We start from the raw sequence: 55,763 nt of genomic DNA, 5'->3' as shown, positions 1-55,763 counted from the left end.
GAGCACCTGGTTGGCGGCGACATTGGCGCCGTCGGGCACGGAGAGCAGTTCCTCCATGTCGTCGGTGTCGAAGTTGGAGACGCCCCAGGCGCCGATCTTGCCTGACGATTTCAGCATTTCGAAGGCTGCGACGGTCTCGGCCAGCGGATAGTTGCCGCGCCAGTGCAGGAGATAAAGATCGATCCGGTCGGTGCCGAGCCGTTCCAGGCTGTGCTCGCAGGCTTCGATCGTGTCTCTCAGGCTGGCGTTCCAGGGATAGACCTTGCTGACGATGAAGACCTCGTCGCGCCGTCCTCTGATCGCCTGGCCGACGATCTCCTCGGCGCCGCCGTCGCCATACATTTCGGCAGTGTCGATCAGCGTCATGCCGAGATCGATGCCCGCCTTGAGGCTTTCAATCTCCATCCTGGCATCGCCGGCATCCTCGCCCATGGCCCAGGTTCCCTGGCCGAGCGCCGGCACTTCCGTGCCGTTCGGGAATTTGACGGAGGGGATGGGGTCGTCCTGCATGATTTTTTCCATTTTTAGGAGATTGCGCAGCGTTCTTATCTTTCAACTAATCCTGTCACCATGACAATGATGTATGGCGTCAAGAGTTTAGGGCAGTTAGGCTGACCTAAATAATCAGACCGCGGAAAAGAGCCGGCTTTGGGAGCTCGCATGCCGCTGGATACGTTTCTCGCCCTCGTTCTCTTCGCCTTCACGACGTCGATCACGCCGGGGCCGAACAATATGATGCTCTTTGCCTCGGGCGTGAATTTCGGCTTCCGCAGGACGATCCCGCATATGTTCGGCATCGGCACGGGTTTCTTCTCGCTGCTGATCGGCGTCGGCCTAGGGCTCGGGGCGCTGCTGCACACGATGCCCCTGGTCTATACGGTGCTGAAGTTCGCCGGCGGCGCCTATCTTGTCTGGATCGCCTGGAAGATCGCCTCCTCGCGTTCGCTGAGCGAAGGCAGGGACAGTGCTGCGCCAATGTCCTTTTTTCGGCGGCGGCCTTCCAGTGGGTCAACCCGAAAGCCTGGGGGATGGCGGTCACGGCGATGGCGACCTACACCAATCCAGAACTCTACCTTGCCAGCGTGCTGATCGTCGGCCTGGCTTTCGCAGTGGTCAACGTGCCGAGCGTCTCGACCTGGGCGGGCTTCGGCTCGGCGCTCAGTGATTGGCTTTCCGATCCCATGCGGCTGAAGTGGTTCAACATCACCATGGCCGTGCTTCTCGTGGCGAGCCTCTGGCCGATGCTAAAATAGAGCAATCGACGGTTTCGTGAGCAGCAGCCATTCCTCAAGCATCAGCGTTCATCCAGGGTGGCAAGCGCCGTCAGCGTCAGCAGGACCGACGGCAGCACCTTGACGAGTGGACCGAGCGGATCGAGCCAGAGCGCGGGTTCGAGCAGGCTGCCACCGGCGAGATAGGCCAATGAGACGGCGAGCATGCCGAGAAGGGCGCGTCTGGCGAGCGGGCGAACAAGCACGGCGGCGCCGAGTGCTACGTCGATAAGGCAGGTCTCAAGCGTCAGCGCCGTTGCCGCCGCTTCCGGCATGAAGAGCAGGAAGTGCGTCGAGGCCCCTTCCATCGAAAGCAGCGGGATCAGGCCAGAGAGCAGCCAGAAGGCCGACAGGCCCGATATGATGAGCGGCTTCAGGAGATAGAGCCAGGCAAACCAGAGATCCTGCACGCCGGAGGGATTGGCGGCGAGCGTGGCCGCCGCCGATGTCGCGCCAAGGCCGCTCTCCCTCTTTGCGCTCCGTATGCCCTCGGACATGACTGTCATCGCCGTCGAGCGCAGCGGCGAACGCCAGCCGAGAAGGCCCGCCATATCGGCAAGCCAGGTCACTGGTCGCGTAAGCCAGGGAGCAAGCGAAAAGACGCGGGCGGGCGGCAGGCCCAACCATTGCCGGTGAAGGCCGACGAGTTCGGCGAGCGTCAGCACCTCGCCGGCGGCGAGATCGATATCGCCGCGAAGGTCGCCTGCGACCGCCCGCGACACCGCTTCCGCCACATCATCCACCGAAAGCGTTTCGACCGGGCTTTCCGCATGGACGAGCGGCAGCGCCAGCGGAAAGGCTGCGAGCGCTCGCAGCAATGACGAGCCGCCATGGGCATTGCGGCCGAGAACAAGGGCAGGGCGCAGGATGAGATGAGGCAGGCCGCTTGCCGCCAGCGCCTCATCGGCCCGCCGTTTGGTGGTCAGGAAGGGCAACGCGCCTGCCGCGCCAGCGGTCCTTGCCGATATCTGCACGATCAAAGGACGGGAGCGTTTCGCCGCGGCATAGAGCGCCAGCATCGCATCCGCCTGGGTCGCCGCGAGATCGTCCGAGAGTCCGTCCTGCAGGGCGCCGGCGCAATTGACGACGGCGTGCCGGTCTTTGAGGAGGTTCTCCCAGTCCTCGGGCTTTGTCATGCGCGAGAGATCGGCGCGCCGCCAGTCGATTGCCGGCTGCTTCAGGCGGGCTCGCGCGGGATTGCGGCCGAGCCCGGTCACGGCATGGCCGTCCGCAGCGAGTCGGGCCGCGACGACCGAGCCTATGAAGCCTGTTGCGCCGAGAATCAGGATGTTCATGGCGGGAGATTAGCGGAAAAGTTTGCGTGGGATAGGAGGGCTTGGCGGGGTTGTGGTGTATGGTAGAAGGAAGGTGGATGCTTTGAGGGCAGAACGTTGCTTATTCCCCTTCTCCCCAGCGGGGAGAAGATGCCGGCAGGCAGATGAGGGGGTGAGCGGCGCAGGCCGCTAATTCACGGAGCGTAAGCGAAGGGCAACGATGACGGGTGTGCCGTGTGGCCCCCTCATCCGACCCTTCGGGCCACCGCCCGGGGTTGCGCCACGGGTCTCAACCCGTCCTTCGGACCCCCGCTGGGGAGAAGAGGAGGAGCGTGCCGTGCGCGTTGAGGAAACAGGGCGCCGATCGCCGTTTCCGGGAGGATATTGCGTTGCACGACGACCACAGTGACGACCACGACCATAACCACGATCACGACAACCACTATTCCGACATGCAGGCCCGCGTGAAGGCGCTGGAAACGCTGCTGACGGAGAAGGGGCTGATCGATCCCGATGCCATCGATGCGATCGTCGAGACTTACGAAACCAAGGTCGGGCCGAGGAATGGCGCGCATGTCGTCGCCAAGGCCTGGAGCGATCCTGATTTCGCCGACTGGCTGAGGCGCGATGCGACGGCGGCGATATCAAGCCTCGGTTATACCGGCCGGCAGGGCGAGCATATGCGCGCCGTCTTCAACACTGTTGACACCCATAACCTCGTCGTCTGCACGCTCTGCTCCTGTTATCCCTGGTCGGTGCTTGGCCTGCCGCCGGTCTGGTACAAGGCGCCGGCCTATCGTTCGCGGGCGGTGATCGATCCGCGCGGCGTGCTTGCCGAATTCGGGCTTACCCTGCCGGCGGACAAGAAGATCCGCGTCTGGGATTCGACGGCGGAGCTGCGTTATCTCGTGATCCCGGAGCGGCCGAAGGGCACGGAGTGCATGGATGAGACAGCACTTGCCGGTCTCGTCAGCCGCGACGCGATGATCGGCACGGCGGTCGCCGGCAGCCCGGAGGCACTGTCATGAACGGACCGCACGATCTCGGCGGGCAGATGGGCTTCGGGCCTGTCGCACCCGAAAAGAACGAGCCCTGTTTCCATGCCGAATGGGAAAAGCGCGCGCTCGGCATCACGCTCTCCTGCGGGGCCTTCGGCGCCTGGACGATCGATGAAAGCCGGCATGCGCGTGAGAATATCCCGCCGGCCGATTACCTCTCGGCGAGCTATTACGAGATCTGGATCCGCGGCGTCGAGACGCTGCTCACGCGACACGGCTTTGCGACGCGCGAGGAGCTCTTGTCCGGCCACAAGCTGCAGGATGGCACGGCGCCGAAACGGGTGCTGAAGGCGGAGATGGTGCCCGCCGTGCTTGCCGAGGGCGGTCCTTGCGACCGGCCGGTGGATGGCGAGCCACGCTTTGCGGTCGGCGAGCGGGTGAGGACGAGGAAATTTCAATCCGGCGACCCATACGCGATTGCCGCGCTATGCCCGGGCCAAGGCCGGTGTTATCGAAGCAGTGCAGGGCTCCTTCGTTTTTCCTGACGATAATGCCCATGGAAAGGGCGAGAACCCGCAATGGCTCTATACCGTCGTTTTCGACGGCGGCGAGATCTGGGGCGAGGGTGCGGACCCGTCGCTGACGGTCTCGATCGATGCGTGGGAGAATTATCTTGAACGAGCATGAAACACCGCCGCTGACGCAATCACCGGGCCTGCCAAAGTCGCCGGAGGGCGAGCCGGTTTTTGCCGATCCATGGATGGCCGATGCCTTCGCCATGGTGGTGGGGCTATACGAAAAAGGCATCTTCGACTGGGACGAATGGACCCATGCGCTTTCGATGCAGTTGAACAGGCGCGGTCGGGCCGAAGACGGCAGCGACTATTTCGACTGCTGGGTAGCAGCCCTCTCCAACATCATCGTCGACCACGGCATCGTCGACGTGGACGAGATCCTCGACCTGCAGCAGAGCTGGCAGCGCGCCGCGGAGGCAACGCCCCACGGGCAGCCGATCGAGCTCGCCAACGATCCGCTGCGCTGATCCTTACGACGGAAACTGCCTGTAGCATTCCTCGGCCACCGCGCGCAGCGTCTCACGCGAGATTTCGCCGGTGACGGCGTAGCCGAGTTCGCCGTCGATCCAGTAGAAGGTTTCGAGATTGCCCGATGAGGCGAAGCGGAAGCTCGTCGTGCGGTTTTCCTTGTTGCGGCCGACCATGACGGTCAGGCGCTCGCCGGCCTGGTTCTCATACATGAACATGGCGCCGGGCCTGCCGTCGACCGGCAGCAGGCGGCCGCCGACCAGCTTGAAGCCGAGCGGCTGCAGGTTGGGGATCTTGAGGTTTTCGATCGCCAGGCGCTTGCCGAGCCAGGTGGCGAGATGGGCCTCCTCGTCGGCGAAGACTTCGACGGGATGACGGACTTCGGCGGCATAGACGGTGAAGGCGGTCTCGGCCTGTTTCGGGAGGGTTTCGGAACCGGCTAGCTGCAGGTCCGGCTTTGCCAGAAGGGCCGGGCCATAATGGCCGCTGACGGCACCGAGCGCGAAGACGACGAGCGCTGCGGCGGCGGCTGCCCAGCGGTTCGGCGCCGACGGGATGGCGTGCGGGGGGGCGACGAGCAGGACATCGGTGTCCTTTGCCTTGTCGTAACCTGCAAACAGAGTGCGGATGCCCGTATTCTGCGCCTGCCATTCTGCGACCATCGCCGCCTCCTCGGGATTGTCGGCAAGGTAGGCCTCGATACGGGCCCGTGAGGTTTCGGGCAACTCGCCGTCGGCATAGGCGTGGAGATCGGCTTCGGTGACGATCGGGTTGGTCTCGTTCATTTCGGTCTCCGAAGCGTAATGATGTTGTCGGCCTTCAGATGTTCGGCGACGCGTTGGCGGGCGCGCGACAGGCGGGACATGACCGTGCCGATCGGGATATCGAGCGCGGCGGCGACCTCGCTGTAGCTATATCCTTCGATGACTACGAGCATCAGCACGGCGCGGTGTTCCTCCGAAAGGCTGTTCAGCGCATCGTTGAGCCGCGCGCGCTCCAGCGGATCGGCGGCCGGTTCGGGGGCGGCCATATCCTCTGCGGCATCGAGCTCGACCAGATCGCCGCGCGGCTTGCCGCGCCGGCCGTTGCGGTAGAGATTGGTCATGATCGTCAGGACCCAGCCGCGCAGGTTGAGACCGCGCCATTGGCTGCGGCGCTTCAATATCTTCTCGACACAGTCCTGAAGCAGATCCTCGCCATCGGCATCCGAGCGCGTCAGGCTGCGCGAATAGCGCCTGAGCGAGGGAAGGAGGGCCAGGATCTGGCCCTCGAAACTTTCGGGTGCGGGTGTCTTCACGCCAGCTCTCTTGCGGTCACATCAGGGTTTGGCAAGGTCCCAGTTGCCGCCGACGCCGTCGCCGGTGATGTCGCCGGCCTTCGTGTCCTTGACCCAGTAATAGAGCGGCATGCCGTCCTTGGCCCATTGCTTCGTGCCATCCTTGCGTTCGATGATCGAATATGCACCATCGGCCTTGGCATCGGAAGCGGCCATCAGCGGCGGCCAGTTCTTGGCGCAATCGTCGTAGCAGTTGGAAACGCCCTTGGCATCCTTCTTGAAAGTATAGAGGGTCATGCCGTTTTCGCCGGCAAGAACCTTGCCCTTGGCAGTCTCGATTTCCTTGACGGGCGCGGCGGCGAAAGCAGCGGTCGCGGCAAAGGCGGCTGCCGCTGCGACGGACAGGAATTTCACGGACTTCATGGTGTTTCTCCTCGGGTTGGGCACGCAATTTTGCGCTGCCTGAGATGAGACACGAGGCGAGGCGGTTTTATTCCCATGTGGAGAAGTTATATGGCAGGCGGAGGGTCACTCGCACACAACGCCTGCTTTTACAGGTCATTTACATCATGGATATTTGCGGATAGCATATATCCTTAATTCCGCTCGCAGAGCCAGCATGATGAGTAGTTGAATGATCCTGAAAAGCCAGGTCGAGTGGGCGCTGCACTGCTGTGCCATTCTCGCGGGCCTGCCCGAGGGCCGGTACCTCTCCACCAAGGCGCTCGCCGAGCTTCATGGCCTGCCGAAGGAATATCTCTCCAAGGCGCTGCAGAGCCTTTCGCAGGCTTCCCTCGTCGATACCACGCTCGGCCCGAGCGGCGGCTACAGGCTTGCCAGACCCTCGTCGGAGATCAATTTCCTCGACATCGTCGAGGCGGTCGAGGGCAAGGCGCGCAGCTTCACCTGCACCAATATCCGCGAGAACAATCCCTGCCGGCCGGCCGGCTATTGCGACAGCAAGCCTTGCGCGGTCGCCCGCGTCATGTGGGAAGCGGACGAAGCCTGGCGCGACACGCTGCGACGTGTGCGCCTCTCCGATCTCGTCGGCACCTTATCCGAGGAGGTTCCGCCGGATATCTGGCGGGATACGTTCGAGTGGGTGCTGAAGCGCGCCGGCTGAGGGTCGTGCGAAACCCTAAAGCGCGTCGCGATCTTTCAGATTCGCTCCTTACGCTTTAGCTCTTTGCTTTTACGCATGTCGTTGCCGCAAAACCGCTGCACACTTTTGCGCGACATGCTCTAGGCCCTGAAAATGGTCCTGATGGTCTTCAGGATGGCATGGGCGCTGCGCACCTGTTCCGCCGGCAGGGCGGCGCCGTCGCGGAAGCGCTCGGCGCGGCCCGCAAGCTGTTCGGCGATTTCTTCGGCCAGGGCCGGGCGTTCGGCGAGCAGCGGCGCGAAGGCCTCCTGATCGATTTCATAGGCCGTCACCGGCGTCAGCGCCTCCAAGGTGCAGACTTCCTGCATGCCGGCGAGCAGGCCGGTCTCGCCGAAGAAATCGCCGGGCGCCAGCCGTCCGCGCTCCTCGTCCGCATGCCGGGCGGCGATGATGCCGGCGCGCACCATCACCAACGAGGGCAGCATTTCGCCCTCCCGCACGATCACGTCGCCCTTGCGGAACTGCCGGACAGTCGTGGTTTCGGCGAGCTTTGCCTTTTCCTCTGATGTCAGCGTCGCAAAGACCGGAATGGCTTCGATCAGCGCAAGCGGCGTCACGCTCGGCGGCTTGGCGTTTTCCTCGGTCGGCAGATCGGCGGCAAGGATCCTGGCCGTGGGCGGGACGGCGAGCAGCAGGCCGGCGGATTTGCAGTGGCGATAGACGAGATCGAGCACCTCGTTTCGCGCCGGCACGCGCTGGCTGGGGCTCGTCACGCGAAACTGCAGCTCGACTTTGAGCGACGTAGCATCGAGCCCCTTCAACGCCACGACCGGCGGGGGATCGCGCACGATGGAATTGCAGCTCGTCAGCGCCGTCAGCATCACCTGGCGGATCGATGCCGGCATGCGCGTCAGGGCGATGCGGATGGTAAGGATCAGGAGATGGGCCTCGTCTGGCCGGCTGACATTGGTCAGGCCGAGCTTGGCGAGAAAGCTGTTCGGCAGCACGACGATATTGTTGCCGGGCGTCAGGATATGCGTCGCGCGCCAGTTGCTCTCGACGACGCGCCCCTCCGTGCCGTCGCTCAGAAGAATCCAGTCGCCGATGACATAGGGCCGGCCGAGGGTCAGCGCGATGCCTGAGAAGACATCGGCGAGCGTGTTCTGCAGCGCGAGACCAAGGATGATGGCGACGACGCCCGATGTGGCGACGAGGGTTCCGATCGGCACGCCGAAGACGAAGGCGAGGATCGATAGCACCATGCCGATATAGACGATGCCGATGACGAGATCCTGGAGCAGACGGGCCTCGCGCGGGCTGCCCTCGAGCACTAGATAGAGCCTGATGAAACCGATGACGGCCCATGCCAGGTGAAGCCACCAGAGCGATTTGGCGAGAATGACGAGTAGGGCTTGCGGGTCCTGCGTCTCATATCCCTGGAAGCGGTGGGGTTCGATGCCACTGCCGACAAGGATCAGCGTCATGACGGCAAAGAAGAGGATCTGCACCACCAGCCGCGTCGTCGGCCGCTGGCTGGAGAGGAAGTACCAGACGACGATGCCGGCGAAGCCGACCGTTATGAGCGATATCAGAGGCTTGCCGAAGAGCGCGTCGTAGATCATCTCACTCTTTCTCCGGGAGGGGCGGGCGGCACATGATTGAGCATGTCGGCCAGCCGCGCAAGCATGGGGCCTTGCGCGGATGGCCTTTAGCGGATCGTCAGTTCTGCAGCGGGAACGTCAGTTCTTTCTGGTCGGTGTCGACGACGAAGACGGCGAGCAGGCGGGCGGGCTGCGTTTCGCTGCCATTGGCGCTGACGCCATGGCGGTCGCCCGGCATTTCCGAGAAGCTCTCGCCGGCCTGATAGGTCTTGACCGGACCGTCATTGACCTGGCTGCGGATTGATCCTTCCAGCACGGTGGCGTAGATGAAAGCCGAGTCCGGATGGGTGTGGCCTTCGGAGAAGCCGCCGGGCCCGTATTCGACCAGCACGCCCTTGATGCTCTTGCCCGGCACGTTCGGCAGTTCGTGCTCATAAACGAGCGTCACCTTGGCGGACTTGCTGCTGTCGTGGGCGGAAGCGCCGGTGGCTGCCAGAAAGGCGAGGGCGGCGGCGAGGAATGAGGACTTGATCATGGGAATCTCCTTGTTGGCAGGGGGAGGAGGCCGATCACTTCGGCCGGGCGGATGTGGCGAACCACTGCTCGAAGGTGATCGAGCCGAGGCGCGGGTCGTCGTCGGAAACGAGGGACTGATCGTTCAGCCTGGCGCCGAAATATTTCGCCTCGGCGTCGGCCTCGACGGTCCTCGGATCCTTCATCGCCTTGAGATAGCGGGCGACGAGCTCGCTGAGACGGACGCGTTCCGGGCCGGATATTTCGATCGTCTTGTTGGCCGGGGCGGAGAGCGCGACGTCGGCCATGGCGTCGGCGACTTCGTCGGAAGCGATCGGTTGCACATAGGCGGGCGACAGGCGAACCGTCTGGCCGACCGTGCCGGACTGGGCGATGCCGCTCAGGAATTCCATAAACTGCGTCGAATGCACGATCGTATAGGAAATGCCCGACGCCCTGATCAGCTGTTCCTGGGCTAGCTTGCCGCGGAAATAGCCGCTTTCCTGCAGCCGTTCGGTGCCGACGACGGAAAGCGCGATATGGTGCTTCACGCCGGCAGCCTTTTCGGCGGCGAGAAGATTGCGCCCCGAGGTCTCGAAGAATTCGAGCACGGCCTTGTCTTCGAAGGAGGGTGAGTTGGCGAGGTCGAGCACGACTTCGGCACCGGCGAGCGCTTCGGCCAGTCCTTCTCCGGTGATCGTATTGACGCCGGAGTTCGGTGAGGCGGCGATCACCTCATGCCCGCGCTTGCGCAGGCGTTCGACAGTCTTCGAACCGATGAGGCCGGTTCCGCCGATGACAACGATTTTCATACGGATCTCCTTTCGTCGCCGGGATGCCGACGGCGTCAAAGTTGAATCTTTTCAATGCATTTCGGGGTTTAGTTCAGGCCAGCTTTATCGAGGCCGTAGGCCTTGTCGGCCGTGCCGGGCACGGTCTTGAAGCCGACATTGACGCGGTTCCAGGCATTGATGGCCATGACGACGAAAGTCAGGTCGGAGATTTCCTTCTCCGAAAGCTGGCCGCGCACCCGTTCGTAGATTTCATCAGATACGCCGCTTTCGGGAAGCTTCGTCAGCGCCTCGGTCCAGGCAAGGGCCGCGCGCTCGCGGGGAACGAACAGGTTCGACTCGCGCCAGATGGCGACGTGGTGAAGCCGCAGCTCCGTCTCGCCGTGGATCTTTGCCTGCTTCACATGCATGTCGAGGCAGAAGCCGCATCCGTTGAGCTGCGAGGCGCGGATCTCGATAAGGGCCTGAAGCTTCTCATCGATGACGCTGCTTCTCAGCGCCATGCTGAAATCCATGAATTTCTTGAAAAGCTCGGGGGACTGCTGGGCGTAGTTCAATCGCTGAGTCATGTCTTTCTCCTTCAATTAAGGATATTAGGTATCCTTATGGATAAAAGATATCCGTAATTGCTGGACTGTAAAGCCATTCTCGCTTAGTCTGCCCGCATAAAGCCTATGCGCAAAAGTATGAGGGGGCAGGGGTGGATATCGTTTCGGCATTGCGGACCTTCCAGCGCGTCGTGGAGACGGGATCCTTCTCGGCGGCGGCGCACGATCTCGACGTGACGCAGCCGGCGGTTTCGCGCCAGGTCGCAGCCCTCGAAGGTCACTTCAACACCCGACTGCTGCATCGCACGACGAGCGGCCTGTCGCTGACGGCGGAGGGAGAGCGGATGCTGCCGATGGCGCTCCGGATTCTCGAAGCTGTGGAGGAGCTCGGCGATGCGGCCGGCTCCGACGGCGCCATGGCTTCCGGCAAGGTCAGGCTCAGCGTTCCGGCGCCGCTCGGCCTCTATCTCAGCGAACGGCTCGGCGATCTTCTCGCCGCCCATCCGAAACTCTCGGTCGAACTACTCTTCAGAGAGGAGGGCTCGGATATGATCGAGGAACGATTGGATCTCGAAGTGCGCCTCGGCCCGGTCGCCGACAGCAGCCTCGTCTGCCGGCGGATCGGCTGGACGACCGCCTTCCTCGTCGCATCTCCCGCCTATCTCGCGCGCAAGGCCGCCCCGCGCGCACCCCGGGATATCAAGGACCATGAATGCCTGTGTTACAACAGGGCAGGCGAGGCCAATAGCTGGTCCTTCTCGAATGGCTCGGAAGACATATCGGTCCGGATTTCGCCGCGGCTGACCGCTTGCAATGCGGTGGCCATTCACCGGGCGGCCCTTACCGGGGCGGGTCTTGCAGTGCTTTCGCACATCATCGCGAAGCCCGATATCGCCGCTGGGCGGCTGATCCCCGTGATGGAGAACTACCAGCCGAGCCGGCTCCCAGTCACCGTCGTCTATCCCTCGCGGCGCAACATGCCGCTGCGCGTCAAAACGGTTCTGGATTTTCTCATCGGCGCCATGGCGCAGGACCCCTCCATGTGCGCGAGCGGCGCGGACCGGCCGTGGGATGGATGATCTGTCGGCGTTTTCCGCCTTGCCTAAATCAGGCGAATCCTGCCAAGTCCTGCGATCATGCAATTTGCGCCGCAACAAGATGAAGCCCTGAAGGCAGTTTCGAAATGGCTGAACGAGGGGCGCTCGCCGCTCTTTCGCCTGTTCGGCTATGCCGGAACCGGCAAGACGACGCTTGCCCGGCATTTCGCCGAGAATGTCGACGGCGATGTGCTGTTTGCCGCCTTCACTGGTAAGGCGGCGCAGGTGCTGCGCTCGCGCGGCGCTTCCAACGCCAAGACCATCCATTCGCTGATCTACCGGCCGCGCGGCGAAGAAGCGGTGGAGGACGAGGAGACCGGCAAGACCTCGATCGCGCCGATGTTTTCGATCAACCGGCAGAGCCCGGTCGCGAAAGCGGCGCTGATCATCGTCGACGAATGCTCGATGGTGGACGAGGCGCTCGGCAAGGATCTGATGAGCTTCGGCACGCCGATCCTGGTGCTCGGCGATCCCGGCCAGCTGCCGCCGGTGTCGGGCGGCGGTTATTTCACTAATCAGGAACCGGATTACCTCCTCACCGACATCCACCGCCAGGCGCGTGACAATCCGATCATCAAGCTCGCCATGCAGGTGCGCGAGGGCAACGAGGTGATGTATGGCGATTACGGAACGGCGAAGGTTATTTCGAAGAGCGAGGTGACACAGCAGCTGGTGCTCGATGCCGACCAGGTGCTCGTCGGCACCAACAGGACGCGGCGGCGCTATAACCAGCGCCTGCGGGAGTTGAAGGGTTTTAACGCCGATTATCCGCAGACCGGCGACAAGCTCGTCTGCCTGAGGAACGACCCGGCCAAGGGTCTGCTCAACGGCTCGCTGTGGCAGGTCATGACCTCGTCGAAGGAAACGACGAAACCCGGCATCAATCTGCTCGTCCGCCCCGAGGACGACGACATGGATCGGGGGGCGGCCAAGATCAAGCTTCTGAAACAGGCCTTCGAGGATGTCGAAGGCGAGATTCCCTGGAACACCCGCAAGCGCTACGACGAGTTCGACTACGGCTATGCGCTGACCGTTCACAAGGCGCAGGGCTCGCAATGGAACGACGTCGTGCTGTTCGACGAGAGCTGGGCCTTTCGCGACACGCGCGAACGTTGGCTCTATACCGCGATCACGCGCGCGGCGGAGACGCTGACAATCGTGCGCTGAAACCCGGTTTCAGCCGGTAAGGCGACGGTGGCGGCGGTCGGGGCGCCTGGCAGGAGTCAGGCCTGCACGATCCCGAGCAGGACGGCCTTGGCAATGGCCTGGAAGCGGTTGTTGGCGCGGAATTTCAAGATGATTCCGGCTTCGAGATTCCTGGTTTCGTCATGCTTCAGGTCGAGCGCCCGGGCGATGCGCTGGGTGGAGTAGCCTTCCGCCATCAGTTCCAGGCAGCGCTTTTCCTGCGGAGTCAGGCTGGAGTTATCCTGATTGTCGTTGAGCGGCTGCGTCTCGATGCTGCCGTCGTAATCGAGGAGGTCGCCGACCTGCTGGAGCTGGCGGTGCAGCGTCGACATCTCCGCCGTCAGTTCGCGCCGGCGCACCTGCAAGGCCTCGCGGAACATTGCCTCGGCCCTTTCCTGCGAATCGGCTTTGCGAAGCTCGTCCATCAATTCCTGGATCACGGCAATCGGCATCCCCGTCTCGCGGCAGACGGTGATGACAGCCATGCGCATGACGTCGTCCTGGCCGTAGACCCGCATCAGGCCGATGCGATTGGCCGAAATCAATCCCTTCTCTTCGTAGAAATGCAGAGTCCTGTGCGTAACGCCGAATGCGTTGGCCATATCGGCAATGGGCACCGGACCTTCCGGTAGATCCGGCGGCAGCGCGGCCGAAGGCAGGAACCGGTATTTCGACCGGGCCTCCGAAGCGAAACCGGCGGCAGCAAACAGGCGTTTGGAACCGTCTGGCATGAACCCTCCTAGGGCATCTTGTTGCACCTCATGCGGATTTGCCAGTTGCTTCCCGGGCGCGGCGAGTGGGGTTTCCTCTAGGCGGTCTTATTCGTGGGGAAGAAGCGGTACGCGGCGTACGTTTACGCGATACAATGTCCACGTTATGCGTGAATGATTGTTTTTGTAAGTGCTAAAAATAATCTCTTTTAAATGGGATAGCAACGTGACGGCGTGATTTCGTGTGTGCTGCCGCAAACCATGTGTTGCGCCGCCGCATCAGCCAGTCACCTTGAAAGGCGACGCTAAATACTGTTTGTGGTACGCACCTGGCCGATGCTCGTTGGAAATGCAGGGGTTTCATCAGCGATCGGCATCGCATCCATCTGCGAATCTCGTTGGCCATCGCCGGGCAGTTGGCTTAAAAGCAGGGCCTCTCGTTTCCGTGACCGATGGATGCCAGCCATGCCCGCCAAGCTCTCCGTGAACCTCAATGCCGTCGCCATGCTGCGCAACCGGCGCGACCTGCCGTGGCCGAGCGTCGAAGCGCTCGGCCGAATCGCCCTTGCCGCAGGCGCCAGCGGCCTGACCGTGCATCCGCGTCCCGACCAGCGCCACATCCGCTTTTCCGATCTGCCGGTCATCCGCAACCTGATCGACGACGAATTTCCCGGGGCCGAGTTCAACATCGAGGGTTATCCGACGGAGGAATTCCTCGAACTCTGCGCCGGCGCCGCGCCCGAGCAGGTGACGCTGGTGCCAGATGATCCCGCACAGGCAACCTCCGACCACGGCTGGGATTTTCGCAAGCACCAGGTGTTCCTCACCGATGTCGTCGCGCGGCTGAAGAAGATGGGAAGCCGCGTGTCGCTGTTTGCCGACGGCGATGGTGATGCGCAGGCGGTCGAGATCGCCAAGGCAGTCGGCGCCGACCGGATCGAACTTTACACAGGCCCCTATGGCGGCTGCTACGACGCGCCGGAGCGGGCAGCGCCGATTCTCGAAGCGCTCGGGAAAACAGCGGATGCGGCGCTCGCGATCGGGCTCGCGGTCAATGCCGGGCACGATCTGACGGTCGCGAACCTGCCGGCATTGGTTAAGCGGATTCCCGATCTTGCCGAAGTTTCGATCGGCCACGGGCTGACTGCCGATGCGCTGGAGTATGGCATGGCCGAGACGGTGCGGCGGTTTTGCCGGGCTTGCGGACAGGCGGTTTGAGAAAAGTCGTTTCCTTCTTGCGTATTGGCTTGGTGCCCTTCAAGTGCTTCTCGGGCCCAACGAGTGAGGGCGCAGGGTTCCTGTGCTCGAAATCGGGCCTGTGGAGCGGCCATATTTCCAACACATGCGCATCTCCTAGTTCTTTCAACCGGAGGGGATGGGGTGCGAGTTGTTACACGTAGATATATGTTTGTCGCGGCGGCGTGGGCGTATTTTCTCTACTCCGTTGGAACCGGCGTCGCGGATCCCCGGCCGGAAAGATGGGTGGAAAGGTGCGGCGGCGTCTACGCTCTTTGCGGCTATATCGACGGAGCGACGTTAGAACCGCGGATCGATCGCAAGTTCGAAGTTGCGCTGCCTTTCTCGCAGGGGCTGGCTGCCGTGCGTTCCGAGGGGAAATTCGGCTATATCAATTCGAGTGGCGAGATGGTGATCGCGCCTGCATTCCACCTTGCCCGCAAATTTCGCCAGGGCCATGCCGAAGTGGTGGTCGGTGGCAAGGCAGGAATTATCGATAGAACGGGAAAGTTTCTGCTGTCGCCGAACTATGCGCGCGCCATTCCATTCGGAGCCGGGGCAGCGCTCGTTCGTCCCGGCAAAGCGGTCGCGCCGGATTCTGTTGGTTTCCCGCGATTCATGTTCGACGAACTGTTTTTTGAGAGGATCAATCACCCCTATCTGCTCATCGATCTGCCTTCAGGAAAGATCCTGAAGGACGAGCTGACCATCAAAGAATTCGAATTCGGCACTTTTGCTTGGGCCGCTCAACCGGGCGATAAACGATATGGATTACTTGCTCCCGACGGAAGCTGGAAGATCGAACCTCGCTTCGAAATAGCCGGTAGATTTAGTGGAGGAAGAGCAATTGCCTGTTATGGCGGGTCGGCTGGACATAAAGGCCAGTCCAACCAACGTGACCGGACCGACGCCACCCAATGCGGCGTGATCGGCCCGGACGCCCAATTTATTTTCGCCCCACAGCCATTTTGGATCCAGGATTATCGAAACGGTTTTTACCGTGGGACTAAAGACCAGAAAGTGGGCATCCTTGACGATGCGGGACGGTTGCTTGGTGGGCGTCTGTTTGACGATGCAAGCTTGCCGGATTATTCCGGCGAGGCGGCCAGGATATTGGTCGACGGCCAGTGGTTCGGGCTCAACCGGGCCGGCGATCTGGTGCCCGACCCGGAGGACGGGAAGGCGTGGGCGGCATGTCCTTCGGGTATCAAATTCATCCACCGCGGCGATCGTATTCAGGTCGTCGGAGCGGACGGAAAGCCGACGGTTTCGTACCTTTTTGACAACACGTACATGACTTGCGATTTCCCTGTATCGGTTCGGTACAATGGAAAATGGGGGTTTCTGAAGCAGGACGGCAAACTGCTTGTCGATCCGCCTTCATTTCAGGGTCAATTTCGTTTCAGCGGTGGCTATGCCGTCGTCAAGGTTGAGGGTAAATGGGGAATACTGAATAGCAATGGTGTGATGGCCCTCGCTCCGCAGTTCGATGAGATGCGGCCCGATTCCGACGCCTATGCGGTATCGAAGGATGGGCGGACGTTTTGGGTCGATGCATCTGGACGCGAAGTCTCTGAGCCGCGCCGCCTGGAGGATCGGCGATCAAAGTTGCGCTGCGGACCTGACGGCGGACAGCTCGTCGCGAGGAATTCGAACGGAACCTTGCTTTGGGGCATTGAAGATGTTGCGGGGAACATCGTCGTAGAGCCGAAATATCGGGCCATCACCTGTTTCCGGGATGGTCTCGCATGGGTTCCGTTCGACGGACGACGAGAATGGTGTGCAATCGATCGGAATGAGCGGAAACGCGAGAGCGTCGCGTGCGTCAAGAACTGGACTGACAGCACTACCGCCGACGCGCGAACTGAGACAATGTCCGACGATCCCTATGAAAGCGGTGTGCTCTGGATGCGGGCGGAGCTTGAATACGGCCTTGACATGAGAGACAAGCCGCCTGGCTTCGTTTCGCAATTCTGAAGGGCGCCCCTCCGGCGCGTCGGCGCCGGGAGTGACACATCTTGGTGTGATCAGGGGGGTCACGATTCAGAATCGGTGTCCGCTCATCCCTGCGGCGAGCGCATGGATGAGCGGAAAGCTCAATGGCCTTCGGCGCTGCCAGCCGCCGTCAGCGTGGCCTTGTGCGCCACGAAGAAATCCTTCAGCGATTGCGGCTGTCTGCCGGTCAGCTTGGTGAAATCGCCGGTGACGATGTCGAAATTGCCGGCGCGGATGTTGGCGTCGGCGGAGACCAGCATGTCGGCGATGAAGCCGGGGAGGCCGGCGCCGCGCATGCCCTGGCCGAGCTGTTCGTCATTGACGTCGACCACGTCGAGCGGTTTGCCGGCGGCTTCGGAGACAATGGCGGCGATCTGCCGGTTGGCGAGCGACACCGCGCCGGTCAGCGTGTAGGCGGCGCTTTCCGAGGTGGCGGAGGAAAGGGCTGCGGCGATCGCCAGCGCGCAATCGTCGCGCGAGATGTTCGAGACCTTGCCGTCCCCCGTGGCGCTGTACCATTTGCCGCCCTGCAGGTTGTGCGGCATGCTGTGCATGTAATTGTCGTGATACCAGGCGTTGCGGAAGATCGTGTAGGCGATGCCGCTTGCCTTGATGGCGTTTTCGGTGCCGAGATGGTCGGGCGCGAAGGTGACGAGCGAATTGTCAGGCGCCGGCATCGAGGTATAGGCTATGTGCTTGACGCCCGCCTTGACGGCGGCGGCAACGGCGGCCTTGTGCTGGGCGAGGCGCTTGCCGGGGGTGTCGAGCGCATCGGTGCTGATGATCAGCAGCCGGTCGATGCCGGCGAAGGCCTGTTCCAGGCCGGCCGCGTCATCGAAATCGGCCTTGCGGCTGAGAACGCCCTTGTTGGCGAGTTCGGCGAGCTTTTCCGGGTTGCGGGTGGCAGCGACGACCGCGCCGGGGGCGACCTTATAGGTCTCGAGGAGATGGTGGATGACGCGCTGGCCGAGCTGTCCGGCAGCACCGGTGACCAGGATGGTTTCGCTCATGAAGTCGTTTCCTTCTGCGTTGTGTGTTGGTCTCAAAAAGAGACTAACTCTAGAATAGGAATTGACTTCACTGTGTAAAGGAGGCAGCTTTTCGGCTGTAAGTTACCAAAAAGGAACCAGCAGATGAGCGGCGCAGTCCTCAGTCTGAAGAACAGGATGCCTGGGGCGCGACGCGAGATCGATCTCGCCGGCCTCGATTTTTCCAACTGCCCGGTCAGGGACATGATGCAGCAGATCGGCGGCAAATGGTCGACGCTGCTGCTCGAAGTTCTGGCGGCCGAGCCGCGCCGCTTCGGCGAACTCAGGCGGATGCTTCCCGACATTTCGCAGCGCATGCTGACGCAGACGTTGCGCGATCTGCAGAGGGACGGTTATATCGCCCGCGAGGTCTTCCCGACCAAGCCGCCGAGCGTCGAATATTCGATGACCGATCTCGGACGTTCGCTCTACCAGCCGCTGTCGCAGCTGTTGAACTGGGCGGAAGCGAACCATGATGCGGTGCGCGCCGCCCGCTCGCGTTTTGATTCCGCCGATGGTTAAGGGGCGAGGGCTTCTTTTACGTCGATCGCGTAAACAGAGCGCGGAACAATTCCTCCGACCGCTGTAACCCTTCGTCGCTGAGAACGACCGACTTGGCCTTGCCCGCGGGATTGGCAATCAGGCCCTTCTTGTACAAACGATCCATCACGTCCCAGTCGAAGCCTTTCCAGGCCCGATCGCCGTCATGCAGCGTCAGCCAGAGCAAAGCGAGAACGGCATCGTCGATCTTTTCTTCATCCATTTCCATGCCGGAAGCATCCCTGCAAACATGAGAAACCCTGTCGTCCGCTCACTTTAACTCACGTGTGACTCCGAGATCGACTCCGATTTTCAAGACTGTGTGTCAGGTAATTTACTTCCCGCGCCCTTCCGTCAGGAACAGCATGAAGGCGAGCGCCGGAAAGGCGAAGCCGATCCAGGCGGTCATCGTCCAGCCGCCGGTGGCGTAGGCCCAACCGCCGAGCGCCGAGCCGAGCGCGCCGCCGGCAAAGAAGGTGGCCATGAAGAGGCCGTTCAGCCGGCTGCGATGTTCCGGGTTCAGCCCATAGATGGCGCGCTGGCCGCAGACGAGGTTGGTGGTCACGCCGAAATCGAGTGTGATCGCCGCCACCGTCAGCAAGATCAGGGCGGTCAGCGAGCCGTCGGCGGCGAAATGGCTGATCAGGAAGGACGCCATGCCGAGCAGCATGGCGATGGCCGAGGCGACCTTCGTCATGCCGCGATCGGCGAGCCGGCCGGCAATCGGCGAGGCGACGGCGCCGGCCGCACCCGCAAGCGCGAAGAGGGCGATGCCGTTCTGTGTCAGGCCAAAGGTCGGGCTTGCAAGCAGCAGCGGCGTCGTCGTCCAGAACAGGCTGAAGGCGCCGAACATGCCGGCCTGATAGAGGGCGCGGCGCCGCAGCACCCGCGAGGTCAGCGCCAGATGCGCCATGGAGGCAAGCAGTTCGCCATAGCCGAGTTTGGTCTTCGGCACACGGACCGGCAGGTTGACGCGCAGGATGATGGCGAGCATGAGCATCAGCGCCGCGGTGACGTAATAGACCATGTGCCAGGAGGAGGCCTCGGCGACGAAGCTTGCGAAGGGGCGGGCCAGCATGATGCCGCAGAGCAGGCCGCTCATGACATTGCCGACGACCTGGCCACGCGTCGCATCCGGCGCCATGTTCGCGGCGAAGGGCACGAGCACCTGAACGGCGACCGAGGCGAGGCCGATCGACAGTGAGGCGGTGAGGAACATGGCCGGTGTCGAAGACAGCGCGGCGCCGATCAGGGCGACGGCGGAGACGGCGACCAGCGCCAGCACCAGCCGGCGGTTTTCGGTGAGGTCGCCGAGCGGCACGATCAGCAGCAGGCCGAGGCCGTAGCCAATCTGCGTCAGCGTGACGATCAGGCCAGTCGCGGCCGGCGTGAAGCCGAGATCGGCGCTGATCGGCCCGGCAAGCGGCTGGCCATAATAGAGATTGGCGGCCACCAGCCCGCAAGCAGCGGCGAAAAGGAAGGTGAGCCAGGGGGATAGCGCTCGTGGAATGGCATTATCGGGCGTAGTGGCTGAAATGCTCATTAGAAACTCCGGTATTATTCGAAGATCGGGAAGTTTGAATGCAAGAATGCTGGCTGCGGCCACCCGATCCTTGACCGGGTGCCGGTATTCGCTCGTTTTCAGCTCACGAGCTTCATCGCGGCTTCGGCCGCTGAAATCATTTCCTGTCGGCTGCGTCCCGTCTTGCCGATGACGCGCAGGCCCTTGGTCAGGCAGAGGAAGGCGAGGGCGGCGGCATCCGCATCCACCGTTTGCGGGATGGTGCCATCGGCCTGGCCGATGCGGATGAGATCGGCCATCAGCCTCTCGTCCGCGGCAAAGGCGGTCGCGACATGGGCGGCGGTTTCCTCATCCAACAGGGCGAAGTCATTGGCGCCGCCGACGACGAGGCAGCCTTTGCGGCCGGCATCGCCATAGGAGAGTTCCGTATAATACATCACCATCTGGAAGACTTTTTCGCGACCGGTCGCCGCGGGCGCAATCATCGCTTCCAGACGCCGCCGACCGAGTTGACGATAACGACCAAAAGCGGCGAGGAAGACGCCGCGCTTGTCCTTGAACGCCTTGTAGATGCTGCCGGAGGCGAGGCTCATTGCCTCGGTCAGATCGCTGATCGAGGTGGCGTGGTAGCCGCGTTCTGAAAACACCCGCAGGGCCGAATCCAGCGCTGCGTCCATATCGAACTCGCGCGGCCGGCCACGGCTGCGGGTTGTTTCATTTGGTGTGAGGCTGGCGCCGGTCATGTCCGCCTAATTAGGAAATGATCGTTTCCAAATCAAGCGAAACTTTTGCGCGCAGCAAATTCAGAGGGCGAGGACCCAGGTCTGGCCGTTCGCTTCAGGGCCGAACATACGATGTCTCTCCTCGGAGACAAGCCGGAAGCCTGATTTGATGTAGATGGCGCGAGCTGTCTCCAGCATGTCGTTGGTCCAGAGCGAAAGCTCGCGGTAACCCTTCTGCCTGCAGAAGCGGATGCATTCGTCGACCAACAGCTTGCCGAGCCCGAGGCCGCGGGCCGCCTTGTCGACATAGAGCAGCCGGAGCTTGGCGATACCGTCGCCGCCATTGGTGACGAGGACCGAGCCGACATTGACGCCGCCGCGTTCGGCGATCCAGCAATATTCCATGGCGGGGTCGAAGTTGGCGAGGAATTTGCCGGCGACCTCGGCGACCAGCGCCTCGAAGCGCAGGTCCCAGCCATATTCCTCGGCATAGAAGCGCCCCTGGCTCTGCACGATCCAGCCGATATCGCCGGCGCGGTGGGGGCGGATGACGGCGGGGGCGGGTTTTGCCGCGGGGTCGAGGAGGGCGCGGATCCTGTCCATGGCGGAAACGACCGCCTGCGGCTCGCCGGTGGCGAGCTTGTCGAAACGGGCGGCGATCTGTGCATTGGCGCGCCGGCCGAGTTCCTTGAATTGCACATGTCCCTGCTCGGTGACAGTGATGATCTGGCTGCGCAGATCGGCCGGATGGGGGTTGGTTTCGATCAGTCCCTCGGCGCGGAAACGCTTGAGGATGCGGCTGAGATAGGCCGGGTCGAGATGCAGGTCGCGGACAAGCGCCACGGCACTGACGCCCTCATGCGAGCCGATCTCGAAGAGAATGCGGGCGTCCGTCAGCGTGTAGGGCGAGTCGAGATAGGCCTTGTTCAGCAGGCCGAGGAAATTTGTATAGAAGCGGTTGAAATCGCGGGCGGTTTCGATGAGGGCGGTATCGGACATGGTGATCTCCAGGGGGAGACCTCGCCAGATTGTTGACAGGCCCGTTCCTCGCTCGCCGTCATCCTCGACTTTGTGCCGAGGATCTGCTGCCCTATCGAACGGAGGCAGAGCATGACGGAAGGAGGGGTGATCGACGTGCCAACAAACTGACAAAAGATCTCCGCATGAAGACATTTGTCTGCATTTGGTTGACTGAGTCAACTAAATTATAGACCTCACGCAGCCTTTTCCGCCTCAGCGTCCTCAGTGCCAAGGGCGAAATCCACCGCCGCCCTTGCGTGGATCGCGGTGGTGTCGAAGCCCGGCAGCGGCAGGCGGTGGGGATCGAGGATCAGGCAGATCTCGGTGCAGCCGAGGATGATGCTGTCGGCGCCGTGCTCCACGGCGCGGTCAATGATATCGATCAGCTTCTCGCGCGAGCTGTCGCGCACCTTGCCGGCGCAGAGTTCGTTGAAGATGATGTCGTGCACGGTGGTGCGATCGGCGGCGTCGGGCACCATGATATCGAGGCCGAGGCTTTTCATCCGCTCGGCGTAAAACGCGTGTTCCATTGTGTAGCGGGTTGCAAGCAGCAGCGGCCGCTTGCGGCCAGCGGCATGCAGCGACTTCGCCGTCTCGTCGATGATATGGATCAGCGGCACGGAGATTTTTGCCGCGACCTTATCGGCGATCAGATGCATGGTGTTGGTGCAGATCAAGATGCAGCCGGCGCCGGCAGCCTGCAGGCGCTCGGCCACCTCGCCGAGACGGCGGGACGCTCCAGCCCAGTCGCCGGCCTTCTGAAGCGCGACGATCTCCTCGAAATTGACCGAATGCAGAATGAGTTCGGCCGAGGCGAGGCCGCCGCGGCGCGCGCGCACCATCTCGTTGACTAGGCGATAGTAAACCGCCGAACTTTCGAAACTCATGCCGCCGATCAGGCCGATCGTTTTCATCTCTTCGTGCTCCCATGCTTCGAATTTCGAAAATGATGCCGCAATGGTCGCGCGGCGGGTTTGCATTGTTTGTCCTTTATGAGGAAGACGTGCTACTATTTTGCATCGATTGGCCAAATGACGCAAATTGAGAGCGCAGGGTTCATTTCACACCATGCTTGATGATCGTGACAGACGCATTCTCGACATGCTGCAGAAGAATGCCGGCATATCCGTGACCGATCTTGCCGAGCGCGCGGCGCTGTCGGTCTCGGCCTGCTCGCGGCGCATTCAGCGGCTGGAAGAAAGCGGCCATATCGCCCGGCGCATCATCGTGCTCGACCGCGAACGCATGGGCGTGCCGACGACGGTCTTCGCCCTCGTCAAGACGGCCCACCATTCCGACGAATGGACGGAAACCTTCCGGAGAATCATCAGCGACATTCCCGAGATCGTCGAGGCGCACCGGCTGACCGGAAACCATGATTACATCCTGAAAATCGTGCTGCCGCGCGTCGAGCATTACGACGTGATTTATAAGCAGATCGTCCGCAAGCTCGAACTCTTCGACGTCTCAGCGTCGATCTCGATGGAAGAATTGAAACATGGAATGGCGATACCTGTCGGCTATGCGCCGTGACCCCGTCGGCCCGGAAGAATAGACCGTGGCTCCTTTGCGCCTTCTCCGCGATTAATTTGTCCCGATACGGAACGATTTTCGACATATTGCGTTCACCCTTGGTTCAAGAGGGGGAAGTTGTGTCCTCCTCCTGGAGGAGTAGAGGAGGACAGTCATGAGAAAGCTAACCGTCGCCGCGTTATGCTTGATCATCAGCATCCCCGATGTCACGCCAGCCCAGGCGTTTCCGGCTATCAACCCACCCAGGATCGAAGCTCAGCAGCAGATCGAGCAGGTGCAATGGCGTGGCCACGGCCGTTACCGGGGAGGATATTACCGGGGCTACCATCGCCGTCATAGAGCGGATTTGGGCTGGGCTCTGGGTGGTCTAGCCGTCGGCACGATCATCGGCAGCGCATTGGCCCAGCCCTATTATGGCCGACCTTATTACGGTTCGCCCTACGGCTATTATGGCTCCCCGTACCGCTATTACGGTTCGCCATACCGCTATTCACCCTACCGGTATTATGGCCGCTATTATGGCCGGCCCTACCGCACCTATGCATCGCCTGCTTATTACGGAAGGGGAAACCACGAGGCGTGGTGCTATGCGCGCTATCGTTCGTACAGGGCCTACGATAACACCTTCCAGCCCTACTACGGACCCCGTCGCCAGTGCATCGGTCCTTATTGATCGGCAGGTTACGCACCTGCGCTGTGCACTGGTTCCAGGCCGACTAAACGCGCCGCATTATGCGGCGCGTTTCAGTTGCTTGTTCTAATTGCGTTGTACTCCAACCGAAATTCTCCCTCTGACCGCCGCTCCGCAGGCCTCGTCGGCTCCAGCAGGAGCGCGCGATATTAGCCGTCGGAGCCCTTGACTGCCCGCGACGCAGGGCAGGCATGCCGAAACAGTGGTTGCAACCTTTGCGGCGAAGGCCACATTGGCTTTCAGCAAAATGGCGCAAAAGGGTAGGTCATGAGCGAGCATCATCTCGTCGTTGTCGGCGGCGGTTTCGGCGGGCTGCAGCTCGTCAACGGATTGAAGGGAGCGGGCGTGAAGATCACGCTCGTCGACCGGCGCAATCATCATCTCTTCCAGCCGCTGCTCTATCAGGTGGCGACGACCATTCTCTCCACTTCGGAGATCGCCTGGCCGATCCGCCGCCTCTATGCCGACCGGCCTGACGTGACGGTGCTGCTCGGCGAGGTCACCGGTGTCGATAGCGGCGCCAAGACTGTTTCGTTACGCAACGGCATGACTCTCGGTTATGACACGCTGGTGTTGGCGACCGGGGCAACGCATGCCTATTTCGGCCGTGACGAATGGGAGCCGGTGGCGCCGGGTCTGAAGACGCTGGAGGATGCAACGACGATCCGCCGCCGCGTGCTGCTCGCTTTCGAGAAGGCGGAGATGGAGGCCGATCCCGCGGTGCGCGACGCGCTTCTGACCTTCACCATTGTCGGCGCCGGGCCGACCGGGGTCGAGCTCGCCGGCATCATCGCCGAGCTCGCGCATTTCACGCTGCCGAAGGAATTCCGCAATATCGATACGCGCAAGACCCGTGTGGTGCTCGTCGAGGCCGGCCCGCGGGTGCTGCCTACCTTTGCGGAGGAGCTTTCGGCCTATGCGCAAAAGGCGCTGGAGAAACTGGGGGTCGAGGTGCTTCTTGGCAAGCCGGTCACCGAGTGCAGCGCCGACGGTGTCCGAATCGGCGAGACTTTCACGCCCAGCCGCACGATCGTCTGGGCGGCCGGCGTCACCGCCTCACCGGCGGCGCGGTGGCTCGATATTCCGGCTGACCGTGCAGGGCGTGCCATCGTCGAGAAGGATCTGAGCGCGCCGGGCCTGCCTGATGTCTTCATTATCGGCGATACGGCCTCTGTCATGCGGGAGGATGGCAAGCCCGTGCCTGGCATAGCGCCCGCCGCCAAGCAGCAGGGCGGCTATGTGGCAAAAGTTATCCGCGCCCGCCTGTCCGGCAACCCGGCGCCTGCGCCTTTCAAATATTGGCATCAGGGGAGCCTGGCAACGATCGGCCAGAGTGCGGCGATCATCGATTTCGGCCGGATCAAGCTCAAGGGCTGGATCGCCTGGTGGATCTGGGGCATCGCCCATATCTACTTCCTGATCGGCACCCGCTCGCGCTTTGCCGTCGCCTGGAACTGGCTGTGGATCTATCTGAGCGGCCAGCACAGCGCCCGGCTGATCACGCAGCGGGAGACGATGCGGGAGGAGGGGTAGGCCCAAGTTGGAAGACAGTGGGAGAGGGGTGCCGTGTGACACCCCCTCTGTCCTGCCGGACATCTCCCCCAAGGTGGGGAGATTGGCTGGGCGCGACGTCTTCCCCAAACAATTGGCCTTGCAGTTCGACGAAACGGGTAGAGAGACGGGCAGGTTTGCCCACTTGCCAATCTCCCCCTTGTGGGGGAGATGCCCGGCAGGGCAGAGGGGGGTGCCACACTGCGCAACCTCTCCTCCGTCATTCCTGCGCCTGTCACAGGAATCCAGCACGGCGCGTCCGCGCCGTGAATGAATCTTGGATACGTGTAACAGAGTTTCCCGTACAAAGAGAGCCTCATGCTGAGGTGCGCAGGCCGAAGGCCGGAGCCTCGAAGCACGGGGGGCGGGCGCTCCGATGGGCGAATTGGAGCGACGTTTGCGGGGGATGCTTCGAGGCTCCGTCCTGCGGGCTACGCACCTCAGCATGAGGGAGCTTGAGTGTTCCGTTATAAAAAAAGCGGCTCCCGAAGGAGCCGCTCTTGTTCCTCAAGCCGCCAGCGAGGCGATGTCGATGACGAAGCGGTAGCGGACGTCGCTTTTCAGGACCCGTTCATAGGCTTCGTTGACCTGGTCGATATTGATCTTCTCGATCTCGGAGACAATGTTGTGCTTGCCGCAGAAATCGAGCATTTCCTGGGTTTCCTTGATCGAACCGATCATCGAGCCCGAAATGCTCTTGCGGCCGGGGATGACCGAGAAGGCATGAACGGGGATCGGGTGCTCGGGCGCGCCGACGACCACGAAGGAACCGTCCACCTTCAGCAGGCCGAGATAGGCGTTCCAGTCGATCTCGGCGCTGACGGTGCAGATGATGAGATCGAAGGTGCCGGCGAGCTTCGTGAAGGTCTCGGGATCGTTGGTGGCGTAATATTCCTTGGCGCCGAGCTTTAGGCCGTCTTCCTTCTTGGAAAGGGTCTGGGAGAGAACCGTGATATCGGCGCCCATCGCCGAACCCAGCTTGACGCCCATGTGGCCGAGGCCGCCCATGCCGACGATCGCGACCTTCTTGCCGGGGCCGGCATTCCAGTGGCGCAGCGGCGAATAAAGCGTGATGCCGGCGCAGAGCAGCGGCGCCGAGGCATCGAGCGGCAGATTGTCAGGGATAGACATGACGTAGCCCTCTTTGACGACAATCGAGTCGGAATAGCCGCCCTGGGTCCGCGTCTTGCCGTCGGCTTCGAAGTCGTTGTAGGTGCCGCTGAGACCCGGCATATACTGCTCCCGGTCGAGATCGCGCTCGGCGCAGCCGATGCAGGAATCGACGAAGCAGCCGACGCCGACACGGTCGCCGACCTTGAACTTGGTGACGGCGGAGCCGACCGCCGAAACGATGCCGGCAATCTCATGGCCAGGGACGATCGGATAGACGGCGTTCTTCCACTCATTGCGGACGGTGTGGATGTCGGAATGGCAGATGCCGGCAAACTTGATGTCGATGACGACGTCGTCGGCGTTCGGTTCGCGGCGTTCGAAGGTGAAAGGGGTCAGCGGCTTGGAAGCGTCGGTGGCGGCATAGCCTCTTGCGATAGGCATGGGAACCTTCCTTTTTCGATTTTTGAGGTGGGGTTGAGCGGGATGACGCACTATTGCCCCGATCGCGGCGAGGGAGGTAGAGTGATCCTCCAAGCTTCTTGCACGATCCTGCAAAAATGGACGGACGGCCCGTTTTCGGAATGCCCGGGCGAACCTAAGATAGAAGCCGCTTCGGATATGAGCCGTTCAGCAGGCCTCAGACAGAAAGAGTTTCCGCATGACTTTGCCTTTCAGCCCCTACCAGGAAATCGTCGACATCGTGATGCGCTTCGCGCCTGGCGACGGCGAGTTCTCGACTGCGATCGGCAATCTTCATGTCAGCCGCCGCTCCAAGCCCAGCGATCCGTTCCACAGCAGCTACCGGCCCTGTTTTGCTTTCGTGCTACAGGGGGCCAAGAGCCTGCAGCTCGGCACGGAACGCATCAGCTACGGGACCGGGGATTATCTTTTGACCTCGCTCGATCTGCCGGTCGCCTGGCGCGTCACGGAGGCAAGCCCCGAGGTTCCGCATCTCTGCCTGGGGCTGGCGATCGATTCGGAAAAGCTGCTGGAACTGCTCAGCCGCATCGATATTCCGCGACCGGCCGCCGATACGGACGGGCAGCGCGGCATGGTGGTGAACGTCGCGCCGCCGGAGCTGATGGATGCGGCCGTCCGGCTGCTGCGTTTGCTCGATCGTCCAGGCGACATTCCCGCCATGGCGCCGCTGATCGAGCAGGAGATCCTCTACCGCGTGCTGACCGGGCCGCACGGCGCCCGCCTGATCAACATCGCCACATCAGACAGCCACAGCAACAGGATCGCGCGGGCCGTCGCCTGGCTGAAGGAGAATTTCGCCCGGCCGCAGCGCATCGAAGACCTCGCCGAGCGCGTCAATATGAGCGTGTCGTCCTTCCATCACCACTTCAAGTCGGTGACGGCAATGACGCCGGTGCAATACCAGAAGCAGCTGCGCCTGCACGAGGCGCGCCGGCTGATGCTGGTGGAGCGGCTCGATGCCGGCACCGCCGGCCACCGCGTCGGCTATCAGAGCCCGTCGCAGTTCAGCCGTGAATACAGCCGCCTCTACGGCGTTTCGCCGGCCCGCGACATCGACGGCGTGCGCGAGATGATGGCGGCGGAATAGACGCCGGCGGTTCCGGCCAAAATGCGGTATTAAAGGATGCTTGACGTTTCCCGGCTAGGCTGGCGCCATCAATCAAGCAGGCACCGCCGTCCGCATGACGCAAGCACCGTTTCTTTCCATCGTCGCGCCTTGTCACAACGAGGAAGAGGGCCTGCGCGAATTCTGCCGCCGCGCCTCTGCTGCCGCGCAGAGCGTTGCCGGCGATGCCTTCGAGCTCATTCTCGTCGATGATGGTTCCTCCGACGGCACCTGGGAGATCATTTCGGAACTGGCGGCAAAAGTGCCGCAGGTGCTCGGTGTTCGTCTGTTGCGCAATCACGGCCACCAGCTGGCGTCGACGGCGGGACTTTCCGCCTCGCGGGGCGAGCGCATCCTTCTGATCGACGCCGATCTTCAGGATCCGCCCGAACTGCTTTTGATGATGATGCCGATCATGGAGCGTGGCGCCGACGTCGTCTATGGCCAGCGCACACGTCGCGAGGGTGAAACCTGGTTCAAGCTCGCCACCGCTTCGCTGTTCTACCGCACCCTCTCCAGGCTCGCTTCCGTGACCATTCCGCGCGATACCGGCGATTTCCGGCTGATGCGCCGGCGCGTCGTCGATATTCTGCTGGCGATGCCGGAACGCGACCGCTTCATCCGCGGCATGGTCAGCTGGATCGGTGGCAGGCAGGTGGCGCTGCCCTATGAGCGCGACGCCCGTTTTGCCGGCACGACGAAATATCCGCTGCGCAAGATGATCAATTTCGCGCTCGATGCGATCACCAGCTTTTCGACGACGCCGCTGCGCATCGCCACATGGCTCGGCATGATCAGCGCCGGCATCGCGATGGCGCTGCTCGTCTATACCTTCATTCGCTGGCTGCAAGGCGAGACGGTCACCGGCTGGTCGTCGATCATGGCCGCCGTCAGCGCCTTCAGCGCCATCCAGCTGATCTGCATCGGCATCATCGGCGAATATCTCGGCCGTCTCGTGCAGGAGAGCAAGAAGCGGCCGATGTTCATGATCGAGGCGATCCTGCGCGGCAACGACCGTGCGGAACTGCCGGCTGCTTTTTCGGAGATGGGCGCCGGCGACAAGCTTGCCGCGCTGGATGCGGCCTTCGGATTCGAAGAGTCGCCACCGTCGCAAAAGAGTGATCGGATCGGATAATGGACCAGATTTCCACGCCTGCTGTAGCCGCAGACGGGTCTGATGAATTGGCGGCCCGGCAGGATTCCACCATTGCGATCGCGGTTTTCGTCGCGTTTGTCGCCCTCCTGGTCCTGTTATTCCGCTTTCCGCCAGTTCTTGATTACGCCAATCACTACGCTCGTATCTGGCTTCTATCCGGGGGCATCGGCGAGCAGCCGTTTCCGGAGGTCTATGCGGTCGATTGGAACCGCACCTTCACCAATGTCGGGATCGATCTTCTGGCGGCCCGAATAGGGCCGCTTGTCGGGGCCGACAGGCTGGCGCGGGCTTTGCTTTTCCTGGCGATCGTGCTGCCGCCGCTTGGCGCGATCGCGCTGCACCGGACGCTTTTCGGCAGCCGGTCCTATTGGCAGATTGCAATGCTGTCGCTTGGCTGGTGCGCCACGATGATCGGCGGCTTCATCAACTTCCAGATCGGCCTCGGCATGGCCTTGTTCTTCGCCTGCGCCGACCTGCGGTTACAGCGCCGCAATCCCGTCCTGCTTTTCGCCTGGCGGCTTGCCGCCGTGCTCATGCTGACGGTGATGCACATCTTCTCGCTCGGCTTCTATATGGCGATCATCTGCGGCCTCGAATTTTCCTGGCGTTTCGACGTCTTGGGATCGAAGGCGGGGCTGATGCGGCTCGCCGGCCGGTTGACGCTGGCGCTGGGCGCATGCGTTCTGCCGCCGTTCGCACTCTATCTCCGTTCGCCAGCTTTGCCCAACGCCGGTGATAACGGCCTTGCCCTTGCCTGGAACGACGGCGTCGTCCTGATTCTCATGAATTTGCTCTCCGCGATCACCACATACATTCCGGTGGTAGACGTGGTGATGGTTCTGCCGTTGATCCTCATCTGCACGCGTGCCGCACGCGCGGGCGATATCCGCGTGCATGCGGGCCTTGCCGTGGCCGCCAGCGGGCTGCTGCTGCTCGCTTGTGTTTCGCCTCGCCATATGCTCGGAACCGGATGGATCAGCTGGCGCTTTCCGATCATGACGGCGCTCGTCGCCATGGCGATGGTGTGTCCTTTCGCCAATCTGACGCGCCGCCAGGCGCTGTTGCTGGCGCTCGTTGTCAATCTCGCGGTTTTCGGCCGGACGAGCTGGATCGGCTGGAACTGGTGGCTTGCACAAAAGGACGTTGCTGCCGTCGAGACCGTCCTCAAAAAGGTGCCGGTCGGCGCGGCCGTTCTGCCTCTGGAGCATGATCCCGAGACGGTGGGCGGCCTTGCGCACTCCAGCCGGTATTTTTTCTTTCGAGAGGAGACTTTCTGGCACCTGCCGACGCTTGCCACGCCTTTCGCGCATGCGTTCGTGCCGACTCTCTTCACCGCGAAAGGCAAGCAGCCCCTATCGGTTCTGACGCCATGGTCTGAGATCGCGGTCCCCGAAGGCAATCTGCTGTCGATCGGCGTGCTTTTGTGCCCGGCAATGATGCAGGTCTATGAAAACTTCACACCCTATCTGTCAGACTGGCGCGGACGTTTCGATTTCATCCTCGTCGTCAATGCGGATACCTCCGACCGCTATGTCGGCACCTTGATGCCGGCCGGTCTGACGCTGGTCGAGGATGCCGGTTTCGCCAAGCTCTACGGGATCGACAAGGCGGCGCCGGCAGAACCTCTTTCGGTTCCCGCCGGTTGCCCGACGGATCTATGAACCGATGCCTCCCGGAGATCGAGCCAACACCAGGCAGTGACTTCTCAATCGCCTCGGCGAAATGGATCTCCGGAGCACGTCCTTGCCATGGCGCCGCGACCGCGTAATGTCAGCGTCCCCGGACGCGGTGATCTTTCCAGACATGGATTGACATCCGGCCGCGGCTGCCCATCAAGCCGATCCCAGGCGAATTGAAGCGAGAGACCATGAGCGACACATCCCACACCACGGAAGCCGGCGCCAAATATGTCATCGGTGTAGATGTCGGCACCGGCAGCGCCCGGGCAGGCCTGTTCGATATGGCCGGCAGCATGCTTGCTTCCGCCAAGCGCAATATCAGCCTGTTTCATGAAGCCGGTTCCATCGTCGAGCAATCGAGCAGCGAAATTTGGCGCGCGGTGTGCGCGGCCGTGCGGGAGGTGGTTGCCGCAGCCGGCGTCGATCCGGCTTCGGTGGTCGGGCTCGGCTTCGACGCCACCTGCTCGCTCGTCGTCCTCGGCGAAGGCGGCAGATCGCTGGCCGTCGGACCTTCGGAAGATCCGGACCGGGACATCATCGTGTGGATGGACCACCGCGCGGTCCCGCAGGCGGAGCGCATCAACGCCTTCGGACATGACGTGCTGCGCTATGTCGGCGGCCGAATCTCGCCCGAGATGGAGACACCCAAGCTTCTCTGGCTGAGGGAAAACCGCCCCCACGTGTTCGATGCCGCCTGGCAATTCTTCGACCTTGCGGATTTCCTCACCTGGCGGGCGACCGGCGATCTCTCGCGTTCGACCTGCACCGTCACTTGCAAGTGGACCTATCTCGCCCATGAGAAGCGCTGGGACAGCAGCTATTTCCATCAGATCGGCCTCGGCGTGCTGGCAGATGAAGGTTTTGCCCGCATCGGCACTTCCATCGTCGAGCCCGGTTCGACGCTTGGTGAGGGACTGACCGCTGCAGCGGCCGAAGAGCTCGGCCTGGTGCCGGGCACGGCCGTCGCGGCCGGGCTGATCGATGCACATGCCGGCGGTGTCGGAACCGTCGGCGCCGATCCGCAGGCCAATCTTGCCTATGTCTTCGGGACTTCCTCGTGCACGATGACATCGACGGCAGAACCGTCTTTCGTATCCGGCGTCTGGGGACCCTACTATTCGGCGATGGTGCCGGGCCTCTGGCTGAACGAGGGCGGTCAGAGTGCCGCCGGCGCGGCGATCGACCAGCTCCTCTCCTTCCATCCAGCCGCCGGCGAGGCGATGGAGCTTGCGACGAGCGCGGGCACTGCACTGCCGGTCCTGCTTGCCGACATGGCCGCCGGCAAGGCGGGCCGTGCCTCCGATGCCGTCAGGTTGGCGGCCGGGCTGCATGTCGTTCCCGAATTCCTCGGCAACCGCGCGCCCTTTGCCGATCCGCATGCCCGGGCTGTTATCGCCGGTCTCGGCATGGAGCGGGATGTCGACAGCCTCGTCTCGCTCTACGTCGCTGGGCTTTGCGGCATCGGCTACGGCCTCAGGCAGATCATCGAGACGCAGGCCGAGGCGGGCGTCACCGTCGAGAACATCGTCATCAGCGGCGGTGCCGGCCAGCATGATTTCGTCCGCCAGGTGCTCGCCGATGCGAGCGGCAAGCCGGTGGTCGCCACGAAGGCCGAGGAGCCGGTGCTGCTCGGCGCAGCCATCCTCGGGGCCGTCGCCGGCCGCCAATTTGCCGATGTGCGCGCGGCGATGAGCGAACTCACGAGGGTGGAAACACGCTTTCAGCCGTCGCAGGGTGAGATTTCGGAACTCCACCGCAAGCGTTACGAAGCGTTCAAGGAGCTTCAGACGCTGGCGCGCAAGCTTCGCAGCGATGGCTGATATGTTGGCATGACAGAGGCCCGCCTTTGGGACTTGGTCTTGTTATGGAATTGAGACAACGTACAGCGCAGTAGAGTTTATCGTTCGATTTCCAACAACAGCCCGAGTTCCACGCTCAGTGAAGCCACTGGCATTGAGGCTACTCTTGACCGATGCGTTGAGAGGAGTATGGCGCCGGCCCGGTCCTGAGAAGGGCCGGGCTTTAGCGTGCGAGGCATAACGGCCCCGCCGCATGCAGCCTCATCCGGCGCTGTCCTTATGCAGGACAGAGCCGGTGCTGTACTGCTCAAATACCGGTCAGGCGATCGCGCCGCCGTCGGCGGTCAGGGTAGCGCCCGTGATCACGCTTGCGGCTGGACTTGCCAGAAAGACAACAGCGTTCGCGATTTCACGCGGTTCGCCATAGCGTCCCAAAGAGGTCAGGCTTCGCTGGAAATCGGCAGCCGCGCCGTCCGCCGGGTTGGCATCCGTATCAGTCGCCCCGGGCTGCACAAGATTAACGGTGATTCCGCTCGGACCGAGTTCGCGCGAAAGGCCGCGAGTGAAGGATGTAAGTGCCGCCTTAGACATCGCATAGGGCGTTATGCCCGGAAACGGCACCCGCTCTCCCAAAGCCGAACCGATGGTGATGATCCGTCCCCCTTCTTGAAGATGGGGGATAACAGCCTTGGCGAACAGGACTGGCGCTCGCACATTGACGTCCATTACAGCCTGAAAGTCGTCGACGTTGAGGTCAGCGATTGTCCCGGTGTGCCCAATGGCTGCACTGTTTACGAGGATTTCGAGTCCACCAAGTGCGGATACCGCTTCCCTTACTGCGCGTGTGATGGCGTCCGGGTCGGAGCTATCGGCTTGAATAGCGACTGCTCGGTGCCCCTTGCTTTCGATGGATTTAGCCACCGCTTCGGCCTTTTCGACCGAGCGTTGATATGTGAAAGCTACGTCGGCCCCATTCTCCGCCAGCGCCAGCGCTATAGCGGCGCCGATACCCCGCGATCCGCCGGTTACCAATGCACGCTTTCCTTTGAGATCAATCATATGTTGTCCTTTCCAGTTGGTCGCCTCAAGCATTCAGGCTAACCGCGGACGCCGCGAACGCGCTCGTCGGTTTGCTCCGCCAATCTGGTGTGCGCGGTAGGCACCTCGTAGTGATGAGAAATGCTTAACTGTGTTGCGGAAAGAGGAACGTCGGCCGACATGTCTCGAGCCAGAGGGCTCGGCTGCCTTTGCTTGAGGCGATGCTAGCTCCGGCGTGTCAGGTAAGCCGTTTGCTCCAGAGCGGCGCGGGTGTGACCAGGCCGGGTTTGATCTGCACCATAATCCGCATCCACTCGTCAGTAATTTGAGCCGCTGCCGTTGTTAACATCGACGTCAGGGGAACTTTCATCGTCACGTCGGGATCGGCCTGGATGACACGCTTCGCCAGATCGATCAGGACTGGAACAGGTCAAGGATGCGAGCGGAACGTCTGTCGCGTAGACCTTGGGAAACTCGCTCTTTGCTTCTAGGCGCCGCCATCGAAGCACTGGATCAACATCTCAGTCAACACACGGACTTTCCTAGATGGATGTTGTCCCGGCGGCCTGACGACGAATATCCCTGCGGGAGGCGGCGGGTGGCGAGACATCACCTGAACGAGGGCTCCCGAGGCTATATGTTCATCGGTAAGGCCATCCGGAAGCCTGGCGACACCGATTCCCGCCAATGCGGCTGCCAAGAGAGCCACGCCATTATCGGCCTTGAAGCGACCTTGTGGACGAACAGTCAGAACCTTATCCCCATCGGTGACCTGCCACGCTTCCGTTCCTTGCATCAGAGCCTGATGATCGACAAGTTCGTCTGGCGTCTCGGGTGAGCCGTTCGCAGCAATATATTCCGGGCTAGCGACGAACTTTCCGTAAAGCGGGCCGACACGTCTGGCGACGAGATTCGAGTCCTGCAGATAGCCCACGCGTATGGCGCAGTCGAAACCTTCTGTGACAAGGTCGACGAAGCGGTCCGTATAGCAAGAGTAAATGTGCAATTGCGGGTGCTGGCGCGCCATTTGAGAGAGTACGGGAGCGAAATGTGTCGGACCGAAGGACAGGGGCGCAGCAACCCTCAGGCGACCGCAAAGCTCACCAGCCGGCAGGATGGTCTCTCGTGCCGCGTCCATCTCCGCAGAGATTCTTGCAGCGTAGTCCCGGAAAGTGGCGCCTGCTTCGGTGAGCGCGATGCCACGGGTCGTCCTGGCAAGAAGCTGTGCACCAAGATCGGTTTCAAGCCGCGCGATACGCCTGCTGACCATCGACTTGGAGATGCCAAGCCGCTGCGCAGCGGACGTGACTCCACCCGCATCAGCGACTTCGACAAATGTCCTGAGGTCTTCGATTTCCACTCTGCGTTCCTCTTCTTGCGACACAGTTCAGCAACATCGAGGACTACCGCATCGAATGAGGGAATGACAAGTTTGCCGCGGATTGTTCCCGAAGAGGAGCGTCCAAATTGTGCCAACGAACCGCCAACTTAGGATATTCCATGACCTTTCGTAACGGCCTCAATTCACTCCTTCGTCCCGAAGATTCGGTGCTTGTCCTGATTGACCACCAACCTTACCAGTTGGCTAACGTCAACAGTCACGAGCCCACGATGGTGGTCAACAACACGGTGGGTTTGGCAAAAGCAGCAAAGGCTTTTGGCGTGCCCACGATTCTGACGACGGTGATCGCCGAGCGGGGTGGCAAATTGTTCCCCCAAATCGCCGAGGTGTTCCCTGGCCAGGAAATCATCGATCGGACATTCATCAACACTTGGCAGGATCAGAAGGTCGTAGATGCAGTCAAGGTGACCGGCCGCAAGCAGCTGATCATCGCCGGACTCTGGACCGAGGTATGCGTTGCAATGCCGGCAATTCAAGCTGCAGGCGAGGGGTGGGATGTCACGGTCATCACCGATGCATCCGGCGCTGTTTCAGTCGAAGCGCATCAGGTCGCGATTCAACGCATGATTGCCGCCGGCGTGAACATAATGACCTGGCTGGCCCTTGCGGCTGAATGGCAACGCGACTGGGCTCGTGCGGATCAGGCCGCAAAGGTGACCGACGTCATCGTGCAACATGTCGGCGGTAGCGGCATCGCCTATTTGTGGGAGCAGCAGTTGCTAAATACCCCTGTGCCAACCGCCTCCGTGGGGGTTTAACCGCCAGGGATGACGAGAATCAAGCGGAGCGAGGATCTCGCCTCAGGTTTAGCTCGTCATCCCAGCCAGTCGACCGTGATCGACATTTTGCCCCTAGGGTTGATGTCGCCGGAGTATTCCAATCATGGGGCGCGGCCGGTTGATTGAGGGCGGCCGTACCCGCCATCGCGAAACTCTCAACACTGGCCGCCCATAGCTAAACGGATTGCAAAGACGTCTCATGGAAATTGGTATCGATAGTTTTGCAGCCATCCTCCCGGATCCGGCGACAGGTCAGCTTCCGTCTCCTACGGATCGCATGGCCGAACTTATCGAGGAGGTTGTCGCCGCTGACCGTGTCGGCCTCGACGTCTTCGGCATTGGAGAGCATCATCGAGGTGAATTTCTCGATTCTGCGCCCACAGTCATACTGGCCGCAGCAGCAGCCCGCACTGAACAAATCAGACTGACAAGCGCCGTGACAGTCCTGAGCGCCGCAGATCCAGTGCGGGTCTTTCAGGAATTTGCGACTCTTGATCTGATTTCGCGAGGCCGTGCGGAAGTGGTCGTCGGCCGTGGATCATTTGTTGAGGCCTACCCGCTATTTGGTCTTGATACACGAGACTACGACGACCTCTTCGCCGAAAAGCTCGACCTGTTTCTCAAGCTAGGGGAAGCAACGAGCGTCACATGGGAGGGCCGGTTTCGTCCGGCACTCAGAGGGCAGGGCGTGTTCCCCCGTCCTCATCAGCCGCAAATGCCGGTGTGGATCGGTGTAGGCGGCACTCCGGAGTCATTCGTGCGGGCCGGTGCACTCGGCCTGCCGCTGATGGTCGCCATCATCGGTGGCAGCTTCGACCGTTTCCGTCCACTGATCGATCTCTATCGCGACGCGGGCAGGCGTGCAGGACATGGCCCCGAGATGCTCAGGGTCGGCATACACGCAATGGGCTTCGTTGGCGAGACGAACGCTGCAGCTAAGGAAGCCTTCTTTCCTGGCTGGGCGCATCTCACAGCGAAATTAGGTCGCGAGCGCGGCTGGTCGCGGCCAACGCGTCAGCAGTTCGAAGCCATGGCCGGTCCTGACGGTGCTTTTCTTGTCGGTGATCCAGCAACCGTATCTGCCAAGATGCTCCGGGCCAGCGAGGAACTTGGCGGCATTTCCCGCATCACGTTCCAGATGAGCACCGCCTCCCTTGAACCGGCAGCGATGAAGCGTTCAATTGAACTGCTGGGGACTGAAGTTGCCCCCGTCGTCAGGGCCTCAGGACGAAAACCGTAAGTCTTCCCAGGCGCCAGTGGTGACGCAGTTTGAAAAGGTGCCGAAAAAAGGCTTCGTGCGGCTCGTGTGAAGTCCAATTCGGGCACAGGCTGGCTTCGCCTTGACTCATCGGTTTCATGAACGCCAACAGAAAAGGACGATGTGCATGAGTTGGAACCCCGGCATTGAACCAGGATGCCCTGATCAGATCAGTGTTGATGCAATCGAAACGCTAATCGTTCCCCGAGCTCGCGATCTCGGCGGTTTCGAGGTCCGGCGCGCTTTGCCGGCGCCGAAGCGGCAGATGGTCGGACCGTTCATCTTCTTCGATCAGGCCGGGCCAGCCGAATTGTTGACCGGTCAGGGGATCGATGTTCGGCCGCACCCGCATATCGGTCTTGGCACCGTCACGTATCTCTATCGCGGCGACTTCCACCACCGTGATAGCACCGGAGCCGACCAGATTATAAGGCCGGGGGAGTTGAACTGGATGGTTGCGGGCCGCGGCGTATCCCATTCGGAGCGTACCAGTGCGGCGGCTCGAACCGGCCCGAACAGCTTGTTTGGAATTCAGACTTGGCTGGCTCTGCCAGAAAGTCATGAGGAGATGGCGCCCACGTTCGAGCATCACGGCGAAGCTGCGTTGCCGATGATCGAGGATGGGGGCGTTTCAGTACGACTGATCCTGGGAAGCGCCTACGGAAAACAGGCGCCTGCGACGATGTTCTCGGAAACCTTCTACGCTGATGTGAAGCTGGAAGCAGCCGCCCTTCTGCCGATGCCGGACAATCATGAGGACCGGGGCATTTACATCGTCGAAGGTTCAATCTCGATCGCCGGCCAAGAGTTCAGCGCGCCCCAAATGATGGTGTTCCGCCCCGGAGACAGGATTACTGTAGCGGCCGGTGGCGGAGGGGCGAGGATTATGATCCTTGGTGGCGCGACCCTCTCGGGACCCAGATACATCTGGTGGAATTTCGTCGCCTCGTCGAAGGACCGCATCGAAGACGCTAAGGCTGAATGGCGAGCACAGAATTGGGGCGAAGGACGCTTCGACCTTCCGATTGATGACCGGGATGAGCATATCCCACTGCCGGATTGATGGAGGATACCTCTCTCGCGAGGGGCGCGAGCGTGTGCTTCCCGAACGTCCGGGCGCCATAGTGGGATTCGAAAAATTTGGACATACGAAATGAGCAACAAATGGCCCCGCCTCGACTACTTCAGCTGGCGCGAGCCGTGTAAAACATTGCAGCCGTCGTCTCATCAGCCAATGTATTGCCTGATGTGTGGTGCGGACTCGGACACCTTCGAAGGAGGCGATCCTGACATCGCCTATGCCGTGATCCGCAACTGCCAGAACATTGCCTCGCACTACTGGTCAGCAGATATTGAGCCCATCCATCAAGGGAGAATGAGCGGAAGCAATAGAGTGCTCGGCGTTCCGCTCCCAATGCATGTGGAAGCTTTTGAACACCCGGCGCGCTACGCCTGATGCGCCCCGCAATTCGGCCCATCAGATTTTCCCAACTAAAATATTTGCCGGGCCTGCTTGACGGCCCGATCGGTTTGCCGCATAAAGCTCACGAACCGTACCGTACGGTACGTATATGGGAGCCGCGACCGTGTCTGTCGATACTGCAGAGCCGAGCGAATTTTCGCCGCGCCAGAACGCCGTTTTGGAGCAGGCGCTGCGGTTGCTCGTCGATGGCGGCGAGAAGGCGCTGACGACCTCTGGTGTCGCGCGTGCCGCCAATTGCTCCAAGGAAAGCCTCTACAAGTGGTTCGGCGACCGCGACGGTCTGCTCTCGGCGATGATCGCCTATCAGGCGAGCAAGGTGCGCACCTTCGAGCGCAACGGCGAGCGGCTGACGGCGGCGAGCCTGCACGATCATGTCGTGATCTTCGCCCGTGACCTGCTGGAGGTGCTGGCCGGTGATGTCTCGCTGGCACTGAACCGGCTCGCCATCGGCCAGTCCCATCGCGACGGCTCGAAGCTCGGTAAGCTGCTGCTAGAGCGCGGCCGCCGCCAGATCGACCGGCGCGCCATGGCGCTGATCGATGCCGGCAAGAGGGCAGGGCTCCTGCGCTTTGCCGATGCCGACGAGGCCTATCATACGCTTTACGGCCTTGTGGTCTCCGACCTGCATGTGCGCATGCTGCTCGGGGAGCCCGGCCTCAAGGATACCGCGCGCCAGGCGGAGAAGGCGGTGACCGCCTTCCTGCGGCTTTACGGCACGGAAAGGGTACTGGCGGAGATGCCGGCTCTCGGCTGATTTCGCCTTAATGACAGTCAACAGGACAAGCACAAGGGAAGGAACTTCAAATGCGCGTCTATTACGATCGTGATGCCGATCTCAACCTCATCAAGGCCAAGAAGGTCGCCGTCATCGGCTACGGCTCGCAGGGCCGCGCCCATGCGCTGAACCTGAAGGACAGCGGCGCCCAGAACCTCGTCATCGCTCTCAAGGCCGGTTCGCCCACAGTCAAGAAGGCTGAAGCCGACGGCTTCAAGGTCATGACGGTTGCCGAAGCCGCCGGCTGGGCCGACCTGATGATGATGGCGACGCCGGACGAGTTGCAGGCCGACATCTACAAGGCCGATATCGCGCCGAATATCCGCGACGGCGCTGCCATCGCCTTCGCTCACGGCCTCAACGTCCATTTCGGCCTGATCGAGCCGAAGGCTTCGGTCGACGTCGTCATGATCGCGCCGAAGGGCCCGGGCCACACGGTTCGCGGCGAATACCAGAAGGGTGGCGGCGTTCCCTGCCTCGTTGCCGTTCACCAGAACGCTTCCGGCAACGCGCTTGAACTCGCTCTCTCCTACGCTTGCGGCGTCGGCGGCGGCCGTTCCGGCATTATCGAAACCAACTTCCGCGAAGAGTGCGAAACCGACCTCTTCGGCGAACAGGTCGTTCTATGCGGCGGCCTCGTCGAGCTCATCCGCGCCGGTTTCGAAACGCTGACCGAAGCCGGTTATGCGCCTGAGATGGCCTATTTCGAATGCCTGCACGAAGTGAAGCTGATCGTCGACCTGATCTATGAAGGCGGTATCGCCAACATGAACTACTCGATCTCCAACACGGCCGAGTGGGGCGAATATGTCACGGGCCCGCGCATCATCACCGAAGAAACCAAGGCCGAGATGAAGCGCGTCCTGAAGGACATCCAGACCGGCAAGTTCACCTCCGAGTGGATGCAGGAATACCGCTCGGGCGCGGCCCGCTTCAAGGGCATCCGCCGCAACAACGACAGCCACCAGATCGAGGAAGTCGGCGCCAAGCTGCGCGGCATGATGCCCTGGATCGGCAAGAACAAGCTGGTCGACAAGAGCGTGAACTAAGCGATTGCGCTGATATTGAACGGGAGGCCGGGGTGAAAGCTCCGGCCTTTCTTGTTTTGACAGGCCTCATTCTCAACTCGGCGTCATCCTCGGCCTTGCGGTGGCCGGCCGCCATCTCGAACCCTCATTCGCACATCACGCTCCCGCGGCATGCTTCCTCAAGAGGCCGGCACGCCTTACGGAATTGTATAATTCGCGAGAAGTCCCCGTGAGTTTTCGGGCGCAGGCTTGGTGCCATCATAGCCACCAAGTCGAGGCCAGCTCTCATGAATATGCGCGCCACCCTAGCCGCCACCATCGTTTCGCCAGTCCAGCCGGTCAGCCTGCGGATCAATACCTACCTCATCAACCTCGACCGGGCAGAGCTTCGCCGATTTCGCATGGAGCGCCTGCTGTCCGAGATCGGCATAAGCTTCGAGCGGGTGGCGGCCGTCGACGGGGTCGGCATATCCCTGCCGCGCCGCGATTTCGACGGGCAATCCTATCTGCTCCGGCATGGCCGTTCGCCGAATCCTTTCGAGATCGGCTGCTATCTCAGCCATGTCGAGTGCGCGAGAAGGTTTCTTGCCGGCAACGGCGAATTTGCTCTTATTCTCGAAGACGATCTCGATTTCGATGACGATTTCGCCGAGGTGCTCGCCGCCGCGCTCGAGCAACACGCATCCTGGGATATTTTACGTCTTTCGACCGTGAACTCAGGGCGCAAGCATAGGGTGGAGCCGCTCACAGCATCGCGCTCGCTGGCGATCGCGCTCACCCGCGAGAAGGGATCGGGCGCTTATTTGATCAATCGTAAGGCAGCCGGCTGGATCGCCGATGTGCTCGTTCCCATGCGGCTGCCCTATGATCTCGCGCTCGATCTCGAATTCGACGAGGGGCTGCGGGCCTGTTTCGTCGATCCGGTTCCGGTCAGCCAGCGGGCAGATCCGCATTCCCAGATACAGGCAGGGCTCTCGACCTACCGCCTTGGCCGCCGCCGGCCATGGAGCGTCCTGCCGTATCGCGCGGCGGCGGAAGTGCGCCGGTTCTCGGTGCGCTTCGTCAGGCTTGCGGCGCTGCGGATGCGGGGCTGGAAAGATGAGACGGCAGCAGCGGGAAGCCTATCGAAACGGTGAGGCCGGGATGGTTGTCGCCCATGGCGATCTCCGCCGAGTGCAGGTCGGCGACCGCCTTGACCAGGCTGAGGCCGAGGCCGCTGCCTTCCGTGGTGCGGCTCTTGTCGAGGCGGTAGAGACGCCGGAACACCTTGTCCCGCTCCTCGGCGGGAATGCCCGGTCCGCTGTCGGCGACCGACAATATGGCGCGATCGGCATGCCGGCGAAGGGACAGCGTGATGACCGTTCCGCCGGGGCAGTGGTTGATAGCGTTCTCCACCAGATTGGCGGTCATCTGCGTCAGCAGATCGCGATCACCCCAGATGAGCGCGGAGCAGCGCTCAGCGATTGCGAGAGACTGGCCGGCGTCTTCGGCGACATCGGCATAGACCTCGGAAATGACGGCGAGCACATCGTCGACGTTGGTCGTCTGGAAACGCTCCTTGCGGGCGCCGGCCTCGATCTGGGAAATGCGCAGAAGTGCTGCGAAGGTCGCGTTGATCCGGTCGCTCTCGCTTCTCGCCTCGTCGAGGAGAGCCGAAACATCCAGTTGCCGGTCGTTGAGCGTCACGGCAGCATCGAGCGTCAGGCGCAGCCGGTTGAGAGGCGTCTTGAGATCGTGGGCGATATCGGCGCTCACCTGCCGCATGCTCTCGACCAATGTCTGGAGCCTGTCGAGGGCCGCATTGATCTGGATTGCCACCGTATCGAGATCGTCGCCGTTTCCGGTGATCGGAATGCGAGCCTGCAGGGCGCCGTGGGCGACGTCGTTCATGGTGTTGGTAACCCGGTCCAGTCTCGCCTGAGCGCGGAATGCCAGGAAGACGCCGCCGCCGATGGCAGTCGCCACAGCGATCGCGGCAGCCCATTCGAAGCTGATTAGAACGATCCTCAGCATTTCGTCGACATCGTTGAAATTTTCGGCGACCACCAGCGTATAGGGACCGATCGCCGAGACCTGCATGCGGTAACGTTCGTGCCCCTTCAGCCCGACGTCTCGCGACGTGACGGTATAGACTCCGTTCGGGATGCGGGGCGCGGCGAAATTGCCGGCAAGTTTGCGCCCGCCTGCATCCATCAGCGAGTAGAGCCCGTCGGAGGTCGATTGGAAGCTCGCATAGTTATTGAGCGTGTTGATCAGATCTTCGGTATCATGCGGCTGGTAGGCCGAGGCGATCAGCGAATTCATCTCGTGAAGCGATTGTTCCAGGTCGCGCTCGAGGCCGGCGCGCAGCATGTGGTACATGATCGTACCGCTGAAGATGAAGGTGGCGACGAAGAGGACGCCGAAGGTGACGGCAAGCCGGAACGGCGTGCTCCTGCGCAGCTTAGCGAGGCGCATGCAGGCTGTATCCGGTGTTGCGGACGGTGTGCAGAAGCTGCGTTTCGAAGGGCTTGTCGACCTTCGCCCTCAGCCGGCTGATATGGGTCTCGACGACGCTTGTCTTCGGGTCGAAGTGAAAGTCCCAGACCCGCTCCAGCAGCATCGTCTTGGTGATGACCCGGCCTTCACCGCGCATCAGCACTTCGAGCAGGGTGAATTCCCGCGGCTGCAGCTCGATGATCTGCCCGGCGCGGCGGGCCTCGCGCCGGATGAGATCGAGCTCGAGATCGGCGACCTTCAGGACGGTCTTCTGCTCCTGCACCGGCGGCCGACGGCCGAGGGCGTTGACGCGGGCGAGAAGCTCGGAGAAGGCGAAGGGCTTGACCAAATAGTCGTCGCCGCCCGCTTCCAGCCCCTCGACGCGATCGTCCACGCCGCCGATCGAGGTCAGAAACAGCGCCGGCGTGCCGACCTTGGCGGCGCGCAACGAGCGGACGATCGCAAGACCATCGAGACCCGGCAGCATGCGATCGACGACGATGACGTCATAGGCTTCCCGCTGCGCCTGAAAGAGGCTGTCGCGCCCATCGGCGAACACGTCGCAGACATGGCCCGCCTCGAAAAAGCCCTTGGAGACATAGTCCGACGTCTTGGCGTCGTCTTCGATAAGCAGGATCTTCATCAGCCTGATCGTTCCCGCAACTGTGGAGGCTAAAACCTAGTCGACGGCATGCCCTGGCCACAACATACCGATTGGTAAGGTTTGGCGGGGCACGCTGGAGGGGCTGCGAGGAGGCCGTCTGGCCGACAATCGAACACCGGCTGGTGGTGGTCACATCATTTTGCGACTGTCGCGCTGCCGGTTCTATGCGAATTGTCGCGCAGGAAGACATCTGATTTCGAACCAGGAGGTGCCCTTCGGTTTGTTGGGAACGTAACTGGAGTTGATCGGTTAGGGGACCTCATTCGATCACTTCAGGGACCAAATGCCTAAGGTCGGAATTCTAACCTTTCATCGCTGCATAAATTACGGTTCCTACTGGCAGGCACGGTGTCTGGCCGAAGGCCTCGCGTCGATGGGAGTAGAAGCCGTCCTTCTGGAACACATGTCCAGTCGCGTGAACCGTGCGGAATGGCGCTGCGCGCTGCAACCGCTGCTTCCTGCGGCAACGCCGATGGAAGATTACCCGCTCTATAAAGCGAAGATCCGAAAATTCTTTCGCTCCTTTGCTAGCTTGCCTCTTTCATCGCCTTTTCCCTTGGAGAATCCAGCCGCAATGGGTGACTATTCGCTGATCGTCGTCGGCAGCGACGAGGTGTGGAACCTGCGCCATCCCTGGTATGGCGGCTATCCGGTGTTCTATGGAGAGGGCCTGCGATGCGGGCGCATTGTCTCCTATGCCGCGACGTTTGGAAGTCTGACATCGTCGGAGCGGTTGCAGGGGTGGGCGGAGAAGCTGCGAAAGTTTTCCCACATTTCGGTCCGGGACCTGCATTCGGAGCGGATCATCCGCGAGAGGTTGGGGCTGGAGCCAGAACTCGTTCTGGACCCGTGTCTGCAATTTCCGCAGATGGTGACCGCGAGCAGAGGTGATGGGGAGGCGGCATCCTATATTGCCGTCTACGGGCACAGTTTTCCAACGTGGCTCCAGGATGCGGTGCGCCGATGGGCAGGAGACCGGGGCTATCCGCTTGTCAGCATCGGCTATCGGAACGAATGGGCCAACGAGCAATGGATTGATGCCGGGCCGGAGGACTTCGCCAGGTTCATTTCCGAAGCGAAGGCCGTCGTGACGAACTTCTTTCACGGATGCGTGTTCTCGCTTGTCAACGAGAAGCCGTTTGCATGTGTCCTTTCCGATTACCGCTCCAACAAGATTCGCGATCTAACGCAGCTTGTCGGAGCCGAGCAACATGTTTTGACCGAAGATACGACCCCGTCGCAGGTGGAAGCTATCCTCGGCAACCCACTTCCTATGGACATTGCGCGACGAATATCTTTCTTGCGTGATACGTCCAACGCCTATCTCAGCCATGCCTTGCAATAGCTCCGGTCAACAGAAGCGGCTGACGCCGGGCATCGCCCCCAAGGATATTACAGGCTCCGGCCTCTGCATCGGCTGCGGCTCCTGCGTTGCCAAGTCAGCGCGGCCTGATGTGCGGATGGAACTCGACCGGTACGGCCAGATGAAGCCCACGGCCCCCAGGACTTGGTTGCAGGGCCGCGATGAAGAGTTTGCCCGAATTTGCCCGTTTTCCCCGGAGGCTCGGGACGAGGACGAATTGGCGGCCCAATATTTTTTCCGCGCGAAAAACCGACACCCTCTGCTGGGTCGTTTCGAGGCTGCCTTTGTCGGCCATGTCGAGGAAGGGGAATACCGTTCGAACGGCAGCTCCGGGGGCATGGTCACCTGGGTGGCGGCTGAATTGCTGCGCCAGGGACTTGTCGACTGTGTCGCTCACGTCAAGGAGAGCGATGATCCGCAATCGGAAGGACGCCTGTTTCATTATTCGCTGTCACGTAATCTGCAGGAACTTCAGGCGGGCGCCAAATCTCGATATTATCCCGTCGAGCTTTCCGGCGCGCTTCAGTCTATTCGCGAGGCGCCCGGGCGGTATGCCGTGGTAGGTATTCCCTGTTTCATCAAGGCGGTGCGACTGGCCTGCGCCGATGACCCGATATTGAAGGAGCGAATTGCCTTCACGCTGGGGCTGTTTTGCGGCCATATGAAAAGCGCGCGCATGGCCGAGAGCTTTGCGTGGCAGATGGGTCAGGACATCAGGCAGGTTAAACGGCTCGACTACAGGAAGAAGGCCCCGGATCGTCCGGCGAATTGGTATCGGGCCGAACTGACCCTCGAAAACGGAGAGACGCGTGCGCGGGACTGGTGGCATCTGGTCGATGGGGACTGGGGCGCCGGCTTTTTTCAGAATCCCGCCTGCAATTTTTGCGACGACGTCGTTGCAGAAACGGCCGATATCGCTTTCGGGGATGCTTGGAAGGAGCCCTACTCCTCTGATGGAAGAGGAACGAACGTGGTGATCGTCCGCTCGAAAGTACTTCTAGATGCGGTCCATGCGGGGATCGATGAGAAGAGGATCGCGCTGTCTTACGTCGATTCCGACTTTGTTGTAGCCACTCAAGCCGCCGGATTCCGCCAGCGCCGCGAGGGTCTCTCATTCCGGTTGAGCTGGCCTCGTATGGGTATGCGCCCGCGCAAACGCCTCCGTGCCGGCAGCCACGGCCTGTCTCGGCAGCGCATGGCGGTGTACATCATGCGCTATGGGATCAGCTTTTGGAGTCATCGCGTCTTTTCAGTCGCCAATCTCCTGCATTGCCCCAGACTTTACATGCTGTGGGCGCGGGCAGCCCTGGCTTGCTATCAGGGAGTGGCTTATTCCCGGGGGCCGATTGGCAGGATAGCCCAGAGCTTGGGTTTATCCGGCTCCGAGGGACGATCGTGATTCAAACCCCAGCAATCGGGCGGCTGACTTGGCAACGCGTGACACATATCCGCTATCCCTGCGCGGTGCATAACGCTCGACCATTTCCTCGCAGAACATGGCGAATTCTTCCGGCACCAGAGGCGCACTCGTATGGTGCGGCGCGATACCTCTATGCTCCGGCGTGAAGCAGAATGTCACCGTTACGTCGAAGTCTTCGAGGGCCCGCATCTGTCGGTCGAACCAATCGAGGGCATTGGGCCGGAACCGGTCCGCCCAGGAAAGTCCGGTGCGGACGGATTTCACGCCCAACCGGCTCATCCAGGCAGCGGCCTCATCCAGCCGCGGGTCTTCGAAGTGGAACCATTGCACCAGCCCGAAACCCGGCGTGTGTTTGGCAAACTCCTCCAGCGCCGCTTTGGGCGTTCCATCTTCGCGCAGAAGGCCCATATAGTAGTGCCGATAGTAGGAGGAGCCTTCGGCTTCGCGATGACGCGTTGTTGCCTCCCATGATCGGGGGAGGTCGTAGAGGCTGTACCATTGGCAGCGCTCGACTCTACCCTTGAGCAACTCGGCGGTTCGTTGCAGACCCCACAACTGCACTTCCTCCGCACCGAAGGTCGAGACACCCACTTCGCTGACCCAGATCGGCAGATCGGTGACAGCGCGGATTTCGTTGATTTTCTCCGGCCACTCATGAATCTGCCAAAGGTTCCAGTCGAGGGGGAAACCATGCAGCGCGACCGCATCGAGGTGATCGAGCACGCCGTAATTCTGCATGCGGCTGATGAAGAAGGGGTCGATTGGCGATATTCCGCCGAGCACCTTCGTCAATTCCGGATTTTTGGCTGCGATGGCGTCGGCCGCGAGGATTGCCATTTGCGCAAACAGGCTCCATTCAGGATCGATCTCAGGATCCCAGTGCGATTTATTGTTCGGCTCGTTCCAGATCATTGCAGCTTCGATCATTTGGCTTCCCCGTGGCAGGATTTAACGGACGGGTTACAAGGTCACTTCGTTGAGCGTCATCACTTTTGCACCCCAGTCGCCGATCACAACCGTCGTGACGGAGGCGGGCGCAATATCAAATCTTGGCCAAGCATCGATCGGTAGTCCCAGCACATGACTGACAGCCGCCTTGATGACATCGGCATGTGACACCAGGGCTATTCGCCGATCGTTACCGTCGCTGACCAGAGTCTCGATCAGGCCGAAAATCCGAGTTTGGACGTCCAGCATCGTCTCGCCTCCTGGCGTGCGGGTGAGGCTGCGTGTGGTGTTCCAGCGGCGCCACTGCGGATCGTCATTCAGAACTTCGAACGTCTTGCCGGACCAGTTGCCGAAGTCTACCTCGTCCAAAGCAGCGTCTATTTGCGGCAGAGCCAGACCACAGGCTGATGCTATACCTTCTGCCGTCTCCCGTGTTCGTTCGCGCGGGCTGGTGTAGATCTCATCGATGTCCCCACGACGCAGCCTCTGCCCGAGACGCTGAACTTGCGCGCGGCCGGCTTCGCCAAGCGTAATACCAGCTGTACGCCCCGCCAGGTAATTCCCGACACTGTCGTGCGCGGCGTGACGTACCAGGAAAAACGTTGCCGTCATTCCGCGGCTCCGCGCAGAACATCCTCCTGGTCATCGATGAAATCCTGCGTTCGGCGGCGGGCCTCGTGATCGGTGAATTGTTGCGGCGGCGATTTCATGAAATAGCTCGACGGCCCTGTCAGGGCTCCGCCCAGACCTCTGTCGAGGGCCAGTTTCGCGCAGCGTATTGCATCGATGACCACGCCGGCGGAATTGGGGGAGTCCCACACCTCGAGCTTGAGCTCCGCATTGAGCGGCACGCCTCCGAAGGTCGTACCCTCGAGACGAATATAGGCCCATTTCCGATCGGTGAGCCATGGAACGTGGTCACTTGGCCCGACATGGATATCGTCAGCAGGAAGCGGAATATCCAATTGGCTGGTGACCGACTGGGTCTTGGAGATTTTCTTCGATTCCAGCCGCTCGCGCTCCAGCATATTGAGAAAATCGGTATTTCCGCCAAAATTGAGCTGATAGGTGCGATCCACACGGACGCCCCGTTCGCGGAAGAGATTGACGAGCATTCTGTGGACGATCGTGGCGCCAACCTGGCTTTTGATATCGTCGCCGATGAGCGGCAGCTTGCGGGCAGCAAACTTCTGCTGCCATTCCGGTTTGGAAGCTATGAATACCGGAATGCAATTGATAAAGGCGCAACCGGCCGCCAGCGCTTGTTCGGCGTACCATTTCGTCGCCTGTTCCGAGCCGACGGGAAGATAGGAAACCAGCACTTCCGTCCGGGTTTGCCTAAGGATTTCCGCCACATCCGCTGAAGGCTCGGTCGACTCCTCGATGCGATCCTGAAGATACTTGCCTATCCCATCCATCGTCCTGCCGCGTTTCACCTCGACCCCCATCGGAGCGACATCTGCGAAACGTTGGGTGTTGTTTGGCTCGGCGTAGATCGCTTCGGCGACGTCACGCCCAACCTTTGAAGCCGCGACATCGAAGGCGGAGGATATCGCAATGTCGTGCACGTGATATCCACCGAGATCAATGTGCATGAGGCCTGGAACCGGCTCGTTTTCCCGGGCGTTATCATAGTAGGTAAGTCCTTGAACCAATGACGAGGCGCAATTGCCAACTCCCACCAATCCAACGCGAATGGATTTTGAACGCATGGCTCCCTCCAGGGGCTGCTTGCTGCGGCATCTACAAAGCTAACAAGCGGGAACCGCAGCGGTTCCCGGCCTTTCCGATTTTTTCAGACTGACGCCTGCAATCAGTTCGGGCAGGCATTGCGGCAAGGAAGGAGGAGCGGATGCTCGTCTATGGTGATGTCGAGCACATCGAGAGCGCGGCAGCAGTACGCGCATCCATTTCAAGCCTGATGGTGGCGTGCATCGAAATGCAGCCAAGCCGCCAGCGCCACGAAACCCTGGTTCGAACCTTCATCCTGACTGGAGAACTGGTCCAGGGATTGGCCGATCAGGAATTCGCAAGCAAAGGCGCCGACGACCTGTCCGAGCTTCAGGAAGCAGGCGCGAAACTTCTGCTCATGCAAGCACGCGCGATCATGCAATCATGGCGAAACGGGTTTGCCGGCATTTTGTCCTTTCCGGAGGATTGGGCAGCCGAACTTGAGTCTCTAGACAGCGCCGAGCCGGTGCGGATGAAGCGCGCAGAGGGCTACGCCTTTTATGCCTTGTATCCCGAGAGCTATATCGAGGCGGGTTCGATCTCAAATCTGACGCCAAAAACAGTCGTCATAGGGATACGCAGCATCGGGACCGGGCTCGCGGCCCTGGTTTCCGCAGCCTTGGGTGCCAAGCCTGCCTATTCGCTGCGGCCAACTGGCCACCCCTTCGAGCGGCAGCTGCACGTCACACCGGCTCTTTCCAAGCGCATTCTTGCGGAGCCTGAAACTCATTTTGCCATCGTCGATGAAGGGCCGGGACTGTCGGGGAGTTCGTTCGGCTGCGTCGGGGACTGGCTGCAGGCTAACGGTGTGGCATCTGGTCGGCTTCATTTTTTCCCGAGCCACGCAGGTGAACCAGGCCCGCATGCAAGCGCGCCGCATCGGACCCGATGGCGAGATCGGCCGCGCCACGTCGTCAGCTTCGACGATCTTTTCGTCGAGGCCCAACACCCAGAACATCGTCTGCACACATGGGCGGCCGATGTTGTCGGTGTTTCGGGATCGTCGTGGCGGGACCTGTCAGGCGGCGCATGGCGCGCTGCGCGTTATCGCGATCCGTCACTTTGGCCGCCGAGCTATATGCAGATGGAAAAACGCAAATTCCTGATGGAAGCCGAAGGAGGGGCCTGGCATGTCAAGTTCGCCGGGCTCTGCGGGAGCGACGTGGACAAGGCAAGAAGAGGCTCTTTGCTGAGCGAAGCCGGCTTTATTCCGAAGATTGTCGGCACCTGTTACGGATTTATCGTCGACGAATGGCTGGATGGAACAGCCCTCGAAACCAGCGGTCCGAAGAGGCGCCACATCGTGGATCACCTTGGACGTTACCTCGGTTTTCGCGCCCGTCATCTCCCGGCACGAAACGGCGGCGCCTCGATCCAGAAACTTCGCGAAATGGCTGTTTTCAATGTTGGGGAAGCGGCAGGACCGGACACCGCCGAAAAATTGAGGCGCGTGATCGGCACGCCCGAGCGGCTATCCGGACGATTGCGACGCGTCGATACGGACAACCGGCTTCACCCATGGGAGTGGCTGACCACCGCGACCGGGCGCATCATGAAGACGGATGCGCTCGACCACAATGCGGCCCATGATCTGGTTGGCTGCCAGGATATTGCCTGGGACGTCGCGGGTGCCTGCGTGGAATTTCAACTCTCGAGCAAGGAGCGCGATCACCTTGCCGATCTCGTCGGTCGGGAAGCGGACTGCGATTTGCGCGACGATGTACTCAGGTATTTCGAGGCATGTTATCTCGGTTTCCAGATAGGTCTGTGGTCGCAGGCGAAAGCCAGCGTGGATGGCGCCGAGACGGAGCGCATCGAAAGCACCATCAAACGTTACCTGGACCGCTTGCCGGAATTGGTTGGACCCTGACTGCGGAAGCAGTCTGGAGTGAAATCTATCAGCAAAGCGACGGAGGCGGTTCCGCCATCGGGTGGCGGGTTCCGTGTTCTACCAGATAAACTTCCGGTTCCGGATTGGCACGAATGATAAACCCGGCGCTTCTCAGCATCGCCTCGACGGCCGCCTTGTTCGGAATGAACCAGTTGGTGGGATCGCCTGCGTAACGTTCTTCCACAAAATAGAGCTTCGGAAAGCCGCGCTGCTCAAATATCACCGTGTCGGAGAAATCATAATCTTCGCTGAGCGCCGCGATTTCCACTTCACCCCGCTGCATGCATTGAAACAGCATCTTCCCGCCGACGACATGCTGATGCAGTAGGTCGAGCGCCAGTAGCGGATGCCGCAGGTGATAAAGAACACCCATGAAAAGGACCAGGTCGAATCTCTCTTTGAGTTTTTCCACCTCGTAGACCGACATCAGCTTGAACTCGATATCCTCACCGGCCTGTCTGGCCGCGAACTCGGCTTGCCTGAGATAATGGGGGTCAGAATCGATTCCGACGACCCGCCCGGCATTTCTTCTCTTCATTTCAAGCGAGTAGAACCCGGCGTTGCAGCCGATGTCCAGAACGCTGCACCCGCGGAGATCTTCAGGCACAACCTGCTGAAAGTGGGCCCATTTGAAAGACGGGTAGTCGCCAAGGAAATGATCGGGCGCGGTCTGAACGCCGTTAATTCGCAGATTGTGAAACCACGGGCCCAGGGCTGCGATGTCGCTTTCCAGTCGAGCCTTCTCGTTCATTCCCTGCTCCAATCCGTAAGCGTCGGTTATTCTTTCGACTGCCTCGCCGAGAGGTGTGTTCGGCTACGTTTGAATCTTCTAATCGCCGACCGTATTTGCTCGACGGATCGAGGGCCAATCCCCGGTAGCTGGAGGAGTTCGGCGTTCTTCATGTCTGCCAGTTGGCTCATCCGGTGAATTCCACTTCTGGCGAGGGAACGGGCGATCCATCCAGGGAGACAGGTGGTCAATAAGAGATCTTCGGTATCTCTCCCACCAATCTTCGTCCGCTTTTGAGATACCTGCGGCATGTTCAGCTTTAGCCGGGTTCGTCAGATTGTGATCGAACCCTCTTGATGGTTTTCGGTTCCCGCTGAAGAAGAAAAATCCGGAACGCCCTTGCCGCGGTGGACGAAAACCCTTCGCGAAGTCGGTCCGCGGGACCGGACGACGAGCACGTCGGCATTTGACAGGCTAACGGCCGAACTTGGGGCTCACCGCTATCGTTGCGCACTCACCGTCAGCCAGCGTGTTGGCTTTCCGTCATATCCGCCGCCGTCGCTTTCCTCGACGGCTATGTTGCGCCAGCCGCTCGCCGTCAAAAGCGCCGACAGCCAATCGGCGGAGGGATAGTTGTAATAGCGCGCGAAGCCGTCATGACCTTCGGCTTCTCCCGCCTTGAAGCTTGCGTGGAGGATGCCGTCGGTTCTGAGCGCACGGCGGACACGGGTGAAAACGTCGGCGAGTTCGGATCTCGGAACATGGAGCAGGCTCGCATGCGCCCAGACGCCATCGTAGGCGCTGTCGGCGTCGAGTTGCTGGAAGAGCATGACCCTGACCGGCCTGCCGATCAGCATTTCCGCCTGTCTTGCAAGCTCGGCCGAGCCGTCGGTCGGTGTCACGTCGAAACCCCGCGACAGCATGTAGGCGCTGTCCTGCCCGCCGCCGCAGCCGAGTTCGAGGATTGCCGCACCCGGTGCGAGACGCGCGAGGAAGGCATCGAGCTGCCGTTTCGGCAGGCTGCGTGCCCGGTTGGCGTATGTCTCGGCGTTTTCCTCGTAAAAGGCTGAGGTACGGTCAGGAGGCATGTGGGTCGGCCGCTCGGGGATCTTGGTTGGAGCGGCGCCCCGCATATCGGTGTTGACGCCGCCGTTCGCGTGAACGGGCGAGTTCAGGTCGCGATGAGGCGCGTCCAGCCGTGCTCGTCGTTCGTTACGCCCTTCTGCAGACTGACGAGCTGCTGGCGCAGTTCGCTGGTCAACTTGCCGGTCTGTCCGTCGCCGATCAGAAACTCGCCGCCGGCATGTCGAACCAGGCCGATTCCCGCCAGGACTGCGGCGGTGCCGCAAGCGAAGGCTTCGACGAGCCTGCCGCTGGCAGCGTCGTCTTGCCATTCGGTAAACGAGTAGGGGCGCTGGTCGACGCGCAAGCCCCTCTCTTCGGCGAGCACAATCACGGAGGCCCGGGTGATGCCCGGCAGGATTGTGCCGCCAAGGGGCGGGGTGACCACCGATCCATCGTTCATCACGAAGAAGACGTTCATGCCGCCGAGTTCTTCGACCCAGCGATGCTCTGCGGCGTCGAGGAAGACGACCTGATCGCAACCCTTCTTCGTCGCCTCGGCTTGCGCCACAAGGCTGGCTGCGTAGTTTCCGCCGCATTTCGCGGCACCAGTGCCGCCGGCGGCCGCGCGGGTGTATTCGGTCTCGACCCAAAGAGAGACGGCCTTCGCGCCGCCCTTGAAGTAGGCGCCGACCGGAGAGGCGATGATGCAGAAGACATATTCCTGGGCCGGACGAACGCCGAGAAACGCTTCGTTGGCGAACATGAAGGGGCGAAGGTAGAGGCTGGCGTCGCCTGAGGGGATCCAGGCCTTATCGACACGGACCAGTTCCTCGACCGCCTTCAGGAAGAGTTCTTCGGGCACGGGAGGCATCGCCATGCGGTTTGCCGACTGCGCGAAGCGGCGTGCATTCTCTTCAGGCCGAAAGAGCAGAATTCGGCCATCGTCCGCCTTGTAGGCCTTCATGCCCTCGAAGATCTCCTGCGCGTAGTGCAGCACGGCGCTCGCAGGATCGAGTTCCAGGGGCCGCCTCGGCGTAACCTTTGCATCGTGCCAGCCCTTCTCGGCCGTCCATCGTGCCAGGACCATATGATCCGTGAAGAGCTTGCCGAAGCCTGGCGTCTCTAGTGCCTGGATACGTTCGGCGTCCGAGACGGGAGATTTGTGAAGTTCGATTTTGATTTCCGGAGAGGCCGACGTCACGGTCATTGCTGCACCTTGATAGTAAATTGAAGAGTGGCGGCGACACTACCGCCGCCGAGCCGGTCTTGGAAAGGCCTGAATCAGCCGGTTTCGGCTTTGATCAGAGGAATAATCACTCGATGTGGCTGGCGTCGAGCAGCAAATCCGGGACCGAGCGCCTTCGATATCGCATGGCGTCAACGTCAAGTGAGATCCGGACCATCCAAGGCTTTGGAATATGAGATCTCCAACATGTCACCATGACAAGAAAATAGGTCAGTATTATTGACATAATTTCCGCCGCATGGTTTGTCGGCCGTATAGAAAAAATATGAGGAAACCCATGCTGAACTGGGACACCATGTTTGCATCGCGCGCGTCGCGCATGCGCGCATCCGAAATTCGCGAGCTCCTGAAACTTCTCGACCGGCCCGACATCATCTCCTTTGCCGGCGGCATTCCCGATCCGGCGCTGTTTCCGGATCAGGAATTCAAGCAGGCCTACGCCGATATCTTCGCCGGTCCTGCCGTCAATTCGGCGCTGCAATATTCGGTCAGCGAAGGCTACAAGCCCCTGCGCGAATGGCTGGCCAAGCAGATGGCGGCCCTCGGCATTCCCTGCGAACTCGACAACATCTTCATCGTCTCCGGTTCGCAGCAGGGGCTCGATTATCTCGGCAAGCTGTTCCTGTCGCCTGGTGATACCGCGCTGGTCACCTGGCCGACCTATCTCGGCGCGCTGCAGGCCTTCAACGCCTATGAGCCTGCCTATGACCAGCTGACGCCACGCGGCAACCGGACGCCGGAATCTTATCGCGCGGCGGCAGCCACCGCCGGCGGCAAGGTGAAGTTTGCCTATCTTTCTGCCGATTTCTCCAATCCGACCGGTGAAACGGTCGATCTCGCCGGCCGCAAGCAGGTGCTGGCGCTTGCCGAAGAACTCGACGTCGCCGTCATCGAAGACGCGGCCTATCAGTCGCTGCGCTATGACGGTGAGCCGATCCCGCCGATCCTGGCGCTGGAGATTGCCGAGAAGGGCCATATCAACGACACGCGCACGATCTATTGCGGCAGCTTCTCCAAAACGCTGGCGCCCGGTCTTCGCGTCGGCTTCATCGTCGCCAATGCGCCGGTCATCCGCAAACTGGTGCTGATGAAGCAGGCGGCCGACCTGCATTCCTCGACGATAAACCAGATGGCGATCAGCCATGTCGCCGAACGTGGCTTCGATGCGCAGGTCGGCAAGATCAAGGCCGCCTACAGCCATCGGCGCAACTGCATGCTGGCGGCGCTTGAGAAATATATGACCGAGGGGACCAGCTGGACGAAGCCGGAAGGCGGCATGTTCATCTGGATCACGCTGCCGGATGGCATGGATGGCGCCAAGCTCTTGGCGAAATCGCTCGAAACCGCCAAGGTCGCCTTCGTACCCGGCAAGGCCTTCTTCGCCGACGGCTCCGGCGCCAACACCTTCCGCCTCAGCTTCTCCTGCGCCAACGAGCAGATGATCGAGGATGGCATTGGCCGGTTGGGCAAGCTGATCGCCGATGAGATTGGCGGGTGATTGCTGCGGGCAGGGCGAGACGCTGCCACGAGTCCCTTCTCCCCGCCGGGGAGGAGAGAAGGAGCGCGCCGCTTCTATCGATATCACTTCTCCGCCAGGAGGGATGTGTCACGCAGCGGCATTCACCACCGTCCCTCATTCCTGTGCTCGTCACAGGAATCCAGCCACGGCGCGGCCGCGCCGTGATTGACTCTTACGCGTGAAGGCTTCTCTCGTGCCCAAGGACTTGGGCACGCTGGATTCCTGTGACGAGCACAGGAATGAGCGACTATCTGGATTGTCAAGTTGCATATTCGAATTCTCTTCGCGCGTCTCGTGCTTTTGCATTGAGAATAACCAGGAGTTTTCGGGCGAGTGCGATGCGGATGACCATTTTGGGTTTGCCGG

General features: G+C 61.4%; 53 protein-coding genes and 3 pseudogenes (1 of these 56 running past the window's edge). 28 read left to right on the top strand and 28 right to left on the bottom strand.

The genetic code is table 11. The features are described 5' to 3' along the window. On the bottom strand, positions 1-510 hold the 5' portion of the coding sequence (locus tag C4N04_RS29975; RefSeq protein ID WP_096765149.1) for an aldo/keto reductase. The gene continues 339 nt to the left of window position 1, outside the view; only the first 510 of its 849 coding nucleotides appear in the window; it begins with the start codon at positions 508-510; its stop codon lies beyond the left edge, outside the window. A 150-nt stretch (positions 511-660) separates the two neighbouring features. Here C4N04_RS29975 and C4N04_RS29970 point away from each other — a divergent pair. Further along, a pseudogene (locus tag C4N04_RS29970) lies at positions 661-1,253 on the top strand (LysE family translocator). 41 nt (positions 1,254-1,294) lie between these two features. On the opposite strand, the gene C4N04_RS29965 reads toward C4N04_RS29970, so the two are convergent. Further along, on the bottom strand, positions 1,295-2,566 hold the full coding sequence (locus C4N04_RS29965; protein WP_106797711.1) for an SDR family oxidoreductase: 1,272 nt from the start codon (positions 2,564-2,566) through the stop codon (positions 1,295-1,297). A 368-nt stretch (positions 2,567-2,934) separates the two neighbouring features. Here C4N04_RS29965 and nthA point away from each other — a divergent pair, with 368 nt between their 5' ends. The 3 genes and pseudogenes from nthA (at position 2,935) to C4N04_RS29950 (ending at position 4,585) form a co-directional block, all read left to right on the top strand. Further along, positions 2,935-3,573, top strand: coding sequence for a nitrile hydratase subunit alpha (gene nthA, locus C4N04_RS29960; RefSeq protein ID WP_096764792.1), 639 nt, complete (start codon positions 2,935-2,937; stop codon positions 3,571-3,573). Beyond that, positions 3,570-4,230 (top strand): annotated as a pseudogene (gene nthB / locus C4N04_RS29955) (nitrile hydratase subunit beta). Before nthA ends, nthB begins: the two are co-directional and overlap by 4 nt. Further along, positions 4,217-4,585 carry a nitrile hydratase accessory protein gene (locus C4N04_RS29950; protein ID WP_009996853.1) on the top strand — a complete coding sequence of 123 codons (369 nt, stop codon included), beginning with the start codon at positions 4,217-4,219 and terminating at the stop codon, positions 4,583-4,585. The pseudogene nthB and the gene C4N04_RS29950 overlap by 14 nt, the downstream one beginning before the upstream one ends. A 3-nt stretch (positions 4,586-4,588) precedes the next feature. Here the strand turns inward: C4N04_RS29950 and C4N04_RS29945 are convergent, their stop codons facing one another. Genes C4N04_RS29945 through C4N04_RS29935 form a run of 3 tightly spaced genes read right to left on the bottom strand, consistent with a single transcriptional unit; the run spans position 4,589 to position 6,285 of the window. Continuing rightward, positions 4,589-5,371, bottom strand: coding sequence for an anti-sigma factor (locus C4N04_RS29945; protein WP_096764766.1), 783 nt, complete (start codon positions 5,369-5,371; stop codon positions 4,589-4,591). Then, the gene (locus C4N04_RS29940; protein ID WP_096764767.1) at positions 5,368-5,883 is read right to left on the bottom strand and encodes an RNA polymerase sigma factor; all 516 of its coding nucleotides are present in this window, start codon (positions 5,881-5,883) and stop codon (positions 5,368-5,370) included. The genes C4N04_RS29945 and C4N04_RS29940 overlap by 4 nt, the downstream gene beginning before the upstream one ends. A 21-nt stretch (positions 5,884-5,904) precedes the next feature. Then, a complete protein-coding gene (locus C4N04_RS29935) occupies positions 5,905-6,285 on the bottom strand; it encodes a hypothetical protein (protein WP_096764768.1) in 381 nt (126 codons plus the stop codon). A 211-nt stretch (positions 6,286-6,496) separates the two neighbouring features. Here C4N04_RS29935 and C4N04_RS29930 point away from each other — a divergent pair, with 211 nt between their 5' ends. Beyond that, positions 6,497-6,985, top strand: coding sequence for an Rrf2 family transcriptional regulator (locus C4N04_RS29930; protein WP_038689936.1), 489 nt, complete (start codon positions 6,497-6,499; stop codon positions 6,983-6,985). Between the two features lie 119 nt (positions 6,986-7,104). On the opposite strand, the gene C4N04_RS29925 is transcribed toward C4N04_RS29930, so the two are convergent. From C4N04_RS29925 to C4N04_RS29910, 4 genes are all read right to left on the bottom strand, one after another. Continuing rightward, positions 7,105-8,586, bottom strand: a complete 1,482-nt coding sequence (locus tag C4N04_RS29925) for a mechanosensitive ion channel family protein (RefSeq protein ID WP_106797710.1) — start codon at positions 8,584-8,586, stop codon at positions 7,105-7,107. A 97-nt stretch (positions 8,587-8,683) separates the two neighbouring features. Then, positions 8,684-9,100, bottom strand: a complete 417-nt coding sequence (locus tag C4N04_RS29920) for a cupin domain-containing protein (protein WP_096764770.1) — start codon at positions 9,098-9,100, stop codon at positions 8,684-8,686. Between the two features lie 34 nt (positions 9,101-9,134). Then, complete coding sequence (locus tag C4N04_RS29915) at positions 9,135-9,890, bottom strand: SDR family oxidoreductase (protein ID WP_106797709.1); 756 nt, start codon at positions 9,888-9,890, stop codon at positions 9,135-9,137. Between the two features lie 68 nt (positions 9,891-9,958). Further along, positions 9,959-10,438 carry a carboxymuconolactone decarboxylase family protein gene (locus tag C4N04_RS29910; protein WP_106797708.1) on the bottom strand — a complete coding sequence of 160 codons (480 nt, stop codon included), beginning with the start codon at positions 10,436-10,438 and terminating at the stop codon, positions 9,959-9,961. A gap of 131 nt (positions 10,439-10,569) precedes the next feature. Between C4N04_RS29910 and C4N04_RS29905 the strand changes: the two genes are divergently transcribed. Continuing rightward, entirely contained in the window at positions 10,570-11,496 is a 927-nt protein-coding gene (locus C4N04_RS29905; RefSeq protein WP_106797707.1) for a LysR family transcriptional regulator, read from the top strand. Positions 11,497-11,553: 57 nt separating this feature from the next. Beyond that, the gene (locus C4N04_RS29900; RefSeq protein WP_038689925.1) at positions 11,554-12,681 is read left to right on the top strand and encodes an ATP-dependent RecD-like DNA helicase; all 1,128 of its coding nucleotides are present in this window, start codon (positions 11,554-11,556) and stop codon (positions 12,679-12,681) included. A 56-nt stretch (positions 12,682-12,737) separates the two neighbouring features. Here the strand turns inward: C4N04_RS29900 and C4N04_RS29895 are convergent, their stop codons facing one another. Then, positions 12,738-13,430: a MerR family transcriptional regulator gene (locus C4N04_RS29895; RefSeq protein ID WP_106797706.1), complete on the bottom strand. Its 693-nt coding sequence runs from the start codon at positions 13,428-13,430 to the stop codon at positions 12,738-12,740. 444 nt (positions 13,431-13,874) lie between these two features. Between C4N04_RS29895 and C4N04_RS29890 the strand changes: the two genes are divergently transcribed. Both C4N04_RS29890 and C4N04_RS29885 read left to right on the top strand, forming a co-directional pair. Further along, on the top strand, positions 13,875-14,627 hold the full coding sequence (locus tag C4N04_RS29890; RefSeq protein ID WP_106797705.1) for a pyridoxine 5'-phosphate synthase: 753 nt from the start codon (positions 13,875-13,877) through the stop codon (positions 14,625-14,627). Between the two features lie 186 nt (positions 14,628-14,813). Continuing rightward, complete coding sequence (locus C4N04_RS29885; RefSeq protein WP_245425677.1) at positions 14,814-16,622, top strand: WG repeat-containing protein; 1,809 nt, start codon at positions 14,814-14,816, stop codon at positions 16,620-16,622. A 119-nt stretch (positions 16,623-16,741) separates the two neighbouring features. Here the strand turns inward: C4N04_RS29885 and C4N04_RS29880 are convergent, their stop codons facing one another. Next, a complete protein-coding gene (locus tag C4N04_RS29880; protein ID WP_106797704.1) occupies positions 16,742-17,650 on the bottom strand; it encodes an SDR family oxidoreductase in 909 nt (302 codons plus the stop codon). Between the two features lie 123 nt (positions 17,651-17,773). Here C4N04_RS29880 and C4N04_RS29875 point away from each other — a divergent pair, with 123 nt between their 5' ends. Continuing rightward, positions 17,774-18,190, top strand: coding sequence for a helix-turn-helix domain-containing protein (locus tag C4N04_RS29875; protein ID WP_038689919.1), 417 nt, complete (start codon positions 17,774-17,776; stop codon positions 18,188-18,190). A 16-nt stretch (positions 18,191-18,206) separates the two neighbouring features. Here C4N04_RS29875 and C4N04_RS29870 read toward each other — a convergent pair whose 3' ends face one another. The 5 genes from C4N04_RS29870 to C4N04_RS29850 all read right to left on the bottom strand — a co-directional run bounded on the left by C4N04_RS29870 (position 18,207) and on the right by C4N04_RS29850 (position 22,386). Next, positions 18,207-18,437, bottom strand: coding sequence for a DUF6429 family protein (locus C4N04_RS29870; RefSeq protein WP_009994991.1), 231 nt, complete (start codon positions 18,435-18,437; stop codon positions 18,207-18,209). A gap of 105 nt (positions 18,438-18,542) precedes the next feature. Continuing rightward, positions 18,543-19,751 (bottom strand): MFS transporter, encoded by a 1,209-nt coding sequence (locus C4N04_RS29865; RefSeq protein ID WP_106797703.1) that lies wholly within the window; start codon positions 19,749-19,751, stop codon positions 18,543-18,545. Positions 19,752-19,849: 98 nt separating this feature from the next. Then, the gene (locus C4N04_RS29860) at positions 19,850-20,473 is read right to left on the bottom strand and encodes a TetR/AcrR family transcriptional regulator (protein ID WP_096771782.1); all 624 of its coding nucleotides are present in this window, start codon (positions 20,471-20,473) and stop codon (positions 19,850-19,852) included. 60 nt (positions 20,474-20,533) lie between these two features. Beyond that, on the bottom strand, positions 20,534-21,451 hold the full coding sequence (locus C4N04_RS29855) for a bifunctional helix-turn-helix transcriptional regulator/GNAT family N-acetyltransferase (RefSeq protein ID WP_096771781.1): 918 nt from the start codon (positions 21,449-21,451) through the stop codon (positions 20,534-20,536). Positions 21,452-21,666: 215 nt separating this feature from the next. After that, the gene (locus tag C4N04_RS29850; RefSeq protein ID WP_096771798.1) at positions 21,667-22,386 is read right to left on the bottom strand and encodes an aspartate/glutamate racemase family protein; all 720 of its coding nucleotides are present in this window, start codon (positions 22,384-22,386) and stop codon (positions 21,667-21,669) included. A 154-nt stretch (positions 22,387-22,540) separates the two neighbouring features. On the opposite strand from C4N04_RS29850, the gene C4N04_RS29845 reads away from it, so the two are divergent. From C4N04_RS29845 to C4N04_RS29835, 3 genes are all read left to right on the top strand, one after another. Continuing rightward, positions 22,541-23,005 (top strand): Lrp/AsnC family transcriptional regulator, encoded by a 465-nt coding sequence (locus C4N04_RS29845; RefSeq protein WP_106797702.1) that lies wholly within the window; start codon positions 22,541-22,543, stop codon positions 23,003-23,005. Between the two features lie 154 nt (positions 23,006-23,159). Beyond that, entirely contained in the window at positions 23,160-23,678 is a 519-nt protein-coding gene (locus tag C4N04_RS29840; RefSeq protein WP_096771779.1) for a BA14K family protein, read from the top strand. 285 nt (positions 23,679-23,963) lie between these two features. Next, positions 23,964-25,229 (top strand): NAD(P)/FAD-dependent oxidoreductase, encoded by a 1,266-nt coding sequence (locus tag C4N04_RS29835; RefSeq protein ID WP_106797701.1) that lies wholly within the window; start codon positions 23,964-23,966, stop codon positions 25,227-25,229. Between the two features lie 525 nt (positions 25,230-25,754). Here C4N04_RS29835 and C4N04_RS29830 read toward each other — a convergent pair. Then, positions 25,755-26,801, bottom strand: a complete 1,047-nt coding sequence (locus tag C4N04_RS29830; protein ID WP_096771777.1) for an NAD(P)-dependent alcohol dehydrogenase — start codon at positions 26,799-26,801, stop codon at positions 25,755-25,757. A 217-nt stretch (positions 26,802-27,018) separates the two neighbouring features. Here C4N04_RS29830 and C4N04_RS29825 point away from each other — a divergent pair, with 217 nt between their 5' ends. From C4N04_RS29825 to C4N04_RS29810, 4 genes are all read left to right on the top strand, one after another. After that, positions 27,019-27,927 (top strand): AraC family transcriptional regulator, encoded by a 909-nt coding sequence (locus C4N04_RS29825; protein WP_106797700.1) that lies wholly within the window; start codon positions 27,019-27,021, stop codon positions 27,925-27,927. Positions 27,928-28,021: 94 nt separating this feature from the next. Beyond that, positions 28,022-29,080, top strand: coding sequence for a glycosyltransferase family 2 protein (locus C4N04_RS29820; RefSeq protein WP_106797699.1), 1,059 nt, complete (start codon positions 28,022-28,024; stop codon positions 29,078-29,080). Beyond that, on the top strand, positions 29,080-30,762 hold the full coding sequence (locus C4N04_RS29815) for a hypothetical protein (protein ID WP_106797698.1): 1,683 nt from the start codon (positions 29,080-29,082) through the stop codon (positions 30,760-30,762). The genes C4N04_RS29820 and C4N04_RS29815 overlap by 1 nt, the downstream gene beginning before the upstream one ends. 206 nt (positions 30,763-30,968) lie before the next feature. Then, entirely contained in the window at positions 30,969-32,600 is a 1,632-nt protein-coding gene (locus tag C4N04_RS29810; protein WP_106797697.1) for an FGGY-family carbohydrate kinase, read from the top strand. A 297-nt stretch (positions 32,601-32,897) separates the two neighbouring features. On the opposite strand, the gene C4N04_RS29805 is transcribed toward C4N04_RS29810, so the two are convergent. After that, positions 32,898-33,638: an SDR family oxidoreductase gene (locus tag C4N04_RS29805; protein ID WP_096771774.1), complete on the bottom strand. Its 741-nt coding sequence runs from the start codon at positions 33,636-33,638 to the stop codon at positions 32,898-32,900. Positions 33,639-34,104: 466 nt separating this feature from the next. Continuing rightward, the gene (locus tag C4N04_RS29800; protein WP_038689896.1) at positions 34,105-34,977 is read right to left on the bottom strand and encodes a LysR family transcriptional regulator; all 873 of its coding nucleotides are present in this window, start codon (positions 34,975-34,977) and stop codon (positions 34,105-34,107) included. 140 nt (positions 34,978-35,117) lie between these two features. Here C4N04_RS29800 and C4N04_RS29795 point away from each other — a divergent pair, with 140 nt between their 5' ends. The 7 genes from C4N04_RS29795 (at position 35,118) to C4N04_RS29765 (ending at position 41,478) form a co-directional block, all read left to right on the top strand. Then, positions 35,118-35,777, top strand: coding sequence for a hydrolase (locus tag C4N04_RS29795; protein ID WP_010045003.1), 660 nt, complete (start codon positions 35,118-35,120; stop codon positions 35,775-35,777). 220 nt (positions 35,778-35,997) lie between these two features. After that, positions 35,998-37,038 (top strand): LLM class flavin-dependent oxidoreductase, encoded by a 1,041-nt coding sequence (locus C4N04_RS29790; protein ID WP_106797696.1) that lies wholly within the window; start codon positions 35,998-36,000, stop codon positions 37,036-37,038. 145 nt (positions 37,039-37,183) lie between these two features. Further along, entirely contained in the window at positions 37,184-38,119 is a 936-nt protein-coding gene (locus C4N04_RS29785; protein ID WP_077993092.1) for a pirin family protein, read from the top strand. A gap of 90 nt (positions 38,120-38,209) precedes the next feature. After that, positions 38,210-38,512 carry a hypothetical protein gene (locus tag C4N04_RS29780; protein WP_077992946.1) on the top strand — a complete coding sequence of 101 codons (303 nt, stop codon included), beginning with the start codon at positions 38,210-38,212 and terminating at the stop codon, positions 38,510-38,512. Between the two features lie 115 nt (positions 38,513-38,627). Then, entirely contained in the window at positions 38,628-39,293 is a 666-nt protein-coding gene (locus tag C4N04_RS29775) for a TetR/AcrR family transcriptional regulator C-terminal domain-containing protein (protein WP_199852515.1), read from the top strand. Between the two features lie 50 nt (positions 39,294-39,343). Beyond that, positions 39,344-40,363, top strand: a complete 1,020-nt coding sequence (ilvC, locus tag C4N04_RS29770; RefSeq protein ID WP_004668557.1) for a ketol-acid reductoisomerase — start codon at positions 39,344-39,346, stop codon at positions 40,361-40,363. A gap of 266 nt (positions 40,364-40,629) precedes the next feature. Further along, on the top strand, positions 40,630-41,478 hold the full coding sequence (locus C4N04_RS29765; RefSeq protein WP_106797695.1) for a glycosyltransferase family 25 protein: 849 nt from the start codon (positions 40,630-40,632) through the stop codon (positions 41,476-41,478). On the opposite strand, the gene C4N04_RS29760 is transcribed toward C4N04_RS29765, so the two are convergent. Both C4N04_RS29760 and C4N04_RS29755 read right to left on the bottom strand, forming a co-directional pair. Next, positions 41,405-42,799: a HAMP domain-containing sensor histidine kinase gene (locus C4N04_RS29760; RefSeq protein ID WP_106797694.1), complete on the bottom strand. Its 1,395-nt coding sequence runs from the start codon at positions 42,797-42,799 to the stop codon at positions 41,405-41,407. The genes C4N04_RS29765 and C4N04_RS29760 overlap by 74 nt on opposite strands. Continuing rightward, entirely contained in the window at positions 42,786-43,463 is a 678-nt protein-coding gene (locus C4N04_RS29755; RefSeq protein WP_039620784.1) for a winged helix-turn-helix domain-containing protein, read from the bottom strand. The genes C4N04_RS29760 and C4N04_RS29755 overlap by 14 nt, the downstream gene beginning before the upstream one ends. A gap of 304 nt (positions 43,464-43,767) precedes the next feature. Between C4N04_RS29755 and C4N04_RS29750 the strand changes: the two genes are divergently transcribed. Together C4N04_RS29750 and C4N04_RS29745 are read left to right on the top strand one after the other, a co-directional pair. Continuing rightward, complete coding sequence (locus C4N04_RS29750) at positions 43,768-44,829, top strand: polysaccharide pyruvyl transferase family protein (protein WP_106797693.1); 1,062 nt, start codon at positions 43,768-43,770, stop codon at positions 44,827-44,829. Between the two features lie 115 nt (positions 44,830-44,944). Next, the gene (locus tag C4N04_RS29745; protein WP_039620780.1) at positions 44,945-46,246 is read left to right on the top strand and encodes a Coenzyme F420 hydrogenase/dehydrogenase, beta subunit C-terminal domain; all 1,302 of its coding nucleotides are present in this window, start codon (positions 44,945-44,947) and stop codon (positions 46,244-46,246) included. On the opposite strand, the gene C4N04_RS29740 is transcribed toward C4N04_RS29745, so the two are convergent. From C4N04_RS29740 to C4N04_RS29730, 3 genes are read right to left on the bottom strand one after another with little or no spacing between them, the layout of a single operon-like run. Continuing rightward, positions 46,220-47,194: a beta-xylosidase gene (locus C4N04_RS29740; protein WP_039620778.1), complete on the bottom strand. Its 975-nt coding sequence runs from the start codon at positions 47,192-47,194 to the stop codon at positions 46,220-46,222. The two genes, C4N04_RS29745 and C4N04_RS29740, sit on opposite strands and share 27 nt — an antisense overlap. Before the next feature lie 33 nt (positions 47,195-47,227). Continuing rightward, complete coding sequence (locus tag C4N04_RS29735) at positions 47,228-47,827, bottom strand: histidine phosphatase family protein (RefSeq protein ID WP_106797692.1); 600 nt, start codon at positions 47,825-47,827, stop codon at positions 47,228-47,230. Continuing rightward, positions 47,824-48,927: an inositol-3-phosphate synthase gene (locus C4N04_RS29730; protein WP_106797691.1), complete on the bottom strand. Its 1,104-nt coding sequence runs from the start codon at positions 48,925-48,927 to the stop codon at positions 47,824-47,826. Before C4N04_RS29730 ends, C4N04_RS29735 begins: the two co-directional genes overlap by 4 nt. A gap of 140 nt (positions 48,928-49,067) precedes the next feature. Between C4N04_RS29730 and C4N04_RS29725 the strand changes: the two genes are divergently transcribed. After that, complete coding sequence (locus tag C4N04_RS29725) at positions 49,068-50,816, top strand: hypothetical protein (RefSeq protein ID WP_106797690.1); 1,749 nt, start codon at positions 49,068-49,070, stop codon at positions 50,814-50,816. Between the two features lie 28 nt (positions 50,817-50,844). Here C4N04_RS29725 and C4N04_RS29720 read toward each other — a convergent pair whose 3' ends face one another. The 3 genes from C4N04_RS29720 to C4N04_RS29705 all read right to left on the bottom strand — a co-directional run bounded on the left by C4N04_RS29720 (position 50,845) and on the right by C4N04_RS29705 (position 53,839). After that, positions 50,845-51,588 (bottom strand): TIGR04290 family methyltransferase, encoded by a 744-nt coding sequence (locus C4N04_RS29720; RefSeq protein ID WP_106797689.1) that lies wholly within the window; start codon positions 51,586-51,588, stop codon positions 50,845-50,847. A 479-nt stretch (positions 51,589-52,067) separates the two neighbouring features. Continuing rightward, positions 52,068-52,655: a class I SAM-dependent methyltransferase gene (locus C4N04_RS29710; RefSeq protein WP_106797712.1), complete on the bottom strand. Its 588-nt coding sequence runs from the start codon at positions 52,653-52,655 to the stop codon at positions 52,068-52,070. 83 nt (positions 52,656-52,738) lie between these two features. Then, on the bottom strand, positions 52,739-53,839 hold the full coding sequence (locus C4N04_RS29705) for a branched-chain amino acid aminotransferase (protein ID WP_106797687.1): 1,101 nt from the start codon (positions 53,837-53,839) through the stop codon (positions 52,739-52,741). Positions 53,840-54,155: 316 nt separating this feature from the next. Between C4N04_RS29705 and C4N04_RS29700 the strand changes: the two genes are divergently transcribed. Further along, on the top strand, positions 54,156-55,376 hold the full coding sequence (locus tag C4N04_RS29700; RefSeq protein ID WP_106797686.1) for a PLP-dependent aminotransferase family protein: 1,221 nt from the start codon (positions 54,156-54,158) through the stop codon (positions 55,374-55,376). A 280-nt stretch (positions 55,377-55,656) separates the two neighbouring features. Here the strand turns inward: C4N04_RS29700 and C4N04_RS29690 are convergent. After that, positions 55,657-55,763: pseudogene (locus C4N04_RS29690) on the bottom strand (IS110 family transposase); the annotation flags it as partial.

Origin of the sequence: Rhizobium sp. H4, assembly GCF_003013335.1 — a bacterium.
Classification (GTDB): Bacteria; Pseudomonadota; Alphaproteobacteria; order Rhizobiales; family Rhizobiaceae; genus Rhizobium; species Rhizobium sophoriradicis.
This window is presented reverse-complemented; position numbering and strand designations above follow the sequence as displayed.

Excerpts from the sequence above, each read along its gene's own strand:
- C4N04_RS29915 (WP_106797709.1), bottom strand. The coding sequence starts at position 9,890 with ATGAAAATCGTTGTCATCGGCGGAACCGGCCTCATCGGTTCGAAGACT.
- C4N04_RS29810 (WP_106797697.1), top strand. The coding sequence starts at position 30,969 with ATGAGCGACACATCCCACACCACGGAAGCCGGCGCCAAATATGTCATC.
- C4N04_RS29835 (WP_106797701.1), top strand. The coding sequence starts at position 23,964 with ATGAGCGAGCATCATCTCGTCGTTGTCGGCGGCGGTTTCGGCGGGCTG.
- C4N04_RS29780 (WP_077992946.1), top strand. The coding sequence starts at position 38,210 with ATGAGCAACAAATGGCCCCGCCTCGACTACTTCAGCTGGCGCGAGCCG.
- C4N04_RS29885 (WP_245425677.1), top strand. The coding sequence starts at position 14,814 with ATGTTTGTCGCGGCGGCGTGGGCGTATTTTCTCTACTCCGTTGGAACC.
- C4N04_RS29820 (WP_106797699.1), top strand. The coding sequence starts at position 28,022 with ATGACGCAAGCACCGTTTCTTTCCATCGTCGCGCCTTGTCACAACGAG.
- C4N04_RS29945 (WP_096764766.1), bottom strand. The coding sequence starts at position 5,371 with ATGAACGAGACCAACCCGATCGTCACCGAAGCCGATCTCCACGCCTAT.
- C4N04_RS29875 (WP_038689919.1), top strand. The coding sequence starts at position 17,774 with ATGAGCGGCGCAGTCCTCAGTCTGAAGAACAGGATGCCTGGGGCGCGA.
- C4N04_RS29870 (WP_009994991.1), bottom strand. The coding sequence starts at position 18,437 with ATGGAAATGGATGAAGAAAAGATCGACGATGCCGTTCTCGCTTTGCTC.
- C4N04_RS29700 (WP_106797686.1), top strand. The coding sequence starts at position 54,156 with ATGCTGAACTGGGACACCATGTTTGCATCGCGCGCGTCGCGCATGCGC.
- C4N04_RS29840 (WP_096771779.1), top strand. The coding sequence starts at position 23,160 with ATGAGAAAGCTAACCGTCGCCGCGTTATGCTTGATCATCAGCATCCCC.
- C4N04_RS29855 (WP_096771781.1), bottom strand. The coding sequence starts at position 21,451 with ATGTCCGATACCGCCCTCATCGAAACCGCCCGCGATTTCAACCGCTTC.
- C4N04_RS29750 (WP_106797693.1), top strand. The coding sequence starts at position 43,768 with ATGCCTAAGGTCGGAATTCTAACCTTTCATCGCTGCATAAATTACGGT.
- C4N04_RS29845 (WP_106797702.1), top strand. The coding sequence starts at position 22,541 with ATGCTTGATGATCGTGACAGACGCATTCTCGACATGCTGCAGAAGAAT.
- C4N04_RS29925 (WP_106797710.1), bottom strand. The coding sequence starts at position 8,586 with ATGATCTACGACGCGCTCTTCGGCAAGCCTCTGATATCGCTCATAACG.
- C4N04_RS29890 (WP_106797705.1), top strand. The coding sequence starts at position 13,875 with ATGCCCGCCAAGCTCTCCGTGAACCTCAATGCCGTCGCCATGCTGCGC.
- C4N04_RS29795 (WP_010045003.1), top strand. The coding sequence starts at position 35,118 with ATGACCTTTCGTAACGGCCTCAATTCACTCCTTCGTCCCGAAGATTCG.
- C4N04_RS29785 (WP_077993092.1), top strand. The coding sequence starts at position 37,184 with ATGAGTTGGAACCCCGGCATTGAACCAGGATGCCCTGATCAGATCAGT.
- C4N04_RS29935 (WP_096764768.1), bottom strand. The coding sequence starts at position 6,285 with ATGAAGTCCGTGAAATTCCTGTCCGTCGCAGCGGCAGCCGCCTTTGCC.
- C4N04_RS29895 (WP_106797706.1), bottom strand. The coding sequence starts at position 13,430 with ATGCCAGACGGTTCCAAACGCCTGTTTGCTGCCGCCGGTTTCGCTTCG.
- C4N04_RS29775 (WP_199852515.1), top strand. The coding sequence starts at position 38,628 with ATGGGAGCCGCGACCGTGTCTGTCGATACTGCAGAGCCGAGCGAATTT.
- C4N04_RS29830 (WP_096771777.1), bottom strand. The coding sequence starts at position 26,801 with ATGCCTATCGCAAGAGGCTATGCCGCCACCGACGCTTCCAAGCCGCTG.
- C4N04_RS29730 (WP_106797691.1), bottom strand. The coding sequence starts at position 48,927 with ATGCGTTCAAAATCCATTCGCGTTGGATTGGTGGGAGTTGGCAATTGC.
- C4N04_RS29705 (WP_106797687.1), bottom strand. The coding sequence starts at position 53,839 with ATGACCGTGACGTCGGCCTCTCCGGAAATCAAAATCGAACTTCACAAA.
- C4N04_RS29720 (WP_106797689.1), bottom strand. The coding sequence starts at position 51,588 with ATGAACGAGAAGGCTCGACTGGAAAGCGACATCGCAGCCCTGGGCCCG.
- ilvC (WP_004668557.1), top strand. The coding sequence starts at position 39,344 with ATGCGCGTCTATTACGATCGTGATGCCGATCTCAACCTCATCAAGGCC.
- C4N04_RS29755 (WP_039620784.1), bottom strand. The coding sequence starts at position 43,463 with ATGAAGATCCTGCTTATCGAAGACGACGCCAAGACGTCGGACTATGTC.
- C4N04_RS29865 (WP_106797703.1), bottom strand. The coding sequence starts at position 19,751 with ATGAGCATTTCAGCCACTACGCCCGATAATGCCATTCCACGAGCGCTA.
- C4N04_RS29740 (WP_039620778.1), bottom strand. The coding sequence starts at position 47,194 with ATGATCGAAGCTGCAATGATCTGGAACGAGCCGAACAATAAATCGCAC.
- C4N04_RS29710 (WP_106797712.1), bottom strand. The coding sequence starts at position 52,655 with ATGCCTCCTGACCGTACCTCAGCCTTTTACGAGGAAAACGCCGAGACA.
- C4N04_RS29745 (WP_039620780.1), top strand. The coding sequence starts at position 44,945 with ATGGAACTCGACCGGTACGGCCAGATGAAGCCCACGGCCCCCAGGACT.
- C4N04_RS29815 (WP_106797698.1), top strand. The coding sequence starts at position 29,080 with ATGGACCAGATTTCCACGCCTGCTGTAGCCGCAGACGGGTCTGATGAA.
- C4N04_RS29910 (WP_106797708.1), bottom strand. The coding sequence starts at position 10,438 with ATGACTCAGCGATTGAACTACGCCCAGCAGTCCCCCGAGCTTTTCAAG.
- C4N04_RS29850 (WP_096771798.1), bottom strand. The coding sequence starts at position 22,386 with ATGAAAACGATCGGCCTGATCGGCGGCATGAGTTTCGAAAGTTCGGCG.
- C4N04_RS29760 (WP_106797694.1), bottom strand. The coding sequence starts at position 42,799 with ATGCGCCTCGCTAAGCTGCGCAGGAGCACGCCGTTCCGGCTTGCCGTC.
- C4N04_RS29805 (WP_096771774.1), bottom strand. The coding sequence starts at position 33,638 with ATGATTGATCTCAAAGGAAAGCGTGCATTGGTAACCGGCGGATCGCGG.
- C4N04_RS29965 (WP_106797711.1), bottom strand. The coding sequence starts at position 2,566 with ATGAACATCCTGATTCTCGGCGCAACAGGCTTCATAGGCTCGGTCGTC.
- C4N04_RS29725 (WP_106797690.1), top strand. The coding sequence starts at position 49,068 with ATGCTCGTCTATGGTGATGTCGAGCACATCGAGAGCGCGGCAGCAGTA.
- C4N04_RS29860 (WP_096771782.1), bottom strand. The coding sequence starts at position 20,473 with ATGACCGGCGCCAGCCTCACACCAAATGAAACAACCCGCAGCCGTGGC.
- C4N04_RS29880 (WP_106797704.1), bottom strand. The coding sequence starts at position 17,650 with ATGAGCGAAACCATCCTGGTCACCGGTGCTGCCGGACAGCTCGGCCAG.
- C4N04_RS29735 (WP_106797692.1), bottom strand. The coding sequence starts at position 47,827 with ATGACGGCAACGTTTTTCCTGGTACGTCACGCCGCGCACGACAGTGTC.
- C4N04_RS29825 (WP_106797700.1), top strand. The coding sequence starts at position 27,019 with ATGACTTTGCCTTTCAGCCCCTACCAGGAAATCGTCGACATCGTGATG.
- C4N04_RS29920 (WP_096764770.1), bottom strand. The coding sequence starts at position 9,100 with ATGATCAAGTCCTCATTCCTCGCCGCCGCCCTCGCCTTTCTGGCAGCC.
- C4N04_RS29765 (WP_106797695.1), top strand. The coding sequence starts at position 40,630 with ATGAATATGCGCGCCACCCTAGCCGCCACCATCGTTTCGCCAGTCCAG.
- C4N04_RS29790 (WP_106797696.1), top strand. The coding sequence starts at position 35,998 with ATGGAAATTGGTATCGATAGTTTTGCAGCCATCCTCCCGGATCCGGCG.
- C4N04_RS29900 (WP_038689925.1), top strand. The coding sequence starts at position 11,554 with ATGCAATTTGCGCCGCAACAAGATGAAGCCCTGAAGGCAGTTTCGAAA.
- C4N04_RS29930 (WP_038689936.1), top strand. The coding sequence starts at position 6,497 with ATGATCCTGAAAAGCCAGGTCGAGTGGGCGCTGCACTGCTGTGCCATT.